The organism is Psychrobacillus sp. NPDC096623, assembly GCF_044762655.1.
Lineage (GTDB): Bacteria > Bacillota > Bacilli > Bacillales_A > Planococcaceae > Psychrobacillus.
In genome coordinates, this window is the sequence record NZ_JBIWER010000002.1 from 230687 (window position 1) to 288357 (window position 57671).

At 37.0% G+C, this 57671-nt stretch carries 57 protein-coding genes, 5 tRNA genes and 2 pseudogenes (1 of these 64 cut by a window edge); 27 read left to right on the forward strand and 37 right to left on the reverse strand.

Annotation, left to right across the window (positions count from 1 at the left end):
- The 3 genes in view from ACIQX2_RS05820 to ACIQX2_RS05830 are tightly spaced (at most 59 nt apart) and all read right to left on the reverse strand, a layout consistent with a single transcriptional unit that may run on beyond the window.
- On the reverse strand, positions 1-994 hold the 5' portion of the coding sequence (locus tag ACIQX2_RS05820) for a GMC family oxidoreductase (protein ID WP_402847707.1). The gene continues 722 nt to the left of window position 1, outside the view; 994 of the gene's 1716 nt are visible here — the first part of the coding sequence; it begins with the start codon at positions 992-994; its stop codon lies beyond the left edge, outside the window.
- A gap of 45 nt (positions 995-1039) precedes the next feature.
- Positions 1040-1801 carry a gluconate 2-dehydrogenase subunit 3 family protein gene (locus ACIQX2_RS05825; protein ID WP_402847708.1) on the reverse strand — a complete coding sequence of 254 codons (762 nt, stop codon included), beginning with the start codon at positions 1799-1801 and terminating at the stop codon, positions 1040-1042.
- Between the two features lie 59 nt (positions 1802-1860).
- On the reverse strand, positions 1861-2118 hold the full coding sequence (locus ACIQX2_RS05830) for a hypothetical protein (RefSeq protein ID WP_402847709.1): 258 nt from the start codon (positions 2116-2118) through the stop codon (positions 1861-1863).
- A 277-nt stretch (positions 2119-2395) separates the two neighbouring features.
- Here ACIQX2_RS05830 and tatA point away from each other — a divergent pair, with 277 nt between their 5' ends.
- The 5 genes from tatA (at position 2396) to ACIQX2_RS05855 (ending at position 5713) form a co-directional block, all read left to right on the forward strand.
- Entirely contained in the window at positions 2396-2602 is a 207-nt protein-coding gene (gene tatA / locus ACIQX2_RS05835; RefSeq protein WP_402849098.1) for a twin-arginine translocase TatA/TatE family subunit, read from the forward strand.
- A 131-nt stretch (positions 2603-2733) separates the two neighbouring features.
- Entirely contained in the window at positions 2734-3111 is a 378-nt protein-coding gene (locus tag ACIQX2_RS05840; protein WP_093061896.1) for a PH domain-containing protein, read from the forward strand.
- A 15-nt stretch (positions 3112-3126) separates the two neighbouring features.
- On the forward strand, positions 3127-3729 hold the full coding sequence (locus ACIQX2_RS05845; RefSeq protein ID WP_402847710.1) for a histidine phosphatase family protein: 603 nt from the start codon (positions 3127-3129) through the stop codon (positions 3727-3729).
- A 280-nt stretch (positions 3730-4009) separates the two neighbouring features.
- Positions 4010-4435 (forward strand): hypothetical protein, encoded by a 426-nt coding sequence (locus tag ACIQX2_RS05850; protein WP_402847711.1) that lies wholly within the window; start codon positions 4010-4012, stop codon positions 4433-4435.
- 153 nt (positions 4436-4588) lie between these two features.
- Entirely contained in the window at positions 4589-5713 is a 1125-nt protein-coding gene (locus tag ACIQX2_RS05855) for an NADH-dependent flavin oxidoreductase (RefSeq protein ID WP_402847712.1), read from the forward strand.
- A 62-nt stretch (positions 5714-5775) separates the two neighbouring features.
- On the opposite strand, the pseudogene ACIQX2_RS05860 reads toward ACIQX2_RS05855, so the two are convergent.
- A pseudogene (locus ACIQX2_RS05860) lies at positions 5776-6396 on the reverse strand (SDR family NAD(P)-dependent oxidoreductase).
- On the opposite strand from ACIQX2_RS05860, the gene ACIQX2_RS05865 reads away from it, so the two are divergent.
- From ACIQX2_RS05865 to nadD, 5 genes and pseudogenes are all read left to right on the forward strand, one after another.
- Positions 6366-7091, forward strand: coding sequence for a 3-ketoacyl-ACP reductase (locus ACIQX2_RS05865; protein WP_402847713.1), 726 nt, complete (start codon positions 6366-6368; stop codon positions 7089-7091). The pseudogene ACIQX2_RS05860 and the gene ACIQX2_RS05865 sit on opposite strands and share 31 nt — an antisense overlap.
- A 263-nt stretch (positions 7092-7354) precedes the next feature.
- On the forward strand, positions 7355-8155 hold the full coding sequence (locus ACIQX2_RS05870) for an NUDIX domain-containing protein (RefSeq protein ID WP_402847714.1): 801 nt from the start codon (positions 7355-7357) through the stop codon (positions 8153-8155).
- Positions 8156-8184: 29 nt separating this feature from the next.
- Entirely contained in the window at positions 8185-8733 is a 549-nt protein-coding gene (locus ACIQX2_RS05875; RefSeq protein ID WP_402847715.1) for a cysteine hydrolase family protein, read from the forward strand.
- Positions 8734-8778: 45 nt separating this feature from the next.
- Positions 8779-8934, forward strand: a pseudogene (locus tag ACIQX2_RS05880) (nicotinate phosphoribosyltransferase); the annotation flags it as partial.
- Positions 8935-8950: 16 nt separating this feature from the next.
- The gene (nadD, locus tag ACIQX2_RS05885; RefSeq protein ID WP_402847716.1) at positions 8951-9589 is read left to right on the forward strand and encodes a nicotinate (nicotinamide) nucleotide adenylyltransferase; all 639 of its coding nucleotides are present in this window, start codon (positions 8951-8953) and stop codon (positions 9587-9589) included.
- 53 nt (positions 9590-9642) lie between these two features.
- Here the strand turns inward: nadD and ACIQX2_RS05890 are convergent, their stop codons facing one another.
- Complete coding sequence (locus ACIQX2_RS05890; protein WP_402847717.1) at positions 9643-10518, reverse strand: LysR family transcriptional regulator; 876 nt, start codon at positions 10516-10518, stop codon at positions 9643-9645.
- A gap of 114 nt (positions 10519-10632) precedes the next feature.
- Between ACIQX2_RS05890 and ACIQX2_RS05895 the strand changes: the two genes are divergently transcribed.
- On the forward strand, positions 10633-11304 hold the full coding sequence (locus ACIQX2_RS05895; protein ID WP_402847718.1) for a YczE/YyaS/YitT family protein: 672 nt from the start codon (positions 10633-10635) through the stop codon (positions 11302-11304).
- A 78-nt stretch (positions 11305-11382) separates the two neighbouring features.
- Here the strand turns inward: ACIQX2_RS05895 and ACIQX2_RS05900 are convergent, their stop codons facing one another.
- The gene (locus ACIQX2_RS05900) at positions 11383-11556 is read right to left on the reverse strand and encodes a hypothetical protein (protein ID WP_175454059.1); all 174 of its coding nucleotides are present in this window, start codon (positions 11554-11556) and stop codon (positions 11383-11385) included.
- Between the two features lie 151 nt (positions 11557-11707).
- Between ACIQX2_RS05900 and ACIQX2_RS05905 the strand changes: the two genes are divergently transcribed.
- From ACIQX2_RS05905 to ACIQX2_RS05920, 4 genes are all read left to right on the forward strand, one after another.
- Positions 11708-14047, forward strand: coding sequence for a helix-turn-helix domain-containing protein (locus ACIQX2_RS05905; RefSeq protein ID WP_402847719.1), 2340 nt, complete (start codon positions 11708-11710; stop codon positions 14045-14047).
- Positions 14048-14777: 730 nt separating this feature from the next.
- Positions 14778-16166 carry an MFS transporter gene (locus ACIQX2_RS05910; protein WP_402849100.1) on the forward strand — a complete coding sequence of 463 codons (1389 nt, stop codon included), beginning with the start codon at positions 14778-14780 and terminating at the stop codon, positions 16164-16166.
- A 14-nt stretch (positions 16167-16180) separates the two neighbouring features.
- A complete protein-coding gene (locus tag ACIQX2_RS05915) occupies positions 16181-17362 on the forward strand; it encodes an amidohydrolase (RefSeq protein ID WP_402847720.1) in 1182 nt (393 codons plus the stop codon).
- A 79-nt stretch (positions 17363-17441) separates the two neighbouring features.
- Positions 17442-18062 (forward strand): trimeric intracellular cation channel family protein, encoded by a 621-nt coding sequence (locus ACIQX2_RS05920; RefSeq protein ID WP_402847721.1) that lies wholly within the window; start codon positions 17442-17444, stop codon positions 18060-18062.
- 161 nt (positions 18063-18223) lie between these two features.
- On the opposite strand, the gene ACIQX2_RS05925 is transcribed toward ACIQX2_RS05920, so the two are convergent.
- The 3 genes from ACIQX2_RS05925 to ACIQX2_RS05935 form a co-directional block, all read right to left on the reverse strand.
- Positions 18224-19030 (reverse strand): aldo/keto reductase, encoded by an 807-nt coding sequence (locus ACIQX2_RS05925; protein WP_402847722.1) that lies wholly within the window; start codon positions 19028-19030, stop codon positions 18224-18226.
- A 66-nt stretch (positions 19031-19096) separates the two neighbouring features.
- Positions 19097-19972, reverse strand: a complete 876-nt coding sequence (locus ACIQX2_RS05930) for a radical SAM/SPASM domain-containing protein (protein WP_402847723.1) — start codon at positions 19970-19972, stop codon at positions 19097-19099.
- A 126-nt stretch (positions 19973-20098) separates the two neighbouring features.
- A complete protein-coding gene (locus tag ACIQX2_RS05935) occupies positions 20099-20731 on the reverse strand; it encodes a hypothetical protein (protein ID WP_402849103.1) in 633 nt (210 codons plus the stop codon).
- A gap of 148 nt (positions 20732-20879) precedes the next feature.
- On the opposite strand from ACIQX2_RS05935, the gene tlp reads away from it, so the two are divergent.
- Positions 20880-21107 (forward strand): small acid-soluble spore protein Tlp, encoded by a 228-nt coding sequence (gene tlp, locus ACIQX2_RS05940; protein WP_402847724.1) that lies wholly within the window; start codon positions 20880-20882, stop codon positions 21105-21107.
- 52 nt (positions 21108-21159) lie between these two features.
- Here the strand turns inward: tlp and ACIQX2_RS05945 are convergent.
- From ACIQX2_RS05945 to ACIQX2_RS05965, 5 genes are all read right to left on the reverse strand, one after another.
- A tRNA-Gly gene (locus tag ACIQX2_RS05945) sits at positions 21160-21230 on the reverse strand.
- A 6-nt stretch (positions 21231-21236) separates the two neighbouring features.
- Positions 21237-21312 (reverse strand) — tRNA-Phe (locus tag ACIQX2_RS05950).
- A gap of 146 nt (positions 21313-21458) precedes the next feature.
- A tRNA-Asp gene (locus ACIQX2_RS05955) sits at positions 21459-21534 on the reverse strand.
- A gap of 3 nt (positions 21535-21537) precedes the next feature.
- Positions 21538-21612 (reverse strand) — tRNA-Met (locus ACIQX2_RS05960).
- 149 nt (positions 21613-21761) lie between these two features.
- A tRNA-Ser gene (locus ACIQX2_RS05965) sits at positions 21762-21854 on the reverse strand.
- A 181-nt stretch (positions 21855-22035) separates the two neighbouring features.
- Between ACIQX2_RS05965 and ACIQX2_RS05970 the strand changes: the two genes are divergently transcribed.
- The 4 genes from ACIQX2_RS05970 to ACIQX2_RS05985 all read left to right on the forward strand — a co-directional run bounded on the left by ACIQX2_RS05970 (position 22036) and on the right by ACIQX2_RS05985 (position 26214).
- Complete coding sequence (locus ACIQX2_RS05970) at positions 22036-23574, forward strand: DEAD/DEAH box helicase (RefSeq protein ID WP_402847725.1); 1539 nt, start codon at positions 22036-22038, stop codon at positions 23572-23574.
- Between the two features lie 25 nt (positions 23575-23599).
- A complete protein-coding gene (locus ACIQX2_RS05975) occupies positions 23600-24379 on the forward strand; it encodes a YqhG family protein (RefSeq protein ID WP_402847726.1) in 780 nt (259 codons plus the stop codon).
- Between the two features lie 106 nt (positions 24380-24485).
- Entirely contained in the window at positions 24486-25475 is a 990-nt protein-coding gene (locus ACIQX2_RS05980; protein ID WP_402847727.1) for a macro domain-containing protein, read from the forward strand.
- An 85-nt stretch (positions 25476-25560) separates the two neighbouring features.
- The gene (locus ACIQX2_RS05985; protein WP_402847728.1) at positions 25561-26214 is read left to right on the forward strand and encodes a vWA domain-containing protein; all 654 of its coding nucleotides are present in this window, start codon (positions 25561-25563) and stop codon (positions 26212-26214) included.
- A gap of 213 nt (positions 26215-26427) precedes the next feature.
- On the opposite strand, the gene ACIQX2_RS05990 is transcribed toward ACIQX2_RS05985, so the two are convergent.
- From ACIQX2_RS05990 to ACIQX2_RS06000, 3 genes are all read right to left on the reverse strand, one after another.
- A complete protein-coding gene (locus ACIQX2_RS05990; protein WP_402847729.1) occupies positions 26428-26652 on the reverse strand; it encodes a sulfurtransferase TusA family protein in 225 nt (74 codons plus the stop codon).
- 16 nt (positions 26653-26668) lie between these two features.
- Entirely contained in the window at positions 26669-27733 is a 1065-nt protein-coding gene (locus ACIQX2_RS05995) for a YeeE/YedE thiosulfate transporter family protein (protein ID WP_402849105.1), read from the reverse strand.
- Positions 27734-28125: 392 nt separating this feature from the next.
- Complete coding sequence (locus tag ACIQX2_RS06000) at positions 28126-28491, reverse strand: DUF2188 domain-containing protein (RefSeq protein WP_402847730.1); 366 nt, start codon at positions 28489-28491, stop codon at positions 28126-28128.
- Positions 28492-29061: 570 nt separating this feature from the next.
- On the opposite strand from ACIQX2_RS06000, the gene ACIQX2_RS06005 reads away from it, so the two are divergent.
- On the forward strand, positions 29062-29805 hold the full coding sequence (locus ACIQX2_RS06005; protein ID WP_402847731.1) for a 3D domain-containing protein: 744 nt from the start codon (positions 29062-29064) through the stop codon (positions 29803-29805).
- 187 nt (positions 29806-29992) lie between these two features.
- Here the strand turns inward: ACIQX2_RS06005 and ACIQX2_RS06010 are convergent, their stop codons facing one another.
- On the reverse strand, positions 29993-30916 hold the full coding sequence (locus ACIQX2_RS06010; protein ID WP_402847732.1) for a hypothetical protein: 924 nt from the start codon (positions 30914-30916) through the stop codon (positions 29993-29995).
- 111 nt (positions 30917-31027) lie between these two features.
- Here ACIQX2_RS06010 and ACIQX2_RS06015 point away from each other — a divergent pair, with 111 nt between their 5' ends.
- Positions 31028-31678: an SIMPL domain-containing protein gene (locus ACIQX2_RS06015; RefSeq protein ID WP_402847733.1), complete on the forward strand. Its 651-nt coding sequence runs from the start codon at positions 31028-31030 to the stop codon at positions 31676-31678.
- A 62-nt stretch (positions 31679-31740) separates the two neighbouring features.
- Here ACIQX2_RS06015 and ACIQX2_RS06020 read toward each other — a convergent pair whose 3' ends face one another.
- The 7 genes from ACIQX2_RS06020 to ACIQX2_RS06050 all read right to left on the reverse strand — a co-directional run bounded on the left by ACIQX2_RS06020 (position 31741) and on the right by ACIQX2_RS06050 (position 39679).
- Entirely contained in the window at positions 31741-33390 is a 1650-nt protein-coding gene (locus ACIQX2_RS06020) for a methyl-accepting chemotaxis protein (RefSeq protein ID WP_402847734.1), read from the reverse strand.
- A gap of 19 nt (positions 33391-33409) precedes the next feature.
- Complete coding sequence (locus ACIQX2_RS06025) at positions 33410-34387, reverse strand: BMP family lipoprotein (protein ID WP_402847735.1); 978 nt, start codon at positions 34385-34387, stop codon at positions 33410-33412.
- 184 nt (positions 34388-34571) lie between these two features.
- Positions 34572-35993, reverse strand: coding sequence for an aldehyde dehydrogenase family protein (locus tag ACIQX2_RS06030; RefSeq protein ID WP_402847736.1), 1422 nt, complete (start codon positions 35991-35993; stop codon positions 34572-34574).
- A 122-nt stretch (positions 35994-36115) separates the two neighbouring features.
- Positions 36116-36685 carry a PepSY domain-containing protein gene (locus ACIQX2_RS06035; RefSeq protein WP_402847737.1) on the reverse strand — a complete coding sequence of 190 codons (570 nt, stop codon included), beginning with the start codon at positions 36683-36685 and terminating at the stop codon, positions 36116-36118.
- Between the two features lie 297 nt (positions 36686-36982).
- Positions 36983-37561 (reverse strand): PepSY domain-containing protein, encoded by a 579-nt coding sequence (locus tag ACIQX2_RS06040; protein ID WP_402847738.1) that lies wholly within the window; start codon positions 37559-37561, stop codon positions 36983-36985.
- Between the two features lie 70 nt (positions 37562-37631).
- Entirely contained in the window at positions 37632-38981 is a 1350-nt protein-coding gene (locus tag ACIQX2_RS06045) for a sensor histidine kinase (protein WP_402847739.1), read from the reverse strand.
- On the reverse strand, positions 38978-39679 hold the full coding sequence (locus ACIQX2_RS06050) for a response regulator transcription factor (RefSeq protein ID WP_402847740.1): 702 nt from the start codon (positions 39677-39679) through the stop codon (positions 38978-38980). Before ACIQX2_RS06050 ends, ACIQX2_RS06045 begins: the two co-directional genes overlap by 4 nt.
- A 157-nt stretch (positions 39680-39836) precedes the next feature.
- Between ACIQX2_RS06050 and ACIQX2_RS06055 the strand changes: the two genes are divergently transcribed.
- A complete protein-coding gene (locus ACIQX2_RS06055) occupies positions 39837-40163 on the forward strand; it encodes a four-helix bundle copper-binding protein (RefSeq protein WP_402847741.1) in 327 nt (108 codons plus the stop codon).
- Between the two features lie 126 nt (positions 40164-40289).
- Positions 40290-41540, forward strand: coding sequence for a CYP152 family fatty-acid peroxygenase CypC (gene cypC, locus ACIQX2_RS06060; RefSeq protein ID WP_402847742.1), 1251 nt, complete (start codon positions 40290-40292; stop codon positions 41538-41540).
- Between the two features lie 270 nt (positions 41541-41810).
- Here the strand turns inward: cypC and ACIQX2_RS06065 are convergent, their stop codons facing one another.
- The 12 genes from ACIQX2_RS06065 to ACIQX2_RS06120 form a co-directional block, all read right to left on the reverse strand.
- Positions 41811-42389: a TerD family protein gene (locus ACIQX2_RS06065; RefSeq protein ID WP_211892769.1), complete on the reverse strand. Its 579-nt coding sequence runs from the start codon at positions 42387-42389 to the stop codon at positions 41811-41813.
- A 27-nt stretch (positions 42390-42416) separates the two neighbouring features.
- Positions 42417-43454, reverse strand: coding sequence for a toxic anion resistance protein (locus tag ACIQX2_RS06070; protein ID WP_402849107.1), 1038 nt, complete (start codon positions 43452-43454; stop codon positions 42417-42419).
- Between the two features lie 56 nt (positions 43455-43510).
- Complete coding sequence (locus ACIQX2_RS06075; RefSeq protein WP_402847743.1) at positions 43511-45124, reverse strand: YceG family protein; 1614 nt, start codon at positions 45122-45124, stop codon at positions 43511-43513.
- 25 nt (positions 45125-45149) lie between these two features.
- Positions 45150-45956, reverse strand: coding sequence for an HAD family hydrolase (locus ACIQX2_RS06080; protein ID WP_402847744.1), 807 nt, complete (start codon positions 45954-45956; stop codon positions 45150-45152).
- Positions 45953-47068 (reverse strand): cysteine protease StiP family protein, encoded by a 1116-nt coding sequence (locus tag ACIQX2_RS06085; RefSeq protein ID WP_402847745.1) that lies wholly within the window; start codon positions 47066-47068, stop codon positions 45953-45955. The genes ACIQX2_RS06080 and ACIQX2_RS06085 overlap by 4 nt, the downstream gene beginning before the upstream one ends.
- Positions 47061-48419 carry a phosphoribosyltransferase domain-containing protein gene (locus tag ACIQX2_RS06090; RefSeq protein ID WP_402847746.1) on the reverse strand — a complete coding sequence of 453 codons (1359 nt, stop codon included), beginning with the start codon at positions 48417-48419 and terminating at the stop codon, positions 47061-47063. The genes ACIQX2_RS06085 and ACIQX2_RS06090 overlap by 8 nt, the downstream gene beginning before the upstream one ends.
- A complete protein-coding gene (locus tag ACIQX2_RS06095) occupies positions 48376-49497 on the reverse strand; it encodes an HpcH/HpaI aldolase/citrate lyase family protein (protein WP_402847747.1) in 1122 nt (373 codons plus the stop codon). The genes ACIQX2_RS06090 and ACIQX2_RS06095 overlap by 44 nt, the downstream gene beginning before the upstream one ends.
- Positions 49498-49615: 118 nt before the next feature.
- On the reverse strand, positions 49616-50191 hold the full coding sequence (locus ACIQX2_RS06100; protein ID WP_402847748.1) for a TerD family protein: 576 nt from the start codon (positions 50189-50191) through the stop codon (positions 49616-49618).
- 13 nt (positions 50192-50204) lie between these two features.
- On the reverse strand, positions 50205-50819 hold the full coding sequence (locus tag ACIQX2_RS06105) for a TerD family protein (protein ID WP_402847749.1): 615 nt from the start codon (positions 50817-50819) through the stop codon (positions 50205-50207).
- A gap of 329 nt (positions 50820-51148) precedes the next feature.
- Positions 51149-51778 carry an alpha/beta hydrolase gene (locus tag ACIQX2_RS06110; protein WP_402847750.1) on the reverse strand — a complete coding sequence of 210 codons (630 nt, stop codon included), beginning with the start codon at positions 51776-51778 and terminating at the stop codon, positions 51149-51151.
- Positions 51779-51797: 19 nt separating this feature from the next.
- Positions 51798-52730, reverse strand: a complete 933-nt coding sequence (locus ACIQX2_RS06115; protein ID WP_402847751.1) for a DMT family transporter — start codon at positions 52728-52730, stop codon at positions 51798-51800.
- Positions 52731-53570: 840 nt separating this feature from the next.
- The gene (locus tag ACIQX2_RS06120; protein WP_402847752.1) at positions 53571-54206 is read right to left on the reverse strand and encodes a YesL family protein; all 636 of its coding nucleotides are present in this window, start codon (positions 54204-54206) and stop codon (positions 53571-53573) included.
- Between the two features lie 334 nt (positions 54207-54540).
- Here ACIQX2_RS06120 and ACIQX2_RS06125 point away from each other — a divergent pair, with 334 nt between their 5' ends.
- The 3 genes from ACIQX2_RS06125 (at position 54541) to ACIQX2_RS06135 (ending at position 57637) form a co-directional block, all read left to right on the forward strand.
- On the forward strand, positions 54541-55800 hold the full coding sequence (locus ACIQX2_RS06125) for a sugar ABC transporter substrate-binding protein (RefSeq protein ID WP_402847753.1): 1260 nt from the start codon (positions 54541-54543) through the stop codon (positions 55798-55800).
- A 70-nt stretch (positions 55801-55870) separates the two neighbouring features.
- Positions 55871-56806 carry a carbohydrate ABC transporter permease gene (locus ACIQX2_RS06130; RefSeq protein WP_402849110.1) on the forward strand — a complete coding sequence of 312 codons (936 nt, stop codon included), beginning with the start codon at positions 55871-55873 and terminating at the stop codon, positions 56804-56806.
- A gap of 27 nt (positions 56807-56833) precedes the next feature.
- The gene (locus ACIQX2_RS06135; RefSeq protein ID WP_402847754.1) at positions 56834-57637 is read left to right on the forward strand and encodes a carbohydrate ABC transporter permease; all 804 of its coding nucleotides are present in this window, start codon (positions 56834-56836) and stop codon (positions 57635-57637) included.
- Positions 57638-57671: the final 34 nt, after the last annotated feature.

A 57671-nucleotide genomic window follows, 5' to 3' on the forward strand; every position in this document is an offset into this window, starting at 1 on the left:
GGTAAGCATAGTTTTTCCCGATTACTCCAGTTCCAGTAGTTGGATCGTACGGTCTTCCAATTCCAGAAAGTAATAGAAGACGAACGTTTGTAAATACATAACCTGATAATACGACAACATCTGCTGGTTGCTCGAATTCTTCTCCAGTAGTTAAATCTGTGTAAAGAACTCCAGTAGCTTTTCCGTTAGTGTATAAAATACGACGTACTTCAGAATGTGGACGAACTTCAAAGTTACCTGTAGCTTGTGCAACTGGCAGTACAGTTACGCCAGGTTCTGCTTTTGCTCCGTATTCACAGCCGAAACGTTCACAGAAACCGCAGTATTGGCAAGCTGCACGAGAAATTCCATCTGGATTTGTATAATTTTCCGATAGATTGGCAGATGGTTGTACATATGGATGGTAACCCATTTGTTTTGTAGCTTCATCAAATAAGCGCATAGCTTCTGTTTTTTTCATCGCTGGAGTAGGGAACGGGTTAGAGCGTTTTCCACCTAGTGGATTTTCTTCACCAGAAATCCCTGCCATTTTTTCGTATTGATCATAATAAGGTTCGATCTCATCATACGTTATACCCCAGTCTTGAATAGTCATATCAGCGGGGATTTTATCTGCACCATATTTTTCAATTGTTTTTGAGCGCAATTCAAAATCATATGGAAGGAAACGGAAGTTTTGGCCATTCCAGTGGGCACCAGAACCACCAACACCAACACCAAGTAAGAATGAACCATAAGATCTCATTGGAAGAGAGCGCATTTTGTCATTATTACGGAAAGTAATTGTTTCTTTAGAAAGATCTTGCATCATTTCATGACGTACTGCATATCTAAGTTCGTCATGGGCCATATAATAATCTTCTGTTTTTCTCTCTTTACCACGTTCTAATCCAACAACTTTTTTACCTTTTTTTGTTAGCTCAGCTGCGATGATACCAGCGGACCAGCCTACACCTATTGTGACAACATCTACTTTAGGTAATTTTGTTACCATTATTGTTCCTCCTCTAACGTCAAATACTATATATCTGCGATACTATTAATGTTTGTGCTGAGAATTTAATGCCATTGGCTCAACTACAGTAAATTCTTTTTCAATGATATTTACGAAGCTCATCTGATGACCTGGGAAGTTTTTCATTTTCCAACCTTCCATATTTGCATTACCACCGTATAGTGGATCAGCATATGCACCCTCGATTGTTGCTGTTCTTAGCACTCCGAAGAAATGTGCAGAAGATGTTCCTTTAAGTTCCACGTTTCCATCAGCGAACTCGGATAATATTGCATCTTGTTCTTCCTCTGAAAGTTCTATGAAAGACTTTTCATATGTTTTTAAGCTTTGGTCTTGAATTCCTTTTAAACCAATTTGAAAAATTTGTTGTCTATTTTGACGTCCTTGGTAACCTTGGGTATCTGCTCCTTCGAAGAAAGGACCAGATGTATACTCTTTTGACCCCATGCCCCAAGCACCTGCTAATTGATGGTCAATATAGTAAGCAACAAGTAATTCTTTCGCACCAGGACCGTTTTCATCTGCAGGGAAAATTCTTTCTGCAGCAGCTTCTGTAATGCGATATTGATCGGGTGTGAAATACATTAAAGCAACGTTTGCGTTAGAAGTAGTTCCCCCAGAGTGCTCGTTTGTATTAGTAGGTGTATTTTGTTTATCGTTCACTAAAAGACTACCTAGTGCTCCTCCTAATACAACTCCACCAACTGTTAATCCTGAATTTTTGATAAAAGTACGTCTAGAAGATTTTTTATCTAAAATGGCATTACTTTTTTTCTGTTCTGACATAATATTACCTCCACAATAAAATAATTTGAGAATATTAACTAGGTAAATATTTGGTGAAATTAATGGACAATGGAATGCCAGTTATACACTACTGAATACATAGCAGTAAAAACTAACAATGATGCAATAAAGAACAGATATTTTTTTCCTGTCCAACAAAAAACAATAATTGCTAAACCAATACCTGCACCTGCTAAAGCAAACCACGGAAAAGTATTATTATAGAAGAAAAGAGCTAGTGCAAAATCCGCTACAATAAACAAAGCAAATAATAATTGATTTAACATTTTAAGTTCTTCCAAGTTATATTGTGTCACGTTTGTTCTCCTTTACTTATAGTAATAAACTACTTTATACTAATTATTAAAATATAATTATACAAAACAACCGTTCTAAGTTTACTCTATTTATATTTTGATTTCTAGACAATAAATAAAGTAAAATAATAAAAAATATTCAGAAATTTTATTGCATTTGGACTTATTTACAAATTACATAGAAGGGTGTATTGTGGAAAACGTGTAAAATAACTAATTTTATGTATATTAATTTTGCCAATGGACTATAAATAATCTACAACGAAATGGAGGAATTATTATGCCAAATATCGGCGTACCAGGCTTAATCATTATTTTAGTAATTGCCTTAATCGTATTCGGACCATCTAAATTACCGCAATTAGGTAGAGCAGTGGGACAAACATTAAAAGAATTTAAAAATTCAACAAAAGATATTGTCGACGAAGTAGCTGAAGAGTTTAAAATGGATGATCTAAATACGGAAGCTAAGAAGAAAAACTAATAGGACGAATATACGGTACCAATTTCATTTAGAAGTTGGTATCTTTTTATTTTAAAAATTTCCACCTCCTAGCAGGAGTTATCGGTACTGTTATTGAATGGATAATATAATATACTTTAGGAGGAATTGGGATGGGAATTTTAGATGGTTTAATGGGGAATGCATCAGAGATTGAAAATGACAAAGTAGAAAGTGAATTAAAGGAATTACTTGCTCCTGCTGAAAAGGTAGAGCATGCATATAAGCTTATACGGGATTTGATCGTCTTTACGGATAAACGTTTACTGCTTATCGATAAACAAGGAATGACGGGAAAAAAGGTAGAATATCACTCGATTCCTTATAAAAGTGTTGTGCATTTTTCAATCGAAACAGCTGGCACATTTGACATGGATGCTGAGTTGAAAATTTGGTTATCTGGAAGTGCTGTACCTATCCAGAAAAAGTTCAATAAATCATTGAATATATACAAGGTTCAAAGTGTATTAGCAGAATATGTGATGAAGTAAGGTGGAGGTGTTCAAGTGGAGTTACTGATCGTTAGACATGGACAGTCAGAAGCAGATTTGTTAGGGGTGCATGAAGGAAGGGCTGATTTCCCTTTAACTAAATTAGGGGAGCAGCAAGCAAGAGATATGTCCACATATGTAATGGAACACTTTCCACCTGACCTTATCCTCGCCAGTCCATTATTGAGAGCAAAAAGCACTGCCGAAACACTACAAAAATTTGTAGGCTGCGACTTGCTCTTAGAAAAAGACTTAATGGAATTTAACAATGGTGTGCTAGCAGGTCTTTCAAGAGAGGAAGCTCGGGTAAAATACCCGCTTCCTCCCTCAGGAAGACCTATACATATTCCAATAGAACAAGGTGAATCAGCATTAGAGTTTCGCTTCCGAGCAGAAAAGATTTTCCACAAAATACTACTAGATTACCAGAGCTATAACCGCTTGGCAATCGTATCTCACGGAGGGTTCATCTCTCAGTTCATAAAAGCTTTCCTACAGCAACCAAATACAAGTGAATATGAATTTGCAACAGGTGATACCGGAATACATCTTTTAGAAATAAAAGAAAAAAGAATTATTAAATTTCTAAATAGACAGGAACATCTAAAAAGGTGCTAGGTTGATAACCTAGCACCTTTATTTATTGCCTTCCCAACAAACTCTAGTCTACGTTTAATGAAACACAAAATTATAAAGAAGAAGAATTTAATACTACGGTAGATGGTGTAGCTGCAAAAGGATGGACACCCCTAGCATCTGCTATTCAGACGGTCAACGTAGCAAGCAAAAATGTGGAAGGCCCATTAACAGTTTATATTGTTAGTGACGGGGCGGAAACCTGTGATGGGGATCCGGTAAAAGGGCACAAGAATTTGCACAGGATAATGAAAATCTCAAAGTGAATATTATTGGATTTAATGTAGATCAAAAAGGAGAAGACCAGTTAAAAGCAGTAGCTGAAGCGGGTAATGGTAAATATATTTCAACTGATAATAGCATTGCTGAAAAGTGGTTTATCACAAGTATGACTGATGTAGTTTATATAAAGCATTCAGGACCTAATGGTTTTACAGTAGGTAACGCAAAGTATTCAATAGGACAACTGTCTATGAAGCTTAGTAATGCAGTCAATATAGAAAGTAGCCATTTTAGAGGAATAATACAATTATTAATTACCGAAGAGTGGATTACCTCTGAACAGGGAGAAGAACTTACCAAGAAAGTCAATCAGAAAACAGATCAAGTCGATGATGAATATAATCGTATACATCAAAATATTGACGCTTGGGTTAAGGAAGTAGAAAAAATTAGATCGGATCAATAAATAAATCCCTATGTAGCATACTATTAATGAATAGTGTGTAGCATAGGGTTTTTTTATATGGCAGATTGTTGGAAGATTATCGATAACTTCTGTAGTATTAATAGTGAAAATACATTAACCTTCTCAGGAATGGCTAGTAAAGGAGTTAAAACAATGAAGAAAAAATATGAAAAGATTTTTCAAGAATTTACTTTTCTCTCTGGAGTAGAGGTAAAAAATCGAATAATGGTCGCTCCAATGACTCACTATTCCTCTGAAGAAAGTGGGGAAGTTTCTGAAAGAGAGCTAGCTTATTATAAAGAACGAACTGGGGGAGTCGGAACACTCATCACAGCCTGTACGTATGTGAGCAAGGATGGGAAAGGGTTTCCAGGACAATTCAGTATTGACGATGATCGATTCATTCCAGGATTGAAAAAGTTAGCGCAAACTATTCAAGCGAATGGAACAAAGGCGGTCATACAGATTTTTCATGGTGGAAGACAGTCGCCACCACAATTACTGCCAGATCAACAACCAGTTTCAGCAAGTGCTGTTGCTGCGGAGAGTGAAGGAGCAGCAGTTCCAAGAGAGATGACAGAGATTGAAATAAACCGAACAATACAAGCTTTTGGTGATGCTACTAGAAGAGCTATTGAAGCAGGCTTTGATGGAGTAGAAATCCACGGAGCGAATACTTATTTGTTACAGCAATTCTTCTCGCCGCATTCAAATAGGAGAAAAGATCAATGGGGCGGTTCCCTTGAGAATCGGATGAAGTTTCCTTTAGCTATCGTGGATTCTGTTCAAAAAGCAGTGAAGGAACATGCAAAAAATCCGTTTATCGTAGGTTATCGGATATCTCCTGAGGAAGGAAGTAATCCCGGAATTCAATTGGAAGATACACTTCAATTTGTTGATAAGCTTGCAGATCAGGGATTAGATTATCTACATGTGTCAGTTAATCATTTCTGGAATGGCTCCTTCCGTGAAGAAGACAAAACAGAGTCAAGAATTATTAAGATACATGAAAAAATAGGAGATCGTACTCCGGTAGTTGGGGTAGGTTCATTGCATACAGCAGATGAAGTAGTAGAAGCGCTTGAAACTGGTATTCCATTTATAGCACTAGGTCGTGAATTACTAATGGAACCAAAGTGGATTGAGAAAGTCCTTGCAGGTGAGGAAGATCAAATACGTAAAACTCTTTCTCGAAAAGCACAAGAAGAATTAGTGATTCCAGATCCATTATGGGACAGATTGATGAATGTAAAAGGCTGGTTACCAGTCGAAGATTAAAAAGAGCCGGGAAAAGTTATCATCACTTTTCTCGGCTCTTTCAAAACAAAATAGTAGTTAAATTAACGTGAAGTATATCCTGCATCCGTTTGTATAGTTGTACCAGTCACGTAAGACGATGCGTCAGATGCTAACCCTCGAGAAGCTTGAGCGATTTCGCGTGGTTAACCAAAGCGATTTAACAAACTTAATTGAGGAGCATATTCTTCTTCATTTAATCCAAATTGCTCAAACGCTCCACGAAGCATCGGTGTATCAATTGTACCTGGTGCAATCGAATTTACACGAATGTTCAGAGGACCATTTTCTAAAGCAGCCACTTTTGTCATTCCTACAACACCGTGTTTAGCCGCAACATAGGCATTGTTATTTGGTTGTGGACGGAAACCACTTACAGAAGAGATATTAATAATAGATCCGCCTTGACCCTGTTCGTGCATTTGTTTTAATTCATATTTTAAGCATAATGCCGTTCCTGTTAAGTCAACACCGATTAAACGATTCCAATAGTCTTCATCGAAGTCATGTGCAGGCTTATCGTCCGGTGTAAGTGCTGCAAGTTGCTCAACAATTATAAAAGTAAAGTTGATCAATTGAAGTTTTCGTTTTGCAGGACTATGATAAAGGTAGATTATCAAAGGAGTTGCTAAAAATGGGACAATTATTAGAAGGTAAAGTGGCATTTGTAACGGGAGCAGGAAGAGGTATTGGTGAAGCTATTGCTATTGCTTTAGCAAAAGAAGGAGTAAACGTTGGATTACTTGCAAGAACAGAGGGAGCATTAAAAGATGTAGCTAAGGAAATAAGTGGATTAGGTGTTAGAGTGGCTTATGCACCAGCAGATGTTTCTTCATTAGAAGAAGTACAACAAGCAATAGAGAAATTAACTGATGAGTTAGGAACTGCTGATATATTAATAAATAATGCAGGGATTGGTGGCTTTGAGAAGCTAGTAAATACGGATCCGGTAGAGTGGAAGAAGATTATCGATGTTAACTTAATGGGTACTTATTATGTAACACATACAGTACTTCCACAATTAATCGAAAAAAATGGAGGAGATATTATTAATATTTCTTCTACGAACGGATTAAATGGAGCGCCAGGTTCCAGTGCTTATAGTGCATCTAAATTTGGTGTTATTGGACTAACCGAATCATTGGCTCAGGAAGTTCGTCGGAATAATATACGCGTGACAGCATTGACCCCAAGTACAGTAGTCACTGAACTAGCTACTAATTCAGACTTAGTCGATAAAGATAAAGTGGAACAATTTATGCAACCAGAAGATATTGCTGATTTCATCGTTTCACAATTAAAATTGAATCCTAGAATTTATGTAAAAACAGCTAGTCTATTAGCGACAAATCCTTTCTAATTAAAGTAAAGAAGTTTTGAAGTAAGACCAGACCCATTACCGTTTTTTGGTAAAGGGTCTTTTTTAATGACTGGAATACCCTTCAATACTTCCATTAAGTAGATGAAGTCGAATGATCTGAAAACAGTACATGCGACCTTGCTCACTATTTTTCAGTATTAAAAGAATAATATGTACAAATGCCTTGCAATTAATAAAATTCAAGCGTACAATACAATTAACAAATAACGAACTGTTAATTAAATAGAAGGGTGGGTGAAATAATGGGGAAATACAAGTCGGAAGAAGAAATGCTAGAAAACTACAATGCAAACAAATATAAAACGCCAGACGGATACACTAGCGATATTGCCGTATTTACCATCATTTCTACCGAAGTAGAAAAGCACAAACCGCCAGTAAAAGACTTGAAGTTGATGTTGATACAACGAGCAGAGAAGGATGCAGAAGGTGAGCCTAATGTAGATGGTAGTAAATGGGCGCTACCAGGTGGTTTTGTTCAACCGGATGAAACAGCATTTGAAGCAGCTTCGAGAGAACTAGAAGAGGAGACAGGAGTAACCAACCTCAAGATTAAACACTTCGGTACCTACGACAGACCTGGACGTGATAAACGGGCTTGGATAATATCGAATGCCCATTATGCTATCGTACCTGAAAACCAATTAGTCAAACGTAAACCGGCTGATGATGCATCGGATGTTCAATTATTTACTTTAGAAGAACTCGGTCGGTTAGAACTTGCTTTCGATCACAAACAAATAATTGAGGATGCTATTTGGATTATTAAAAAAGATATGGCACTCACTACATTAGCAAAGAACTTTTTACCAAAAGAATTCGTGTTGTCAGAATTACAAGGTGTTCTACTAACCGTATTAGATGATTCTTGGATTAAATTAGATTCTCAGTTTTTTAGAAAAGCACCATCCCTACCATTCATTGAAAAAGTAATGGTAAATGGGGAGTTGAAAAAAACTAATAGATGGTCAAAAAATAAAGCACAGTTATACAAATTTACCGATTTCGAGCCTTTTGTTTCCATCTATAATGCAAACTATTAATTAAATTAATATAAAGGAGTGGATAAATGATGAAAAAGGCATTATTAAACATTGATTACACAGTGGATTTTGTAGCAGATAACGGTGCATTAACTTGTGGTAAACCAGGACAAAACATTGAGGGATCTATCGTACAAATAACGGAAGATTTTATAGCTAGTGGGGACTATGTAGTGTTCGCTATTGACACACACAAGAGGGACGACAACTACCATCCTGAATCTAAGTTATTTCCCCCTCACAATATTGAGGGAACCGAAGGCAGAGATTTGTTCGGAAGACTCAAAGATGTATATGAAAACAACAAAGACAATGAACAAGTATATTGGATGAACAAAACAAGGTATTCCGCGTTCGCCGGTACAGATCTAGAGTTAAAACTACGAGAAAGACAGATTACAGAAGTTCATCTTGTTGGCGTATGTACCGATATTTGCGTACTTCATACAGCTGTAGATGCTTTTAACAAAGGTTTTAAAGTAGTCGTGCATAAGGAGGCTGTCGCAAGCTTCAACCAACTAGGTCACGAATGGGCTTTAGGTCATTTCCAAAATAGCATAGGTGCAGAGATCAGATAGATTCAAATTTTGTTACATCTAGTCATAAGAAATGGAGGGTTTAAATTGACGAACTCTTACAAAGATGATGGCTTTGCATTACACACCGACCTTTATCAGATTAATATGGCAGAAACATACTGGGAAGATAATATACACAATCGAAAAGCGGTTTTTGAAGTGTACTTTAGAAAGTTGCCATTCGGAAATGGGTACGCGGTTATCTGGAGGAATTGTCATGGCTAAGATCGGAATTTACGGGTCATCTTTTGATCCCATTACCAATGTTCATCTTTTTACAGCGAGCACTATAGCGAATCGCTGCAAGTTAGATAAAGTCATCTTTTTACCTTGCTCCAACAAAAGAAAAGACAAAATGATGAAAACCGAGGACGAACATCGCTGGAACATGCTAGAAATGGGGATTAAAACTGACGAAAAATTTACCTTAGATGATTTTGAAATGAAGCAAGATGCTTGGAAATTATCCACCTATGAGACAATGAAACACCTGAAGACAGTATATCCTGAGGATGATTTATATTTCATTATGGGAGCAGACCTGTTAGTGGATATAGGCAATGGTAAGTGGGGCACTGCGGACAAATTAGTGAGTGAAAATAAATTTATTGTCATGGCTAGAGATGGCATAGATATGTTGAAAGCGATCAGTAGTTCTCCTTTACTTCGCAATAACGACGATGGTAGTACTTTTCACTTAATCGATAAGGGTATTGCTATGGAAATCAGTTCTACCTATATCCGTGATGAATTTGCTATTGGTGGAGAAGCAAAATATCTATTGCCTACCAGTTGCTATAACTATATTAAAGAGAATGAACTATACGGGTGGAAAAACTATCCGGGGAAAATTTAGGTTAGGGAGCTTGGAAAAACATTTCCAGGCTCGCTTTTTCCTTCAAAAACCCACTAATGTACTATATCCCAAAATTGAGCAGTCACTTTTGAGGTAGGTGCATCCTTTAGTTTTAAGATGACAGGCTCCACACTATAGCTAAACTGTTTCAATTCGAATATTGTTAAATTTTCTAAATAGGTAGATGCGTAATCCTTGCTTGGTATAATGGATACTCCCAAACCTTTACTGACAAGTGATACTACCATGGATATATCCTTACATTCAATGATAATATTTGGTTCTATGTGATATTCCTCAAACGCTCTACGTATATCTCCGTGAAAAGAATGTCCTTCCATAGCACCCAACATGATAAATGGTAATTTGGCAACCTCCTTAAATGTTACGTGTGGGTGTGAAAATGTGGTGGACCAACTAGTCGGAACAATAACGACATATGGTTGTTTCTTTAATATTTTCATCTCATAATGTTCACTATTGCTTAGGCGTAAAAGCAATGCCAAATCTATCTCTCTTTGTTCGAGTCGTTTTAATAATTCCTCTGAGTTACCGTTAATAATACTGATTTTTACGTTGGGAAATTGTGTTCTATATATGCTAATATAGTCGATAAGCATATTCGAGCATGCGGAAGAAACACCAATACGTACAGTTCCGAATACACCTTGTTCTACTTCTTGGATTCTTTGCTTCACGTCCTGCATTTGCATAATCATTTGATCCGCATATTGATATAATATTTCACCTGTTTCAGTCAGTTCCCATTTTTTTCGATACCGATGGATTAAAGTTGTGCCAAGCTCTATTTCTAGTTTTTTTAAGAGCTGACTGAGTGGTGGTTGTGCGATATGAAGTGCTTCTGCAGCTTTAGAAATACTGGACTGTTTAACGATTTCTCTGAAGTAATGTAATTGTCGAATATCCATTAACGCACCTCTATTATATGTATTTGCATATGAATAGTTTATCATATATATATTTTTAATATCTCGAATACGATGTTATGATTTATAGCAGATCAAATAGAAAGCAGGTTATTTATGAATCATATAGATGTTACAACGAAGCGCCTTGTCTTATACGTGGGTGGCTTATTTTTTTTGACGCTTGGTGTTAGTTTGTCGATTCAAGCAGGACTTGGTGTATCTCCTGTTTCTTCTTTGGCATATGCACTCGTGTTAACGTCGGGATTATCAATCGGTATTACCACAGTTCTTGCAAATATATTGTTTATCATTATTCAGATCATTTTAAACAAACGTATTGATATAAAAGATTTTATGCTTCAAATAATTATTTCATTTTTGTTTGGATTCTTTATGGACGCTACATTATTCCTCGTGCAATTACTACCACCTCCTGAATCTATCGTATTACGTTTTGTTTATCTAATTATTAGTTTATTTGTCGTATCGGCAGGGTTGATTGGTTATTTCACTGCAAAACTCCCGCTAATGCCCTATGATGCGTTAACGTATGTTATTAGCGAACGATTCAAAATGAAGTTTAGTAAAGCAAAAATTACGGGTGATTTAGTAAATGTTTTTGTAGCAGCAGTGCTTTGTTTAGTTTTCATCCATTCCTTTGGATCGATTGGAATTGGAACACTGGTTGCAGCGTATTTTATCGGGAAAATTTTAGGGTGGATGATATTCCATTATCGAGAACCACTACAACAATGGGTGTATCAAAATGAAAAATTAAACGTGTAGGTGGAAAGTAAAAGTAAAAAGTAACAATACAAAAAACGGACACAACACTTTGTGGTGTCCGTTTTTGACATCTTAGATTTAGTAAGATCTATCCCTCTCACTCATATCACGTCGATTTGGAGACATTGAGCCTTGCTTCGGCATTAAAAACCCTAACTCGGCTAACTCTAGAGAAATCTCTTCTTTCTTACTAGTTGGTCGTTTCGCCATAGAACCTCTTTTATTAGCTCCTAGATGAGTACCATTTTTCATAAGAAAACCCCTCTCGACGATTTTTTGATGCCTCCTTAATATGGTTTAAAACAACAGGAACTATAACCTATATTGCAAAATATTCAATTGTAAGCGATATAATAGATAAGATCACTTATAGAAACAAAAATTAACTGAGGTGGTGACTTGTTTGGATCAAAGACAAAAGGACTTCTATCTTCGGATACAAAAAATCGGTTATGTAGCTCCCTCATTGAATCGCGGAATCGAATTTGTTTTAGTAATTGATGGGGAGCTAAAGATTGAAACAAGAAACCGGATTTATCAACTGAAGGATAAGGATTTACTTCTCATTAACCGAAATGAACTTTTTGAAATGCAAGGAAATAAACAAAATAGTGTTCTACGTTTTACCATCTCGGACACATATATGGATCAGTTTTACGGAGAGTATCGCAATCGCCGTTTTGAATGTTTTTCAGGAGATATTGATATGGGAAGAGAAGTTTTACTCGATCAGCTTCGAACATTCTTTGGTGAAATGGTGATAGCCTATTTTAGAAATGACGAAATTTATGCCATAGAAATGCAAAGACTCGTTAGTGAAGTTCTACTCATCCTAATACGCCGTTTTAAGGAAAAAGGCAGTGTTTTTGAAAAGATAGATACGGAAGATCAACGAATAATACAAATCGTGGATTATTTGGAGAAGCATTTTCAAGAGCCATTAACTTTAGAGGAGATGGCTGATAAAACGTTTGTGTCTCCTGGTTATTTATCTCGATACTTTAAGAAAGCAATGGGTATGGGCTTTAGCCGATTTCTTATGAATATTCGATTGAAACACAGTGTGAAGGATTTACTTTATACATCGGATTCAATTTCTCAAATTGCCATGAAAAATGGTTTTCCAAATGCAAAATCATTTGCAAAGTTTTTCAAAGAAATTTACGGAGAAACCCCTAAAGTATACCGCGATCAACATGTGGAAGAAAAAGTGAATACTATTGAGCTTATTCAAAAGGAAGATATAGAAACACTGACGAATTCTAACGAAATATTTTTGAAAATAGGTTCGTTACTAACAGAGAAAGATAATACGTATAGCAATACGGAAGCTCGTTATGAAGAATTATTTATAGACACATCTATTTCAACACAGGAAAAAATTTATAGACCAGATCATGTTTTAATAATACGAGAGCTAAAAGAAATTTTAAGAGAAGATGTAAGAGAGCAGGTACTAGCGGTAAAAGATGAACTTCGTCTAAATTACATAGGTATTCGAAACTTAGTAGGTAATTCTACATTTCTTCCGACGGTAGAAACGGATGAGCTTATTTCGACTTCGTCTCCTTATTTTACAGCAGATCTTGCTATTAACTTTTTAAAGAAGCATGACCTATCTATATTTAGCCGCATTGATTATCAAGATATATCCATGGATGAAGAGGCGTATTTCACCAAACTAAAAGCATTTTTACGTCATTGCTTATTAGCTTATGGCGAGTCTTATTTGAGTAAATGGCATATTCTTTACTATGAATCCTATTATTCTGCGGTTGATGGGAAAGAGCTGCAACGTATTTATGAAAAGCTTCATCATACAATTAAAAAAATTGTTCCGAAGATACACGTTGGTGTGTATATACCGTTCTCAATAGAAAAAGAAAGGACGAGCGATCAACACGTCTGGCTACTACAGAAAGCAGATAATATTGATTTTATCGGCTATCATGCAAATCAAAACAATGCGATCAATTTTGAAGAAAGTAGAAATGATCGATTTTTATTTGCTAAAGATTATATTAAAGAAAAAACAACTAAATTGAAAAATTATTTAAAACAGCTTCACATGGAAAAGCCACTCCATTTAATTTCGTGGAATACGTTATCAGGAAATACACGATACACGAATGGAACGTTTTTTCGAGGCGCATTAGTATTGAAAAATGCATTAGAGATTTCAAAAGATGTCCAGTCACTCGGATTTTGGATTAATACCGAATTACATGAGGTTGGTGATCAACACCATCGTATTCAATTAGAAGGAATGGAATTATTCCATTTTTTTAAAGGGAAACGGCCAGCCTATCACGCTATGGCTTTTGCCGAGAAATTATCTGGTAATGCTATTGCGTATGGAGAAGATTATATCTTGACGGAATATGAGGGTGGTTATCAGTTAGTGCTGATGAACTGTACTAATATAAACCCTTATTTTTCAATTGAAGATGCTTTCCTCAGACAATTAAATAAAGACATACGGGTAACCATTTCGAATTTAAAGCCCGGGGAGTATCAGATACGAAAGTATATATTCGATAAAGACAACGGAGCTCTATATAAAAACTGGGGAAACTTAGGTAGTATACACGGTGTGGATCTAGAAGTGACAAAATATATTAATCGTTTAAGTCATCCTTCTATGCAAATCTTTGATGAGACCATTTTGGGAGATTGGTCATTCTATTCATTTTTATCAATTAATGCCATTCATTTTTTTGATATCCGTAAAACGTATAGCTAATAGTTCATTAAATTATCAGAAGTCATTGGTATCTTAAGATACTGATGGCTTTTTTTATAGAATATAAAATGTTTCGCGAATAATGGATTTAAGATACATAATACTGATGATTTCCGTTACAAGTGAATGCTTTTCGCAGGGTAGCGATGAGCTATCACCTTCGCCTATGTGTCGCTTTAATATCTCATCTGTCTCACTTAACCCGTCGAAGTCGCCACCTCCCACTACAATCAACAAAGTGAGTAGTACTCCCTCGAGCGCTTTTTTTCTGAATAGGATAAGTTCTTTTCTCTAGTTAACCAAAAATGCACTAAACTTTTTCTGAAAGGTTGAAGGTGTAGACGAACAGTTAACCGCCATAAGAATGACCGAGATATATTATTAGTGACAGACGTCAACAACAGCATATTAAAAATAAAAATCAAACGGTAAAATTCTAGCTACAATCTGTCCAAAGTTTACTGAACTCGATTGAAACAGTTTTGCATTTTGTTATTCTATCTTTTGGTAAAAAATTAACCGTCTTTTTTGTACCAGTTATTTTATTATGTCAGAATGTTATCCAACGAAACCAATGAACAAAGCATAAATGGCAAGGCTTGATAGATGATTTCTAGATAAAATATACACAAGGAAAGCTTTTCAATTGCAATTAGATTTACTCGAGAGTACTTAAGTATAGTGTTAGCAGTTCTACACAAGATAAAACATAAGAAAACAAGGAGTGAAAATTATGGAGACAACCTATAAAGGTACAAATAAAATGATTTTAGGGATTGTATTCGGGGTATTAACATTTTGGTTATTTGCTCAAGCAATGGTAAACGTAGTTCCCGCAGTTCAAGAGGATTTAGGAGTTTCATCTGGTATATTAAACATTGCAATTAGTTTATCTGCACTGTTTTCGGGTATTTTTATAGTTGCAGCTGGTGGACTTGCTGATAAAATCGGACGGAAGAAAATGACGAATATCGGACTTATTTTAAGTATCGTTGGATCACTTTGTTTAGTTTTAGCAACTGGTTCAACATTACTAATTATTGGTCGGGTAATTCAAGGTTTTTCGGCTGCTTGTATTATGCCTGCAACGATTGGCTTGATGAAAGCTTATTTTGAAGGGGCTGAACGCCAACGGGCACTTAGCTACTGGTCAATTGGTTCTTGGGGCGGTTCTGGTGTTTGTTCGTTATTCGGAGGTGCAATTGCAACATATATGGGGTGGAGATGGATTTTCATCTTCTCAATTATCATCGCAATTCTTGCATTGTGGTTATTAAAAGACACGCCTGAAAGCAAGGCGAAACAAACTGGCAATTCTAAATTTGATGTTAGTGGTCTAATTATCTTCATTATAACAATGTTAGCATTGAATGTTTTCATCACACAAGGTGCTGAAATTGGTTGGTCAAATTGGATTACGATTGCACTGCTAGTTGTCACAGTAATTGGTGCGATAATCTTTATAAAAGTTGAAAATGGTAAATCCAATGCGCTAATCGATTTTGGTTTATTTAAAAACGCGCCATACACTGGTGCAACAGTTTCAAACTTCTTGCTCAATGCTATTGCCGGAACGCTTGTTGTTGCGAATACGTATGTACAAGAAGGAAGAGGTTTTACATCTTTTCAATCTGGTATGCTTTCCATCGGTTATCTAATTGCTGTGCTTGCAATGATTCGCGTAGGAGAAAAGATTCTTCAAAAAATTGGTGCAAAAAAACCGATGCTTTGGGGTACTGTCTTGACGCTAATCGGTGTTGGGGTGATGGGCTTAACATTCTTACCAGATGTTGCTTATACAGTTGTTGTATTTATAGGATTCGCTTTGTTTGGATTAGGATTAGGGATTTATGCAACGCCATCTACAGACACCGCGGTTTCGAATGCACCTGACGATAAAATTGGTGCAGCGTCAGGTATTTATAAAATGGCAAGTTCCCTTGGTTCTGCTTTTGGAGTTGCTATATCTGCTACTGTATATTCGATGATTGCGGCCCGAGGTGGGGTAGATGCAGCGGCAACTGGAGGCATTATTGCCAATGTAATTTTTGGAGTCATCGCATTATTATCGATTATTTTCATGGTTCCAAACAATGCTGGTAAAAGTGAAGTAAAATAAGGAGCGTGTTAGTTGTGAAAGATAAACTAATGAAAATGTTGGATGAACGTAAAGATGAAATAATTCAAATTCGCCGTTTTTTACATGAACATCCTGAATTATCATTTAAGGAAGAAAAAACGGCTCAATATATTGCGGACTTTTACAAAGGAAAAGACGTCTATGTACAAACAAACGTTGGAAATGGTTACGGAATTATTGTAACCATAAAAGGTGGAAAACCTGGAAAGACAATTGGATTGCGTGCAGACTTTGATGCACTTCCAATAGTGGAAGAAACACCTGTACCGTTTAAGTCAAAAAACGAGGGTGTCATGCATGCCTGCGGACATGATGGGCATACAGCGTACTTATTAGTGTTAGCAGATTGCTTAATTCAATTGAAATCAGAGTTGTCTGGAACGATTAAGCTAATTCATCAACATGCAGAAGAGGTTCCACCAGGTGGAGCAAAAAGTATAGTAGAATCTGGACAATTGGATGATTTAGATGAAGTGTATGGAATTCACTTATTACCAATCGCTCCAGCAGGGATGGTTGGTTACAACAAAGGCTATGCTTTTAATGGACGAGCATATATGAAGTTGAAAATACAAGGAAGAGGTGGCCATGGTTCGTCACCTCACCTAGCAAACGATGCAATTGTTGCGGGTGCTCATTTTGTGACTGCTGTTCAAACCATCATAAGTCGCCGTTTAAGTCCTTTTGAAATAGGAGTAATTACTATTGGATCGTTTGATGGTGCTGGCACCTTTAATGTGATAAAAGATAGTGTAGAGCTTGAAGGTGATATCCGCTACATGACAACACAAACAAAAGAAACAATTGAAAGAGAAGTAAAACGATTAGTAAAAGGACTAGAGGAAGAGTTTGATGTAACTTGTGAACTGACTTATACACCGGACTATCCACCTTTATACAATAATCCCGAACTTACAGAAAAAGTGGCAGAAGCATTAAAAAATGCAAATGTGAAAGAAATTACAGAAGTAAAAGAAGTTCCACCAATGGCACCATCGGAAGATTTTGCGTACTATGCAGAAAAATTCCCAGCTTGTTTCTTCTATATCGGTTGTACACCTAAAGGCGTTGAAAAACCATTTTTCAATCATCATCCAAAATTCGATATTGACGAGGATGCACTTTTGGTTGCAGCAAAAGCCGTAGGACAAGTTGTTTGTAGTATGCAAGAATAAAACAGTAGAGTCGTTCAAAATTTACTTTTTGAACGATTTTTTTTCAATTAATGGTCCAATGAGGAAAGGAGGAATCGCTTTGACATGGGACATTCTTAACATCATTGGCACCATCGCTTTTGCGATAAGTGGTGTGCTTATCGCAGTAGAAGAGGATTATGATATATTTGGTATTTATTTTTTAGGGTTTACAACAGCCTTTGGAGGGGGACTAGTTCGAAATATTTTAATTGGGATACCAATCGAAAATATTTGGTTACAAGATTATTTATTTGAAGTAGCTTTTTTGGCTATTACATTAGTTTGTTTATTGCCGAAAAAATGGATTAGCAATTGGAAAAATTGTGCTGTCTTTTTTGATGCCATTGGTTTAGCGGCATTCGCAATTCAAGGTGCAAAATATGCTGTATCTATAGATGCTCCATTAATTGCTGTTATCATTGCAGCTTCCATGACAGGAGCAGGTGGTGGGATGATAAGAGATATATTCGCAGGTAGAAAACCGATGATTTTCCATTCAGGAATATATGCATTATGGGCAGTATTAGCCGGTCTTGCTATAGGACTAGATCTCATACGCGGTCCCTATGCCACATTTTCTCTCTTAATCGTAATAGTTATATTAAGGATATTATCTGTTTATTTTGATTGGAATCTGCCACGAAATATTAATATTAAAAGGAGTATAGATAAAAAATAATAGGATTCTTTTCATCAACCTCATTTTCATACATCAAATTTTGAAGCGGGGAATGAGTATAAATGAAAGACATTTTTTCATTTTGAGTACTGTGAAAGAATAAAAGATGAAAAACGCCGAGAGAAGTGTAAAGACACTTCTTCCGACATTTTCTATTAGAATTAAATTTTATCTGGGTCAGTACCGATACGCACATTTGTAGCTATTGCTGTAATTGCGCTCATATCCTCAGAAGATAACTCAAAGTCAAAAACATCTAGATTTTCTTGAATACGGCTAGGCGTAACTGATTTTGGTAAAGCAATCCGTCCTAACTGTAAATGCCAGCGAAGAACAATTTGTGATGGAGATTTTCCATATTTCTCAGCCAATTTATGGAATAAGTCAATTTCCATGAATTTCCCTTGCATCAATGGGCTCCAAGCCTCTATTTGAATACCTTTTTTACTTAAATAATCAACAAATTCTTGCTGTGGCAGTTGTGGGTGTAATTCAATTTGATTGACCATAGGAGTCATCAATCCAGCATCCTGCAATTTATCCAGATGATGTTCTTTGAAGTTAGATACACCGATTGCTTTTATTTTTCCTTCTTCATAAAGCTCTATCAGTGCGCGCCAAGCTTCTACGATACCTTCAACAGGCCAGTGGAGCAAGCATAAATCTAAATAATCTGTTTGTAAACGATTAAGCGATTCTTGGAAGGCTTCTTTTGTACGGCCGGCACGAATATCATCGTTCCAAATTTTTGAAGTAAGGAAGATATCCTCACGTGGAACTCCTGAAGCAGTGATTCCTTTTGCTACGCCTTCTTCATTTTTATACACGGCAGCTGTATCAATATGACGATACCCCACGCGAAGAGCCTCTTCTACTGCAGCAGGAGCCTCAGTTTCGTTGTCAACTTTCCACACCCCAAAGCCAATTTGAGGGATTTTCAAGCCATTGCTAAGTGTTATAAATTCCATATATATCTCTCCTCTCCGAAATCTAATATTACCATTTGCATTGCTTAGTTTCTATACGTAAGGGTTTTAAACGCCAAACCTCTGTCTATATCCGCATTTTCTACACATTTCTTCAACTGCTTCTCTTCTTGTAAATCCATCATACAAATTATTCGCTCGATCACTCTCAATAATGTCTGAGAAAGAATCGTTATGAATATTACCTAAGTCAATTACACCTTCTCCATCTAAACAGCATGGTACGACGGTTCCATCCACAAGAATAGCCGCTTGGTTTCGGAGAGCATGGCAAAATCCTTTTCCATCATCCTCTGGTGCAAATAAACTCGGCCATTGAAACTCATGATCCTGGTTCAAGTATATATTATGAGCAATTTTAATACCTTTACCTGGTTGTACTTTTTCTTCGATTTTAAAGTCTAGATTATATTCTTTTTCAATTATTTCCAGCGTCTCACGGTTTCTACGTTGTGCAACTTCAGAAACCTGGTCTTTCTGTAAATTCCATAAACGATAGGAAATGATAATATTATGTTCTTTAGCTTCTCGTACAAAATCCAGAATATCTCCTAAATATTTTTCGCGATTTTCGGATCCTTCGTGACCATCGAAACTATGTAAAGAGAAGTTAATCTGTCGTAGAGCGGGTTTACCTAACAATTTATGTCTATTTTTATTGATAAGCGTACCGTTTGTCGTGATATTTACTTTAAAACCCTTCTCATGACTAGCATCCAATAATTGGTCGACCCTCGGATGTAGAAGTGGTTCACCCTTAACATGAAGATAAATATATTTTGTATGTGGTCGAATCTGATCTAATGTTTTATTGAATGCATCCAGTTTGAGAATATTCTTAGCTCTACTTGTCGGTGGGCAAAAGCTGCAAGCAAGATTACAAACACTAGTAATTTCTATGTACATTTTTTTAAAGGTTTTCAAGGTATGTTCTCCATTCCAATTCTTATTACTCTCATTTTATCAGATTATCTCCCTTAGTTGATTAGTTTTGAACATAATAAAACACCTCCAACTGGCAAATTGCCTAACTGGAGATGTATATTGGTTTTAAATGTCTAACGTTTCATCGTATCCAACCAATCTATCCATATGGCTAGCAATCATTGCGATAATAGTACTGGCTTCATCTTTTTTGAACGTAAAGGTAGTTTCATCCTCGATTTCCTCATCATCTGTCCAAATACGATTCACTCTACGGAGAACGCCATCGCCATTTGAAATGTCCACACCAAACTGATAGGTAACTTCGATCTCATCGTCTATTAAGAATGCAGTAACTTCAGGAGTTTCCCATTCCACGTCAATCTCTTCTACAGTCATTCCATCATCGTCGTCCTCACCCATGAAAACCAATTCGCGATCGCTGTCATCCATCAGAAACTCGTGAAAGCTTTCATGAACGGCTTCTACAATATCAGTAATATCGTCTAAAATTATTCTAGTAGGTTGGTGTAGTTCGACATCGAAGCTTTCTACATAGAACTCCTCATTATAAGGGTCAAATAGTATTGTACAAAAATAGTCTCGTTCTTCCACTTCTGTACTCACAAAAAACTCAATCCGCGGATGTTTAGAAGCGCGATTAATATTCATGTGACCGACTTGGTCATACTCTTCACAAATCGAGTTCAAATGATCTTGTAGTTCCTCTGTTACTCTGTCAAACCATTCCGTAGTAATAGTCATTACCGCCCTTCATCGTATTCTCCTAATATTTTGTCCTATTTGGAAAATATTATTCCGAAAAATGAAAGAAATATAAAATCGAATAATTTGGACAAGATAGGGGACGATAAAAATTGTGTTAAAAAAAAAAGGAGGAATTCAAATGTCTAAAAACAATAGACCAAATCCAGATGACCGATCAGATAATGTGAAAAAGTTAAAGAAAATGGTAAGTAATACGAAAGAGAATATGGAAGCTGCCGAAGAAACAATGGAGCACACGAGCGGAAATAATCGAGAAGCTATCCGAGAAAAGAATGAGCATCGAAAAGAAAGTATTGAAGGATTCCGAAGAGAAATTTTAGACGAAGCAGAAGCTCGCAGGAAATAACAAAAAAGAAGACCTATTGATCTTTGCATCAATAGGTCTTCCTTTATTCGGAAGCGGGTGAAGAGAATCGAACTCTCATCATCAGCTTGGAAGGCTGAGGTTTTACCACTAAACTACACCCGCATAATATGGTGGCTCAGGACGGAATCGAACCGCCGACACAAGGATTTTCAGTCCTTTGCTCTACCGACTGAGCTACTGAGCCTCTTCGATTTACGCTAAGCTGCGCATCTCTTCGTCAGCTGCACTTGCTCTTTCAGTCACGTACTTGAGTACGCTCCTTCTTTCGCTCGATTGCTTCCTCGACCTGCTTGCTTATCCTAAATCTCAAAAAAATGATTAAATAAAAAATGGCGGTCCCGACCGGGATCGAACCGGCGATCTCCTGCGTGACAGGCAGGCATGTTAACCGCTACACCACGGGACCATTTGGTTGCGGGGACAGGATTTGAACCTGCGACCTTCGGGTTATGAGCCCGACGAGCTACCACTGCTCCACCCCGCGACAATATAATATAAATTGCTACTAAACTTCACGTGAAAGATTTGTGCCTTCCTCGCTTCGCTTGCCGTCGGCACAATTCGCAGTCTACGTACTGCTTATCGCTCCACCCCGCGACAAAAAAATTACAACTATCATTATTATAATAAAAATGGAGGAGGAAGAGGGATTCGAACCCCCGCGCGGTATGACCCGCCTGTCGGTTTTCAAGACCGATCCCTTCAGCCGAACTTGGGTATTCCTCCGAAGTAAAATATTATTTGGATGAATTAATTCCAAATCATTTGCGACTTTTATATTATATAGCATTATCTACAAGAAAGGCAATGTTTTTTTGTAGAAAGTTAAAATTCTTTTTCTTTATTTCCTTCTATCAATCATACACTTCTATTTTTGGGACAACCTAAGGAAAAGTAATATGAGGTGATGGAAATGATTATAGAAAGATCTTCGGAATGGGCTGAAGGTTTCGTTAAACGATTAGAAAACATTGAACCATGGGATAATTGGACACTTTATAATATGAGCTATGATATTGCCAAAAATAGTTTAATCACGGAGTTTACAGGTCTGCAATCTCCTAAGTATTTGACCAGTTTAAAACCGCTTGAACATCAACTAAAAGTTGCAGAAACCGTTATTGAACGGATGAATGGGAAAGCAATTTTGGCGGATGAGGTGGGACTTGGAAAAACAATTGAGGCTGGTTTGATATTGAAGGAATATCTTGTTCGAGGGTTAGTAAAGAAAGCTCTAATATTAGCTCCCGCTTCACTGATCAATCAATGGGTGGAGGAGCTCCATTATAAGTTTTATATACCAGCTGTACCGTATAAGAAAAATACTCCATTAGAACTTTGTGATGTTGTCGTTCTAAGTATGGATACTGCTAAAAAAAGTCCTCATCGAGAGCTTATCTTTGAACAGGATTATGACATGATTATTATTGATGAGGCTCATAAGTTAAAAAACCACAAAACCAAAATCTATGAGTTTGTGCAAAGTTTAAAGAAGAAATTTTGCTTGCTATTAACAGCCACACCTGTTCAAAATGATGTGTTTGAATTATTTAACCTAATTTCTTTGCTAAAGCCTGGCCATCTCGGGAATTTTGAGGCGTTCCAATCGGCATTTTCTGCTAGTAAACATGATTTAGAGCATGATGACTATTTGAAGGAGTTAGTAAACCAAGTAATGGTTCGTAATCGTAGACAGGATACAGGCATTGAATGGACGAATCGCCAAGTGAATATTATTCCGATTCAGTTCACAAATGAGGAAAAAGAAGTGTATGAGATGATTATGGACCTAAAGAATATCTCTCCTGTATTTTCAGGTGCCTTTTCGATGATTACACTCCAAAAAGAGATGTGTAGTAGTAAGGAAGCTACATTTCTTACATTAAATAAAATGAGGCAAAATTGCACTAATCCTGAGGAAAATAATTTTGTTGAAAATGTAATGCAGAAATTAATGGCGTTAGAAATAAACGCAAAAGCAGAAAAAACATACGAAATAATTTCACAGGCAAAGGATAAAGTGATTATTTTTACAGAATATAAAGCAAGTCAAGCATATTTGCAGTGGTATTTGCACACAAAAGGTATTACAAGCGTGCTTTTTAATGGGAAATTCAATAAAAATAAGCGAGATTATATGAAGCATTTATTTAAAGAACATGCGCAAGTATTGATAGCTACTGAATCGGGTGGGGAAGGGATTAACCTTCAATTCTGTCATCATGTCATCAATTATGATTTGCCTTGGAACCCGATGAAGCTAGAGCAACGAATAGGACGTGTACACCGATTAGGCCAAGAACATGATGTTCATATTTATAATTTGGCAATTGAAAACACGATTGAAATAGATATTTTGCAGTTATTATACAAAAAAATTGATGTTTTTGAAAAGGTTGTAGGTGATTTAGATGATATATTGTCCGCATTTAAACAAACGATTTAATTGGTATATGCAAAGGAGGATATAAATGTATCCGCAGCAGGTTCAACAATACTTACGAACGTTCTTCTCCGAAAATAACTGTCAGATTGTAGCCGATACGGATCATTATCTTACTGTTCAGCTCACGATTGACATGGATAAACGTATTATGAATAGACCTTATTATTGGAAGTATGTGGAAACGACAGGAGGAGTACCCAGTCCAACGCAGCTTACATTAATAACTGACCAAACAAAGCTGAACGATAACGTAAGGGGAGAATTGGTCTATTTCGGATCACCACGACTCGGTCAGCTATTTCAAGCTACCCATGAAATGGGCGCTTTTATCGAAATGTTTGAGCAGGTGGAGGAAACAATTAATCGTCCTATACTAACTCCATGGCTAGGCGTGAATTATAAAGTTTCCTATTATAGCAATCAGACGAAGGAAATGCTCCATTCTTTAGGTATTAATCTGATGAATGGTCATATCACTACGGATTTTCATGCTACCTTAGGAGACATGAATATTGCTCCCACAAAAGCCAAAAATGCATTTTTGTTACCTTATATCATCAAACCGGTTAGAGGTTTAGAGCGATTAGATGGAGTGGTTGAAAATCTCATCCAACAGGATGATCATTCCTGGGCCGATCTAGCGAAAAAAAGGTGGCAGCGAGATATACGCGTATTAGAATTCTTCTATGAGGGAGTAGAGGACAAACCAGAGTGCTACGAGATGGAGAAAAAAGCACTTCAGCAACAATACGAAGCGAGAATAAAAATAGAGATAATAAATGGTGGTCTCTTTTATTTAAAATAGAACTTCTGAGTTAAACCCATCTTAAGCCTTTGTTTAAGATGGGTTTCGTTTGTGGGATAATAGAATATACAAAATACATAAAAGTAACAGGAAAGGAATCGAGGATATGCCATTAGAAATCGTTCGAAATGACATTACGAAGATGGACGTTGATGTAATTGTGAATGCGGCGAATAAGGCACTCAAAATAGGTGGAGGGGTGTGTGGTGCCATATTCCAAACAGCTGGTGTGAAAGAACTTCAGAAAGCTTGTGAAGAAATAGGTTTTTGCGACGTAGGGCAAGCGGTGATGACGGATGGTTTTCAGTTGCAGGCGAAGAAAGTCATTCATACTGTAGGTCCTATTTGGAAAGATGGCCAACAAAATGAGGCAGAGTTCTTAAAAGCGTCTTATGCAAATTCCTTGGCTTTAGCAGCCTCTCAAAACTATGATTCTATAGCTTTTCCGCTTATCTCCACCGGTATCTATGGCTATCCGAAGGCAGAGGCGCTACAAATTGCGGTTTCAACAATTAGCTCGTTTCTTTTGGCAAACGACATGCAAGTGTATTTAGTTGTTTTTGACAAGAAATCATTTAAAATAAGCGCAAAATTATTTACATCTATACATGAATATATTGATGAATATTATGTAGAGGAAATAGAAGAGCGTTTTCAACGTGGTCGTCAGCTACAATCCTTTGAGTCTCCCCTTAGTTTAGAAGCGGAGAGCTTTAGTTCTTCTAAAAGAAATTTAGAGGATGTTATGAAGCAATTAGGAGAGTCATTTTCTGAGAGATTATTTCGTTTAATCGATGAAAAGGGAATGACAGACGTAGAAACGTATAAAAAAGCAAATATGGATCGTCGACTTTTTTCTAAAATACGGAATACACCTAACTATACGCCACTTAAAAAAACAGTTATTGCTTTTGCAATTGCATTAGAGCTGAACTTAGATGAAACATTGGATCTATTATCTAAGGCAGGTTATACATTAACTCCTAGTAGTAAATTTGACTTGATTGTTGAGTTCTTTATCGAAGAAGAAAACTACAATATTTATGAAATCAATGAAGCGTTGTTTGCCTTTGACCAAGTTTTATTGGGAGGTTAAAATGTCGCTATTGAAGCGACCAATAGAGTCATCAAATTAGTTATTCTTGATTTGTAGAGAAACATACAAATGGAGGATGATAAAGATGAAAAAGGATTTAACGGAATTGGTTTTTGTTATGGATAAGAGTGGCTCGATGGCAGGTTTAGAGACGGATACAATAGGTGGATTTAATGCGATGCTTGCTAAGCAGAAAAAGGAACAGGGAGAAGCGAATGTGACAACTGTTCTGTTCAATCACCATTCAGAGGTGCTCCATGATCGTATTCCTGTTCAGGGTATTGCACCAATGTCCGAAAGAGAATACGAGGTTAGCGGGACAACAGCGTTACTCGATGCAATAGGGATGGCGATTCAAAAAATCGGAAACTCTCAAAAAAGAACTAGTGCCGATCATCGAGCTAGTAAAATATTGTTCGTCATCACAACGGATGGACATGAGAATGCAAGCAGTGAATACAACTACGACAAGATCAAGTCAATGATTGCCCGTCAAAAAGAAAAATTCGGCTGGGAATTTATCTTCCTCGGTGCAAATATTGATGCTATATCTGCTGCTGCACAGTTTGGCATCGGAGAGGATTTTGCGGTGGAATATCATGCGGATGTCGAAGGTACACGTTTAAACTATGAAGCTGTCAGTGAAGTGGTGACTTCATATCGTAAAGGCGAAAAAATAAATCGTACATGGAAACAGGGAATCGAAGCAGATTTTGAGAGTCGCAATGCAAGATCCTAATGATTGGAAATTCACTCGATTTAATCCATAAAGAGAGCCTTCCTGCATAGTTGAATGCAGGAAGGCTCGAAAGTTTATAAAAGACAAAAAGCATATGCTTTTTAATCAGTATTGTCCGGACTTTGCAGCTAGCCGATTGAGTGTCTTAGGGTTTCGGTAAAGGATGCCTGAGGCGAAATCCATCCGTGACTTGAATAAGCGCTTACGCTTTTCTTATTTCTTTTGAACAGTGATCGTCCAAGCGGCATCACCAACCTGTTCATAGTTAGTAACGTTATGCCCTTCTTCCGCAGCCCAGCGCGGAATTGTTTCCGTAGCTTGTGTACAATCAAATTCAATCACTAATTCATCCCCTGAGCTTAGCTCTGAGATTGCTTCTTTTGCTTCTACTAATGGGAAGGGACAAACCATTCCCATGACTCCTAATACTTTTTTCATATTTGACACTCCTTCTTTATGCTGTTGTGACACTTGTTTGTACAGTGGCTTTACTATTTTTTTCCTTTCTTCCACGAATGAAGACGAAGTAAACAGCTGTCCATGTACCAAGAATCATGAAAATCAATGCGATCCAACCCTGCCAAGTCATTAGAGCTGTCATAACCAACCCATTTCCGATGGAGCAACCACCTGCCAAGCTAGCTCCAAATCCCATTAAGTTACCTCCAGTAAAACTGGTTAATCCAGTTTTTACATCAGGCATTCTAAAACGGAACTCACTGCTTGCTTTAGCAGCAACAAATGATCCTACCAAAATACCAAGAACTAAAAATACGCCCCAGTTAATAAACGCCATATCCCCAGTAGTTAAAAATTGTAGTATATTTGCAGAAGGAGTAGTAATACCTAGCCCTGCAATTCGACCAGTTGCGGAGCTCAATGGCCAAGCAAGAATTGCGATAAGTCCAACAAGTACCGCCGTTACAAACGGATGCCATCTTTTTTCAAATAAAATATGTGCCATCCCTTGTTTTTTAGGCTTAAGTGTTGGAATAACTACTTTTGGTTTTGTAACTTCTTTATAAATAATCCAACTTACCACTGCAAGTAATAAGGCAATTAAAAACCATACGTTTATGCCGAGAGTATCTGCCATAGAATTCGACGGTAATTGAGACTTTTCGATGTTTTGATTTAACGGACTAAGTGGGCCTGTTTTCATAATTGCGCTCATTAGCATATAACCAGCTAATGCGATCCAACTTCCAATTAACCCTTCTCCAGCCCGGTACCAAGTTCCAGTAGCGCAACCACCAGCTAGCACAATTCCGATACCAAATATAAATGACCCTAAAATAATTGCAAATAATGGTAAAGTACCTGAGCTAATTTGAATGACTTCAAGTGCAACGAGTGTATAAACACCTACGCTTTGAACTGCAATGGCAATAAGTAATGCATAAAACATACGATTGTCTTTCGTTAGATACATATCACGAAAGCCACCAGTCAAACAAAATCTTCCTCGTTGCATAACAAATCCTAGCAAAGCACCGCACAACAATCCAGTAATAATCATTTGTACCAAATAAATACCCTCCCTTTAATTCCTATTAAACCAATAGGGATATGATATATTATTATTTTAATTATTTCAATAGTAATTTTGAAGGAAAAAAGTAACTTTCGTAGTTAAATTAGGATTTTGATGAAATGAATAATCTTGATGTGTTTAACAAATGAGGTGATTTAGTTTAATGGGCTAAAAGTGCGGCTATTGACTTATGTTATTATTTTGTTTTTAACGTGATTATTTACGACGAATACGAGAACAATTTCCTTAGAATTAACGTAAAAAAGCTCCCGAAATGGAGACTTCGGGAGTTGCAGTATTACTCTATTCAATTCGAAAATACATTATTCACTTAGAACCTATTATTCTCGAATATTTTTCGTTCTTATATTCTTTATTTATTCATATAAAGTATCCTCTACTGAACCATCTTCCTCATAAATAATAAGGATGCCATTTTGTTCATTTACATATGGTTTTGCTTTTTGAAGCAAATCCTCTTTGGTATCCTCTACAAAAATAGCACGTCTACCGTCAGCTTTCATAAGCACCCAGTCAGATTCACGGGATATAACCTCGTAGGTAATACGATTTTCATCATCTCCATGTATTGCTTTTCGGGCCTGAGAAGTAGCAATGGATATGGCTCTACCCTCCTCGTAATTATCCTTTAATAATGCATTGGCAATTTCAATGGCTTTGTCTCGTACATCTGCGTCCAAGTTTTTCATAGAATCGGGATAATCATTTTTATTCCATGGCATTTTCAACGCCTCCTTAGCATTCGTTTCCCGTTTCTTAAGGTCTGAAACGTTTTACGAATCCTCAGAAGCATTTTTGGAAAAATTAAAAGGAAGGAGTCCGATGGGATTTTAATAAAATTCTAAAAAACATATGAGTCTATTTGCTATCATTTTAATATGGTCGACTATATATCCATTAGATTATGTACACTGGATAGCAGAAGTAGTCCAGGACTCATAGGTATAATCATACTAGTCCTGTCTAATAAGAAATTCCGATTCACTACTTTGTCATACGCTAAATAGCTACGAAGATTGCGTAGGTGGCAAGTTTTCTAAAGGCTTTGTTGGTATGTAGGGGGAACAGTGGAATGATCAATGGGATATGGTATTAACATACGAAAGTTGTGTGCTTGCCTTACTAGTCTAATCAAATGGCAAAATAGATTGCAGAGCAAGTAATATTACAAATGTTGCATCGTGTCGAATTCTGTCATTTAAATGATATTTTCTCCTAATAGAAATGCAATGGTTCTGTCATCTATAAGTGGTATGATGAATCTCGTTAGTGAAAAGGAGGAAATTCATTTTATGAAAAAACACATTATTGCACTAACCGCAATCGCAACACTATCAGTAGGAGCAGCAGGACAAGCATCTGCAGCAAGTGTTCATACGGTAGAAAAAGGTGATACACTATGGTCTATTTCTCAAGCAGAAAATGTTAGTGTTCAAGATTTACAACAATGGAACGACCTCGATTCAACGATCATTTATCCATCTCAACAATTAAAAGTCGAGGAAGCACTGGAAACGTATGTAGTTGTTTCTGGAGATACATTATTTAATATTGCAGAAAAACATAATATTACAGTAGATCAATTAATGAAGAACAATCAGCTAACTAGTGATTTAATCATACCTGGAAATAAATTAGTAATAGAAGGTTCAAAGGTTATACAGCCTAAGGTAAGTGCAGCAACTACCACTTCAGCTACTTCTGCAGCTCCAGTTTCAAAAGCAGAATCTAAACAGGCTAATGTTGCGAAAGAGTTGACGATGACTGCTACTGCGTATACAGCTTCATGTGCAGGCTGTTCTGGAATTACAGCTACCGGTATTAACTTAAAAGCTAATCCAAACCAGAAAGTTATTTCTGTTGATCCAAACGTAATTCCTTTAGGATCAAAAGTATGGGTTGAGGGCTATGGAGAAGCGATTGCTGGTGATACTGGTGGCGCTATAAAAGGAAATAAAATAGATATTTTTATACCAACCAAACAGGAAGCACTCAATTGGGGACGTAAAACAGTTACGGTAAAAGTTCTAAATTAAAATGCGGCCCAAAATAGAGAGACCTGGTGAATTATATTCACTAGGTCTCTTTTTTAAAATATACTGAGCTTATTTTGAAATTTTTTTTAACTTTATGATTCTTTATTGATAGCTTCATAGTTGGTAAAGGAGTTAGGGCATAAATTTTTTTATACTAAAATTACTTATTCCCGGTGGATAGCGGATGCTATAATAATTTTTCTATGGATTCTTTTACTTCTAATAAGGCATCAACCTGTTGGGCATCAACTTCTCTTATATTTTCTAGACTAATCTTAACTTTTTCAAGTTGCCTATTTTGATTATCTGATAATTGAAGCAAAAAACCTTGCTGTCTATTGAGGCTATCTTGTAAGTAATTGTATATATCATCCTGCTGTGTTATTTGAAGTTTAATTTCCTCCAATATTAATTCATCCAATTCATCAGAAAGCTCCAGTTTCTCACTCAATCGACTATTTAATGCTTTTTGCTCTTTGAACTGATTTATGATTAAATCATGCAAAAGGTTCTGTTCTTCCAAGTTTTTCGATATCATAGTAAAAAACCGCTTTTGTTCCTCTAGTACATCTTGTATTGTTTTTGTGCGGGTATCAGATTGATGTTCACGTTGGTCAAATTGACCTTTGATATTTTCGAAAAAATTGTTTTGTTCAATGGCGAAGTTATTAAGGAAATTTCGTTGTCTATTCACACTTCCTTGTAAATTTTTTAATGCTTTCTCTAAATTTTCCGTTCGGGCATCTGTTATCTCATTAAATTCAGACTGGTTATCCCAATGCACATTGATTGCTTGAAGTGTTTGGCTAAGTTTTTGTAATTGGAACTTGGTTTCTTTTGATGTCTGTGCAAAATTGAGGAGTATTTTTTTGATGTTGCCATAATCATATCTGTGGTTGGTATTTAACTTATCGAGAATTATGCGTTGATCATGTAATTCGCGTAAAATGGTTTTACTCGATTGGTCCAACTGGGAAACAGAGTTCAATAGCAGTTGATTTACAGATGTTTGTTCTTCTAGAAATTCTATATGGTGATTGGTATAAAAATGCTTTTGGCTGTTATTCTTTTCCAGGGCTGCAGAAACTAAATGGACCTTCGATTCTTTCACTTCTTCATACTCCTTTACGCAAAAAAGTCATTATGCCTTATTTTATGAACATTATTGTTATATGTGATGAATATGGATAGGTAGAAATAACATATAAAAGGTGGTAATTAGATGTTGTATTCAAGTATTCCGTCATTTTCATTTCCTATGGTGAGAGTAATCACTGTAACTGGTAATGGGGTGGTAGAAGTCTCGCCAAATTATGTTCAGCTCCAAATTGAAGTAAGAACAGAAGGGAAAGATGTACAACAAACTCAGGCAGAAAATGCACAAATTATGAATCGTGTTATTCAATCCTTGTTAGAGTTAAATATTCCGAGGGAAAATATACAAACAGCAGCCTTTAATATCCTTCCTCAATATGATTTTATAGAGGGAAAACAAGTATTTAGAGGGTACGAGGTTACGAATGCTATTACTGTTAAGCTAACCGACATTGCAAAGGCTGGGATTGTAATCGACACTGCGGTGGCGAACGGTGCTAATAGTGTATCGTCTATTAAATTTGGGCTAGATAATCCAGAGCTTGTTTATCAACAAGCGCTACAGCGGGCTCTTCAAAATGCCCAAACAAAAGCCCAAACGATTGCCCAGACCATGAAGCTTGCATTATATCCACAACCAGTTTCCATTGTGGAGGAGCAGCATAATGTGCCAATACCTTATAAAATGTTATCGATGGCTAGTTCACAGGCAGGCACACCCATTGAGCAAGGAGAAATTTCTATCACTGCAACTGTTACTGTAAAATATCAGTATTAAGTTGGTTAATTGCCATAACTAAAAATCCCTGTGTATGCAATATATACACAGGGATTATTGCGTTAAATATGAAACTTAGATACTCGTACTTGTAAATCCTCTGCAAGGTTTGCCAAAGAAATGGCAGCTGCAGTTACTTCCTCCATGGATGCTAGCTGTTCCTCGGAAGCTGCAGCAACAGATGATGAACTATCAAATGTGTCGCTTGCTACTGTGGACATATTATTAGCATGGCTTGCAACGTCTTTTACAATTTTATGAATGTTATTTGTTATAGAAGAAATATCTCCAACTTGTTCCTTCACTTGTTCTACAGATGTTAGGATTTCCTGGAAAGTAACTTCCGTATTATGTGCAATCGTAAGTCCAGAGTCAACTTTTTCCTTTACTCCAGTAATAGATGTAACGGTTTTCTTCGTTTCTATTTCAATTTCTGTAGCTATCTCGGAAATGTCAGAGACCGATTTTCTCGTTTGTTCTGAGAGTTTTCTGACCTCATCTGCGACCACTGCAAAGCCTTTACCAGCTTCGCCAGCACGTGCCGCTTCAATGGCTGCATTTAAGGCAAGCAGGTTCGTTTGGTCGGCAATATCGGTGATTAGCTTAAGAATATTAACAATCTCCTTGGAGCGTTCATTGAGCGTAACAAGTGCCATGTCCGTTTCTAATACAGCTTCATTTATCAATCCCATCTGGGCTACTGTATCTTGAACAAAAGCAGATCCTTGCATAGTTTTCTCGTTCGTTGCAACCGTTATTTCCATGGTTTCTTTCGCTTTTTCTGCAATCAGAGTAACTGCAGCCGAGCTTTCTTCAGCAGAACGAGCCGATTCATGCGCCATGTTTGTTTGATGTTCCGCTCCTTCTGAAACCTGTTGAATTGAATTGGATATCAGTTCAGTTCCTTTCATCGTTTCATCTGCACTTGCCATCAATTCCTCAGCAGAAGCCGCTACTTGATTGGAGCTATCAGATACATGCGTAATGACTTCTCTCAAATTCAATGTCATTTGTTCGAAGGATTTTTGTAGTGCAGCGACTTCATCGCGGGTTTTAACCTGTACGATATCGACTGCCAAGTTACCATTTGCGATTTCCTCTGCATTTTTAGTAATCGCACGTATTGGTCGAACGATTCTATTTGTAAATAAAATAACTAATGCAATACTACCGACTAATAGAAGAATTACTAAAATAATTGAAATAGAAATAATGGCTTCAATCTTATTTTGCAGATTGTTTTGCATAACCGTATATTCAGTAGTGATATTTCGTTTTAATTGGATGACATCATTAATAAGCCCTTTTGTACGTGTAGACTGGCGTTTGATCTCCGCAAGGTTTTCTTCTGCAATTGCTTGATTGGAAAAGCTTAATATTTCGTCGTATTTCCTAGCTATACTGGAATCTAGCTCTTTCTGTTCCTTAGTCGTTAAGGAAGAGGCTAACTCATCATTTATGAGCTTTGTTGAAGCTAAGTCCAACTCTATATCGTTTTTATTGCTTTCAGAAATGTTGAGAGAATACGCACTCAATGATTTCTGTAAGCTTTTTGCTGAACTATTTAATTCTTCTACTTTCACTAAAGCATCTACGATTTCTTCAGTAGAGGATTTTATAGAAGATAGTTGAATGATGTTATAGCCGATAATACAGGTAGATAATAGTAGAGGAATGATCGATATCATTAATATCTTCTGTTTCAGTTTCATATTCTAGTCACCTTATTTCTTATTGGATTATTGTGATGGAACCACCTGCGATATCTTGTTGTAGCTTCTCTAAGCGGTTTTGCTCGGCAGGAGTGAGCTCAAGTACACGAATAGGCGCTAAACTTACCCCATTTTCTTTAATACCCAATACTTGATCTTTTTCTGATATTTCTCCAGTTTCCACTAGTTCTTCTATGGTATTAAAAATAGCGACATCCACTTGTTTTAGCATAGAAGAGACTACGGACTTTTCTGCCAAATAAAACTGATCGCTATCCACCCCAAAAGAATATGTACCTGAGCGTTGTGATTCATTAATAGCTCCTACTCCTGTGAACCCCGCGGCTGGATATATGAAGTCGGCCTTGGCTGAAATCATTTCTTTAGCAATGCTTTCTCCCAATTTGTCATTGCCAAAGTCACCTGCGTATTTGGTCAACACCACGGCCTCTGGATTTTCAGATTTTACTCCAGCCACAAAGCCTTTTTCAAATTTCTGAATGAGTGGAACGTTTTCGCCTCCAACAAATCCAACGACATTAGTTGCTGTTTTCATGCCGGCAATGGCTCCTAATAAGAACGAAGCTTCCTCTTCTTTGAACGTAACATTGTATACGTTAGGCAGGTCGGATTGAGCATCCACTAGTAAAAATGATTTTTCGGGATACTTTTTAGCGATTGTCTCCATATCCTTTTGGATAGAAAAACCAAGACCAATTATTAGGTCATTGCCAGTTTTAATTAGCTCCTCTAGACCTTTTTCATACGTTTGGGTATCTTCTATTTCTCGATAATCGAACGAGATGTTTAGCTCGTCACGTGCTTTTTCAAGACCTTCAAACCCTAAATCAGAAAATGATTGGTCTCCTAGTCCAGTGTCGGAAAGCATGATTCCAATTTTCACTTCATTATTTTCAGGAGTGGCTATTTTATCAGAGCACCCTGTAATGACAATTAGAAAAAGAGATAACATCCCTAATAAAACGATTTTTTTCATAAGATCAATCCTATCTTTATATTTGTCCACTTTCTTATTATCGTTCAGAAAAAGTATTGTTGAACGATAATCATTAAGGCGGATAATTCAAAATTATGTATAAACTAAGAGTTGGCAAAGAAAAAGGAGCCATTAATAGGCTCCAGTGATTCATTCTTAAGTTAATCTATTAAGTGGGGAGGAGTTATTGTTGGTTCCACACAACAAGCTTTGTTTCCGTCATTTCATGAATCGCATATTTTAAACCTTCTTTTCCGATCCCGCTTTCTTTCACACCACCGTATGGCATTTGGTCGACTCGGTAGGTAGGGATATCATTAATCATAACGCCGCCAACTTCTAATTCCTTAGAAGCTTTAAAAGCTGTCTGTATATCATTCGTGAAAATACCTGCTTGTAAACCAAAATCAGAGTTGTTAATAGCTGCGATACCTTCTTCGATAGAAGAGATTCGGTTCACAATGACGATAGGCGCAAAGACCTCCTGACAAGAAACTTTTGAAGTTGCAGACACATTTGTTAAAATAGTGGGTAAGAATATTCCATTTTCTATTGTACCTCCAGAAACAATATTAGAGCCTTGCTCGACGGCTTCTTTTACCCAGCTTAGTGCACGTTCTTGTTCGTCAGGATGAATCATAGCTGAAATCTCCGTAGATTCATCATCCGGGTGCCCGATTACAAGCTTGTTTGTTAAAGCAGAGAACTGCTCTAGAAATTCCTCGTATACTTCATCCATTACATATGTTCGCTGTAAAGAGATACATACCTGCCCTTGGTTAGAAAATGCACCCATTACACATTTGGGGACAATTTGAGCCAGATCTACATTTTTATCGATTATCAAGCCAGAGTTGGACCCAAGCTCAAGTGCTAATTTCTTCAAGCCGGCACTATCTCGAATACCCTTTCCAACGGCAGGACTACCAGTAAATGTAATCATTTTTACTTTATTGCTTTTTACTAATGCGTCCCCAACAGTTTTTCCACTACCTGTCACCACATTGAATACACCTTTCGGCAATGCCGTTTGGTCGATTAATTCCGCTAAAAATAGTGCAGAAAGGGGAGTCTGTGATGCAGGTTTTAATACAATTGTATTGCCGGCAGCTATTGCTGGACCAACTTTATGTGCTACTAAATTTTGAGGGAAGTTAAACGGTGTAATGGCTCCAATAACACCTATTGGTTGTTCAATAGTATAACCAAAACGGTTTGCTCCATTTTTTGCGGCGTCCATCGGAATCATTTCACCAGTTATTCGTTTAGCTTCCTCTGCAGAGAATTTATATGTTTCAATCGTGCGATCAATTTCTGCTAATGCATATTTAATCGGCTTTGCAGCTTCTAATGAAATAATTTCTGCAGCTTTCTGACGATTTTCGATAAACAATTGGGTGATATGCTCTAAAATGTTAGCCCGTTCATATGCAGTTAGTGCTGCCATTTGTTTTCTGTTTTCATGTGCAATGTCGATCGCAGCTTCTACTTCTTTATGAGTTGCTTGTGGAATCTGTGCGATGACTTCCTTTGTATGTGGAGAAAATAAATCTACATACTCAGTAGAAGATTTCCATTCACCATTCACGTAATATTGTTTTTTCATCGAATCATCCTTTCAAATTTAGTGCCAAAAATCAAGAATATCTTTCTTAACTCTACTATACCCATTCATAATACATATAAAAAGTCGCTTGATGTTGTACATCAAGCGACTAGCATTATATATTAATCTTCATCAAGATCATCATCGTTATTATCAAGTTCATTCTCAAGAATTTTTCCTGTACTTGCGTCGATATTGAACTCTGCTTTCCCTTTATCTGTGCTAAGCTCAATTTCATATTCATATCGACCATCATCGGAATCCAATTCGATTTCTAATACGGTGCCTTTGACTTGTTTTTGAGCAATTTCAATTGCTTTAGCTTCTGTGATGAGTTTAGTATTCGAAGCTACTTTATCATAATCCTCGTCATCATTTTGATCATCGTTTTCTTCTCTTACGTTCAATACTTTTGCATTAAAAGCATCTACACGCACTTCGTATTCTTTTGATTTTTCTCCATCTATATCTACTTCATAAAATGTTTTGCCATTATTTTTTTCCAGCTCCACACTTTCAAGTGTCCCTTTAACTTCTTTCAATGCTATTTCTTTTGCTTTTTCAATACCAATTAATTTTGCGCTTTGTGTTTTACTTAAGTTTACGTTGTCGTCATTTGCCAATGCATTAATGCCGATTCCTCCACTAATCACAAGTACCGTTGCTAATGAACCAATTAGTAGTTTTTTCATTTTTTCTCCTCCTAAGATTTGTTTTGCTTACATGTACTACTATATACAGCTAAAAAGAAAGGACGGGGAGGGGAAGGTTAAAATTTGGATAGAAATTATTAATAAATATTGGTAATAATGCCCTGTTCGCAAATAAAAGTCACCTAAAAGCGAATAAATAAAGCTTTAGCGCAAGTAAAATAAAATGAACGCTAGTAACCGGTATTGTCCGAGAATAAATACAACTTGAGCGAGAGTAATGACCAAAAAAGGTTGATCGTGACAATAGCCACGACCAACCTTATTTCGTAATGCTTCCTAGTCCTCCCAATTTACCGATTTCACCGCACCGGTATAGGCGTCCACTTCGACCACCGCTTCACGGTCATTTTCACCGTTTTCAATCTCCACTTCTACTAAATAATACGGAGTTTGGCCAGTAGGATGATGAAGCTCAGGATCGTCATCGGACACACCTTTTAAATAGTTCGCTGCAATGATGAGTACCTCCTGCTGCGTAAGCAGTTTGTTTTCCTGCGTTATAGGTGCTTCATTTGTACTTTCAGTTGAATCGATTTCCGTAGATGGGTCTTCCTTAACTTTGTCAGTAGCAGGAGGGACTTCCTTCGCTGACGTTTGTTTTAACGAAAGGATATTCCCAGTCTTCGTATCCATCCTAACAGCGTAAATTCCATTTTCCATTTGCATTTCTATTTCGTACTCGTCACCAGATTTCGCGGCATGGATGATCTCCCCAGGATATTTTGTAAGTGCAGCTGCTTTCAATTCCTCGTCTGTGAGCACTTTTGTAGTGGGGAAGATCCATAGCATACCGAATACGAGCAAAACCACTAGTATAATTCCTCCGAAGATCCAACCGGACTTTTTTATCTTCATCATATGTCACCCCATGGTTCAGTTTGTTGCTATAGTATACATCGCGAAAGTAAGAATTCGGGGAGAAGAACTATTTTTCTTTTTGTAAGTAAAGCGTCACAATTGTACCCTCGTTTTCCTTACTACTTATTTGGATGCGTGCACCGAGGGCACCTGCAATATCTTTAGCCATCGTTAAGCCGAGACCTGATCCACCTTGCTTCCGACTTCTTGCCTGATCCACTTGGTAAAAACGATCAAACACTTTCGGCAGATCATCTTGTGGAATGCCGATTCCTCTATCCTCGATTTGAATAATAATTTCATTTGCTGTCTGCCCGACATGTATTGTAATCAGCTCTTCGCTATACTTACGTGCATTGTCTAGAAAGATAAATAATAATTGCTTTAGCTTTTGAATGTCTGTATAGCCGACAATCTGTTTATCCCCTAGAACACTCATCTCTCGTTGATAAGTAGTTTGGAAGGTATTTACGGTGTCCTCTATAAGCTCCGTAATATTAATGTTCTCCATTTGGATATTCCATTGCTCATGCCTTGCAATAGACAATAGCTGCTCTGTCAATTCTCGCATGCGAATAGCCTCAGAATGAATGGCATCTATAGATTCCTCAAACAAATCCGGTCTTTCCAAACCTCGCCGCTTCAACAAATCTGCATAGTTTTCAATTATAGTCAATGGAGTACGGAGCTCATGAGATGCGTTGGAGACAAATTGTTCCTGCTTTTCATAATTTGTTTTAAGCAATGACATCATATGATTGAAGGTTTCGCCCATCTCTACTAGTTCTCCCTCAGTAGTGTCCTCAAGCTTCAATTGTTTAAATTGACCGCTTTTTTGAATATCCTTCATCGTATTAATCATCGTACGAATTGGCTCGATGATTAGATTGCTCAGAATCCGACTTGAAACAAGAGTAGGTATAATGATAATAACTGTAATAACGATTAAAACGATTGCTAAAATACGAATCATCTCTTCAGTGGACTCAATACTATTAGTCACCTGTAAATTTACAACGGACCCGTCACTCCACACAATCGGAATAGATACGAAAACATACAGTGAATCCTCATATGTCATTAATTCACGAACCTCACCTTGGTAAAAACTACTGGTTCGTGCACCAAGGTTTTCTTCAGAAGGGGAGGTGACTTTACCATCACTCGTTAAATCCTCTTTCAATAGTTGAATCATGCCATCCACTGGTACGTTCGCTCGTAATAAATCGCTTGGCGCAATTCGGTCAGCAGCACTTCCAATAGCAAGGGCAACTTTGTCGACCTCCGCCTGTGCTCGTTCTAATTCATTTTCCTTCATGAGATGACTGAACACAAAATAGATAGAAGTATTCATGAGTATGAGCAATACGATAAATAAAACGGAGGTATATAAATTTATTTTATTGCGTAGCTTCATGTTGCATCCTTCAAGACGTAGCCTACGCCTCTGACGGTATGAATGAGTGCGTCCTCGTAATCTGCATCGATTTTTTTACGAAGATATCGAATATATACATCGACGATTTTTGTATCGCCAAAATAATCATAGCCCCAAACTGCTTCCAAAATTTGACCACGATCCAAAACCTGTCTTTTGTTTTTTAATAAATATAAAAGTAAATCATATTCCTTTGGTGTCAATATAATATCGAGATCATCTCTAACCACTTCTCTTGTTTTTTCATTCACTCGTAAATTATTGAACTGAAGCCATTCGTCATCTATTTCGGCTACTGGAAGATTAGCATGGCTCATCCTTAAAATAGCACGAATTCTTGCAAGCAATTCTTCTATTCTAAAAGGCTTCGTTATGTAGTCATTGGCACCGAGGTCCAGACCAGAAACTTTGTCTTCAATAGAATCCTTTGCAGTCAATAAAATAATGGGAACCGCTGAATTTTTTCCGCGAATACGCCGTAATAATTCAATGCCACTCATACCTGGTAGCATCACATCCAGTAAGATTAAATCCCACTTTTGAGAAAGAAACATTTCAAAGGCATCAATTCCATCTAATGCCTTACCCGTTTCATAACCTTCATATTCCAATTCAATTTCAAGTAGCCTTACTATTTTTTCTTCATCTTCTACGATTAAAATAGATTCTTTAGACAAATTTAATCACACCTTTCGAACCTTCATCTGGCTCCATTATAGCAATAATTAATAATTAAGGAATTAGTGAAGCGAGGGACTAATAACACAGTTTTAATTGTTCCTTTTGGGGGAATAAGTAGTTAGAGGAATTTAAGGTAAGAAAGGAGAATAAATTTTGAAAATGTCTTATGAAGAGTGTATTCAAGCATGCCAAGACTGTTTGGAGGCATGCAATAATTGTTTTCAAGCCTGTCTGAATGAAGAGAATGTGAAAATGATGGCTGGTTGTATTAGGCTAGACCGAGAATGTGCGGATATTTGTAGCTATGCTATACAGGCAATGACCCGTAATAGTCCATTCGTTAAAGAAATTTGTGAGTTATGTGCTAAAATTTGCGAGGATTGTGCAGAGGAATGTGGAAAACACGACCATGAACATTGTATAAGCTGCGCAGAGGCTTGTCGTAAATGTGCGGAAGTTTGCCGTCAAATGATTGCTTAAAAAGAAAGTTAGTAACCCCCAAACCCTTCAGTTAGGATTTGGGGTATTTTGTATTTACAAGTTTTAATAAGTTGTTGAAGGGAAAAGATGGGGAAGAAAGCTCTAAAAGGAAGGGTGTGTATAGACATGATTAATCAATTTCCACGTGAGGAAGGACTGGACCACAGTCTGAGTTTATTAAGAGAAGGTTACATGTACATTCCAAATAGAAAGAAAAGCTTCGCCTCCAATGTATTTGAAACTCGGTTATTGGGACAAGATGCAATTTGTATGAGTGGCGAAAAAGCGGCGGAGTTATTTTACGATGAAGAGAAATTCATGCGTAATGGGGTTGCACCTAAACGGTTGCAAAAGACGTTATTTGGAGAAGAAGGAGTCCAAACATTAGACGATGAAGCACATCGTCATCGTAAGTCGATGTTCATGTCTTTAATGACGAAGGAACGTCTAGAAGTATTGCAAGCTATTACGGAAAAACAATGGCAACTTGCTGCAAAGAAATGGGAGCGGCTGGACCAAATTATTTTGTATGATGAGGCAAAGGAAATCATGTGCAGAATAGCTAGTGAGTGGGGAGGTGTTCCTGTTGAAGAAGAGGAAATTAAAGAACTAGCGGAGCAGTTAGCGGTTATGTTTGAGTCTCCCACTGCACTTGGCCCTCAACACTGGAAGGGAAGGCGTGCCCGTAAACAGGTAGAAAAATGGGTAGAAGGTTTAGTTGCTCAAGTTCGAGAGGGACATCTTAATCCTGCTGAAGGTACAGCCTTGCATGAAATTTCCTTGCACCAAGATTTGGAAGGGAAGTATTTAGAAGGAAGAGTAGCTGCCGTCGAAGTGATCAATATTTTAAGACCTATTGTGGCGATCGCTATTTATATTAACTTTACTGCACTTGCAATTCATCATTACCCTGAGCAGAAAGAAAAGCTCGAAACTGCAGATGCTAAATACTTTCAAATGTTCGTACAAGAAGTTCGTCGATTTTATCCCTTTTTTCCCATGGCTGCGGCTAAAGTAAGAAAGGATTTTGCGTGGGAGGGTTATTCATTTAAGGAAGGAACCCTAACATTACTTGATCTGTATGGAACAAATCATGATACGGAACTGTGGGATAACCCTGAAATATTTAATCCATATAGGTTTTCTGGATGGGATAAAAGTCCATTCGATTTCATACCACAGGGTGGGGGAGATTATATGATGGGCCACCGCTGTGCTGGAGAATTTGTCACTATAGAAATAATGGAAGTATCGCTTAATTTTTTAGTAAATCATCTATCTTATCAGCTACCAGAACAGGATTTGAGTTATAGCCTAGTGACGATGCCAAGTATTCCGAAGAGTGGGATTATCATAAGAGATATACAGGTAAAATAATAAATCAAAAATAGAGGATGGGACAAAACATCCCAAAGGCTCACTACAGTTGTTTTCCGTTACAGTGGACGCTTTCCGGGGGCACGGCTCGAGCCTTAGTTGGACCCCCAGGAGTTGCCGTCTGAACTTCAAACAACCAGGATATGTAGGTTTTAGAGATAATCTACTGGCTATATTTTCCCAAAATAAAAAAACGTGAAATCAAGAGAACGATTTCACGTTTATAAAATTAAAGAGTAGTTATATCCCAGCTTTTAGGGGGCTAGGTGGTTAGCTCAATCCAAATTCAGTAATAAGAGAAGCTAAACCGCCTTGGAATCCACTTCCTATTGCATTAAATTTCCATTCGTTATTGTGACGATAAATTTCTCCAACTACAAGTGCCGTTTCGATTGAGAAGTCTTCGCCAAGGTCATAGCGAACAATTTCTTCATTTGTATCTTCATTGACGATACGTATGAAAGCATTAGATACCTGACCGAAGTTTTGTTTACGTTGGTCAGCATCGTGAATAGTAACAGTAAAAACAACTTTTTGAACTACGCTTGGAACGAGTGGTAACTTAACGAGCAATTGCTCATCATCTCCGTCACCATCTCCCGTACGGTTATCCCCAGTGTGGATAACTGAACCTTCTTCACTTTGGAGATTGTTATAAAAGATAAAGCTTTTTTCGTTGAAGGCTTTACCGTTTCCGTCTACGATAAAAGCGGAAGCGTCTAAATCAAAATCTTCTCCTCCGCTATATCTATTCGTATCCCATCCAAGTCCAACTAAGACATTCTTTAATCCTGGATTCGTTTTCGTTAAATCAATTTTTTGCCCTTTTGACAGGTTAATGACTGACATAATGTTTCCCCCTCATCCATTTTAAAATTACTTTCTTTGACCATCTTCATATTTCTTTTGTAATTCTTCTAAACGAAGGCGACCTTGTTCTCTCATTTTACGATTTTCTTCTTCAATCGCTTTAGTCTCCGTCATTCCGCGCATAATCGTATCCCACGTTTGCTCGATTGTTTCGATTTTAATACTTGGCTGCCCTGACATTCTTGCAATATCCACGCTTTGTTTGGATATGTCATTGGCATTGCGAAGTAGCATCTCGTTTGTTCTACGATCTAGCTCGCTCATCGACTGTGCAACAAGATTTTGTCTTTTTGCAGAAATTGCATTGATCAGTCCAGTTTTAAAAATAGGAATAGTCGTTACGAATGCTGAATTTATCTTACCGATTAACTTTGTATTGCCTCGTTGGAGCATTCTAATTTGTGGAGCAGACTGGTAGGAAACCTGTTTTGCCATTTCAAGATCATAAATACGCTGATCTAGTAGCTCGATCGCATTTTGCAGAGAGTTAAGTTCCATAAGAACTAATTGGTCGCCATTTTCAGCTTTTTGCTGTAGATTAGGCACAAGCTGTCTTAACTGATTGACCTTTAACTCTCCAGCTACTATATATTTTTCTAATTCCATAAAGTAGTTAAAATTTTGGTCGTATAAATTTTCTAATGTAGTGGTAGATTTTTTCATCTCTGTTTCGTACTTCGTAATTTCCACAAATACTTTATCAATTTCACTACCCATAGTTTGATACTTATTGAACAGCTTTTCGATTAATTTCTCGCCTTGTTTGAAGATTTTACCGAACAGGGAGGGCTTTTGAACAAAATCCTTTTTATCGAATTTATCCATAATCTTGCCTAGCTGCTTTAATAATTCACTGGATTCTTCCATACTGCTAGACTTAATCGTGTTTAGAATTTGTCCTGTAAACTTGGAAATCTCATCTGCTGGCTCACGTCCAAATTCTAATAGTCCAACCTGATTTTTTGGATCAATTCGAGCGACTAGCTGTAGAACTTGTGGGTCACGTTTTAACTTTGCTTTTATATCATTGCTTTCTTCCATCATTTGTTCTTGTTGTTCTATTTCTAGTTTTTGTAATTCCACTTTTTCTCCCCCTGCTTCTAAAGAAATTTTTTGAAGATCTTGTGTACAACACTTGGTTCTTTAAATGGATCATTGAAGCTGCGATCGTCCATAAAGTGAATATCAAAGGTGCCTTCTTGTACCCATTTCTCCAAGTCAAGATGTCCTTTCGGATTCACAATAATAATATCTAACCCTAAATGATGCATCATACATAAAGCGTTTGCATCAGCTCTTGATAGTTCAGGACCATTCTCCTCGTTATAGATAAAAATCGTAGGAACAAATTGAGGATAATCGAATGTTTGTAAAAGGCGAATAACAAAATCAGGTAAAACCATCGACTGTGCGAATGCGTATAATTGCAAGTCTTCTATTGTTTCATTGGACTGTCGAATTAGTATCGGCTCGTTAACATGCTTTGAAATTGTCTCACCGATGACTGTTTGAGTGCCAAGTGGGAGCTTATCATACGTCCACCAATTGGAAGCTCTCATCTTTTCAGGATCTAGTTTACCATCTGATTTTAATGCATCACGGTAATGGAATAATGGATTCGATTTTTGCTCCTTCGTGAAAGGAAACTGGCGAATTACATGAGTATCATCTCGTTCTGTTAACGAATGAACATTATTCCAAAAACGTTTTCTATTCCGGTCAATACCTAACAGTTTTGCGAAAACTACAGGAATTGTTACTTGTTGGTTACTTACTTGGAAGTGAGGGCGAATCATCGCTCTTTCTTTAGAGATTAAGAAAGCCTCATCCTCTGTTGTTTTCAAGCGTATAGAGTTGATAGAGTATGATTTAAATTGGAATGGCTTGTAAAGACCTGAATCATCATGATGTAAGATCTCATTTATTTCTTGGGTTGCCTTAAATGCAACAGTCCCCGCAATTTTAGGTATCTCGTCTGGCAATAGTTTAACATCTGGGGAAACCTTTGGAAAACGATAACTTAAATCATCCTCAATAGTAAGGGAGATTTTTGGCCAAGACTCATTGGTTGGATTGAAAATTACCACATGGAATCCAAAGTCAGCTAAATATGTAAGAAACCATTTTTCACTAGGGGTTGCAGTGCCGTACCAAAGGAAAGCTGGAAGACCCTGTACGAAATCTATTTCTTTCAGAGCAGGTTCTACATGGTTGAATATCCATTTTACGAGATCGGTCGTTACTCGGCGATAATCGTGATGGAGAGTTCCTTCCGTATAGCTTTGTTGAAGCTTTTTCAATAAATCAATCAAAACTGTTCTGATTCTTCTATTTAAACCAGGATCTTTAGAAGTTGGTAATAAGGAATAGCCATCCAAAAAGGCGACCATCCGACTAGGAGAGAGTCCCTTTTCTTTTCTATGCAAATCAAATAATTGATGAATGGATCTTAGCTTTTCAGCAGAAATTTCTTTATTAAGTGCACCAGTCAGGATGCTTAGCTTTCCGGAGGAATCATTGACTTGTGTATGCAGAATCGAGAAATATTCATCATCATCTAAGGTCATGCCAATGTACTGGCAAACTAATTGAGGATACGTTAAGTTATCTCCGTCCACCGTTACGTTCGAAGAGTCTCCTAAAGAATCTTTCAACCATGTACCTGTATTTGATGAATCCCACGACTTTATCCTGATGGGATTTAAATTCACCATGGGCTTTCCCTCCTGTTCATACATATTATAACAAATAATTGCTTACTTTTATTAATATTTCTTCGCCTGCTAAGACCCCACTTTGTTTAGTTATAGAAACGTGAGGGGGGAGATGTTCACTTTTATGGGTTGCTTCTCCGTGGGAAGGGATAAATCCCTCGTCCGCATTTAAAACCATATCAAAGTCGAGCATGGAATCTCCCGCAGCAATGACCTTATTTGCAGCAATTCGCTCTGCTACAAATTGAAGTGCAGATGCTTTGTTAATGCAAGTAGGCATTATATATACTTTTCTCCCTTGGTGAGAAAGAGTGAAGCCTTGCTGATAAAAGATTTGAGAGAGATTCTCAAAATCCTCGACAGAAAATGCCTGTTCGTCAATGATTAGGTAGACAAACCATGATTCTGCTTGCATCACTTTAAGCACAAATTTGTTTTGCGTATATGCATCCAGTTGAGGAAGTACATGCGCTATAGATGTGCGGTTTTGTTGCATTTGTGCGATTACATTATCGGACCATTCTGCAAGAGGCTTGCCGTCCTCTAAAATGACAGCGCCGTTCGATACAATCGCATATTTAGGTTTTTCTATATTATGATATAGACCTGTAATTCGATTGTATTGTTCCGCAGTTCTAGTTGTAACAGGTAAAAAGGTGGTAGATGATGCTATTTGTTGAAAAAGCTGAAGACCTTTAATAGTCATGAATGCAGTTGGTTTTTCATCAATCCATTCTACAGCTGCAAAATCCTCTTCGTTCACTTCTTGCCCACGTGAGTTTTTACTATATATAAGTGTTCGATCTAAATCACTTGCAAATAGGATTGTCATAATCGATCCTCCGATTCTATCAGTCCAATGGCAAGGTAAAAGAGCCCTGGTACGATTTCTGTAGGAATATTTTTTTCTTTACATAATAGTAGAATATGACGTAGGGATGGGTGCTTATCATCGCTAAGTAATATTTTATAAGGCTTTCTTCTCAATAGTACTCTAGTCGTTTCCCCAACACTTGGCTTTACTTTGCTAATATCAGCAGTTTTATAGTACTTGCGTGCAATGGATTCCACTTCCTGCATACCTCTCCAAGTTCGTTCGTTTGTGAGGGGGAACTCTATGATGAGTTCTTTTATGACTGGCTCCTGCTCGTGGAATCGACTGGCTATATTTTCGATAAACTCGTTCGATACATCCACTTCCTCAAGATCAGCGTAATACTTAGCTCCGTGATAATCATCTGCGCCTTGAAAGGCATTATTAAGTACAGTTCTACTAACTAATCCTGAGACTGTTGAGTTCAAACAAGCGTTTGGGATAAGGAAGTCCTCTCTCGTAGCGAACAATGTGGCACATTCGCCCGGGTCGGTTAATACAGCTAAATCGTCCTTTAAGTTAAGATCATAAGCAGTATTTAACTTTTGGATAGACTTACTTAGCTCATTTTGTATAGCGCCTTTTCCCGTCCAACCATCAACGAACTGAATGTGGCTTTTCGGATATAGCTCTCTAATGGTACGGACAGCCTTTTCGTCGATACCTTTTCCTCTTAGTATAGATATACTAAAGTGGGGCCAATTAAGTTTCAAATATTTTTCGACGTACCGTTTCATTAAAATCCCAATTGGACTTCCTGCACGTGCGAGGGAAACAATCACGACGTCATCCGTATTGGCATATCGTCTAACTCTTCTACATAATATCCCAACTAATCGTGCTATATGATCAGCCGAATCAAGTAAAGCTTGGTTATATAACTCCGTATATTCAGAGGTCGGTCGTTTTTCAATTGGTAAGGATTCGGAGTAATGACTACCTGTTTGAAATAGCTGTTCTCTAGATTCTACAGAAGACTCAATCTTAACGTCCGATAAATCCTTCAGCAAAAAAGTGATATCTTCTGCAGGATAGCTAGTTTTAACCAATCCTTCTGTATTATTAGTCATTTTTATCACCTCTCTCTGGAAGAGTAAGTGACACCCAAGAGACAGGTGCTAACTTCTCTAAGTAAGAAAGAAGGGGGGACCAACTAGCACGATCTTGTACGGATTCTGAAATCACGATAATTTGTTCGGCCTCTATTTCAGCTAGATTGTATAAATATTGGTCAATCCCATTGGAATCCGGCAGCTTAAATTTACATTTATGCTGTATAGGGTAAGATTCTTCTGTTTTTGCTAAGATAGGACTTCTAGTAGTAGTTTGCACTTTTGTGTCCTTACCAAAGGATAGTCCGAATCTGAGTGGGAAATAAATGTTTTCTCCAATTCCTATTATTAGAGTAGGTTTATCTCTTTGTAGCTGAGGTAGTTTGTTGATAAATCTTTCTATCCAATCAGCCATTTCTTCGTGAAGATCACTTGTTAAACCGAATCTACCAGTGAAGGTGCTATAGGTTGCATGTTCACTTCGGTGCTTTGAAGTTATTTCTTGAGATAATTGTTCATCCGCATATACAGAGAATGTTTGCGAACTGTTAAGAAAGGGAGTTTCTTTTTCTTCGATTATTGCTTGATTTTGTAGTGTAAATTGACCACTAATAATAGTGATTATTTCAGAAGAGATATTATGTGTTTTCATCAAATCGATATAGTCTTGTTGATGTGCTTCTGTTCTCCAATCCAATATGGATAGAATTTTATATTGTTTGCCCGGAAAAGCATCATTTAAGGCAACAATTAAATTGGAAAGTGTAAGGCCAGTCGTTATTTCATCATCTATTAATACAATCGTTTCAGCATCTGTTAATGTTTGTTCAGGTGCATAGACTCTATGAGAGGTTGCGTGGGAATGCTCCTCTTCAAAATAAAAGGAAGGATCCATATGTAGGATTTCTTCTCTTGTTGTATGAATATAATGAGCGTTTTCAAAGTGTTGAAATACTGCATGGCCGAGGCCAGTTGCCGTTTCAGCAAATCCAATAAATACAGTTTTATTTGGTAAAGTCGCCTTGAATTTTAAGGAGTCCATACTCAGTTTCCGGTTTGGTTTTTCCGAATTGATCATCTCAACAAGTTCTTTTACTAGTGGGTGACCTTCCAAACCTTCATCCTCCATAAGCATGGAAGCTAAAATAGTACCCGTTCCAAGTGAGATGGCTGGATCTACCGCTAAATGCTTACCAAGGAGTCGACTTACGAATAAAAATTGTCGTTTTTTATTTATTCTTACGGCCATTTGGAAAAGAGCATCTGGCGAAAAATTATACGAATTCTTTTTTATGTCAATAACTAACTTTAAATCTCCATGTAAACTATAGGTTTTTGATGTATTGAAGGAAGTCGAGTGATGTAACATTTTCTTTTAACACCCCATATATTTCTGCTTGAGCAATAATCTTCATCGCCCAGCTGTAGTGAGGTTTTACCTCATTCATTTTGTTTCTAGCAGCACTTCGCAAAACGCCATTTGTTTCTGCACCATTTTCTACGATTAAGCAGGCATCTTCAAATAACTCCTTAGGCACGATATATCCACTATTTACAATGTCGATTTGAGAAGGGTGGATGCATGTTTTCCCGTAGAAACCATTTAAAACGTCAAGCTGAACTTCATTCCATAGAACGGATTCTATACTATATACATTTGTGAATAACTGAAAAGCATCGTGGGATTCAAAATACTCATAAACAGGACCTGAAACGACAAAGTTATCTTCTTTACGATTAAATTTGTTTAATATATCGGTCAAACAATTAGTGATTAGTTGTAGTTCGTAGATTGTTCTTTTTCCAGGACGTCTTTGACTGAAAAGGCTAGTGAAATCAGTTGCACCAACTCTTATAGTTAGTACAAGGTCCTCAAACTGCTTGAAGATTGCATATAGTTTAGAAAGTTCTTGCCCTCTAAGTTCTGTATAAATAATTTCTTTCGTTTCCAAGATGGGCAAGGCATATAAGTGAATTGAGTGTTGAAGGTTTAAATTTTTTAAACATAAAAAAAAGCTTTCGGCATTATGAGAGGTGCATTTTGGGAAAACGAAGCCAGTAATAAATCGAATGGTGCTTCCTAACAAGTTAGCTATTCTTTCTAAATGTTGAACGTTTCTAATTCGAACAAATAGAAGAGGGATTTCGTTCGGATTTAATAAGCTATTTTGTTCCAGCTTTTTCAACTCTTGTACAACGTTTTGTTCTGCTTCTAAAAGTTCTGAATCGGATACTGCATCCTCCAAACAAATAATGGAACTTGTTAAATTCTTCAAATTCCGATTGGATAGTTTGTTGATGAAATTGGGCATTGAACCTGGTAAGTATAAAGCTGCTCCCATAGCCATCCCTAATTTATTTCTTTCCATACTTCTGGAAAAGTCGCTAGGTGGTATATGAAAGAATTGACGTATCTCTTTCTCACTAACCCCTCTGAATTGTCTCATGTTATCCACTCCTAAGAATGAAGAAGGGGAGTTATTAGGTATACCCAAATACCTCTACTTTCTTCAGATACTAAAACAAAAAGCAAGGAAGCATGCCCTTGCTTTTTGAGAGAAGTTATTAATTCAAGCCGAAGTCTGAAACTAATGCTCCAAGACCGCCTTGGTATCCACTTCCGATTGCATTGAATTTCCATTCGTTATTATGGCGATATAGTTCACCAACAACGACTGCAGTTTCAATGGAGAAGTCTTCACCTAAATCATAGCGAATCAATTCTTCTTGTGTATCTGCATTTAAAATACGTACATATGAATTGCTTACTTGACCAAAGTTTTGACCTCTATCTTCTGCATCATGAATAGTGATACAAAAAGCAATTTTTTCAATTGATGAAGGAACTGTAGATAGATTCACGTTTACTGACTCATCATCCCCGTCTCCATCACCCGTACGATTATCTCCTGTATGAACAACAGATCCGTTACCACCAGTTGTGTTGTTGTAGAAAACAAAGTCACTTTCTGAAGCACATTTACTGTTACCGCCTAATAGAAATACAGAGGAGTCTAAGTCAAAGTCTTTTCCACCATCGTATTTATTTGTATCCCAACCTAGTCCAACTGTAACGTTTACTAAACCGGGATTTGTTTTTGTTAAATCTACCTTTTGTCCTTTTGATAAGTTAATGCCCATTAATAACCACTCCTTATAAGTATTTGTTTGCGATTGAACCGATATCAAGATCTAATGTACCTTCTCCAACTGCAGAAAACTTCCAATCAGAGCCATTTCGATATAGCTCTCCTGGAATTAGAGAGGTTTTACCAGCATAGCTTTCACTTAAATTATAATGTACTAACTCTTCTTTTGTGCCATTATCCACTAGACGAATAAATGCATTTTGAATTAGTCCGAAGTCTTGTTTTCTTTGTTTTGCTTGATAAATGTTTACTACAAACACCAATCTATGTACAGATGGCGAAATAGCACTTAGATTTACGTTAATCACTTCGTCGTCTCCATCGCCGTCTCCAGTTAAATTATCTCCAGAGTGGACGACACTACCATCTTGACTTGTTTTATTTCCAAAATATATAACATGTTGCTTAGATACTAATTTGCCTTTTTCATCTAAAAGAAGTACAGATGCGTCGCAATCTATGGCTGCTCCGCCGCTTCCTCCACCTAAAAGTCCACCTAAAAATCCGCCACTTTTTTTCTTTTCAACAGGGTCCCATCCTAGACCTACCATAACGCTTGATAGGGAAGACCTGCCCTTTGTTAAATCAATTTTTTGACCCTTAACTAAATTAATGCCCATTCTTTTACCTCCAAATTTTAGTCATACCATATATACGAGGAAACGATCTAATAAGTTTCAAAAAAACCAACGCATTCTTATGCAAAGGATAGTGTAATTTTATCAGAATTTTTCAGTATTTGCTATTAAGTTGAATAGGGTAAATTACGAGCTAGAAGAATAATTTTCAATAGTGAAATCCGAACAACGCTCATTTTCGCTCCAATCAGATACAGGAACCAGAAGATTTAAAACTAAATAGGCATTATGAAATTGATTCAGATGAAAAATAAAAAACAAGGCTGAAAAATATATATGCGCGTAACATACTTTTTAGCCTTGTTCAGTAATTATTTACTTTTTAAAAAAGCAACTATGTCTCGATGGTTCTCTGGAGTAACCCCGTGCCCTTCGTTATACGTTTTAAAAGTCACTTTCGCTCCCGTAGCTTCAAAAAACTCTTTACTGTCGAGTCCCCATTGTGATGGGATTACATAGTCATAATCACCATGAGAGATGAAGATGGATAAGTGATCAATATTCCTCTTGCTATATTCCGTTTTAACAAACGCAGGAATATATCCGCTTAATGCAACCACTCTACTAATTTCATCTCCCATTGTTAGTGCCACTGTTTGCGAAAGGATTGCTCCTTGACTAAATCCTAGTAATGTAATGTCATTCCGGTCTAAGTTGTACTCGACAATAGCCTCACGAATGAATGCTTGAATATGCGTTACAACCTGATCGAAAACGTCCCTCACAGGCTTGCCTATTTCTTCAATTAGGAAAAATGCGTAACCGGGTTTATGGACGATTGGACCACGTAAGCTAAAAATATGATGCGTGCCTTCGAATTCCTTCACTAGCTGTGGTAGGTCTGCTTCATTACTCCCCATTCCATGTAATAAAAATAACGCTGGTTGTTTTTGGTCAGTGTTTTTAGGTGCTGTATGGTTAAAAGTAAAAGGAGATTTCATCTATCTTCATTCCCTTCAGTTAAAGTATGTCTATCTTATCATAGGTAGAGATCGGAGCTTGTTGAGGAAGCTTTAGCTGATTTTTCTTACCGAATATATTGACAATGATGACACTCGTAATAGCTATGAATCCTCCGACGATCGAAAGGGTCGAAGGAAGCTCCTGCAACCATATCCACGTCACAATAATAGCAACGACTGGCTCTAGGTACAAAGAATTCGAAACAGAGCTAGCTTCGCTATATGACAAAGCAATAGCCCAAGTTAAATATGCAATGGCAGTAGGGAATATTCCTATATAAATGGCAGATAAATTAGCCTCTAATGTCGCTTGTTGAATTCCTTCTATAAGTCCAGGTGCGAAGAATAAAAAGGGAATAGTTCCTACCCAAGTAAAATAAGCGGTCAATTCAATAGCGCTATATTTTTTCAATAGAGGCTTCTGATAAACAAAAAAGATTGCAGTTGAAAAGGCAGCAATAAGCACTAAAAACACACCGGGAGAAATACTTAAAGAGCTTCCACCTGTTCCTAATGCAATTAGAATGATACCGATAAAACCAAATGATAAGCCCAACCAACCAATTCTGCCTAAACGCTCTTTTAATACAATAATCGCGATGATTGTTGTAAAGATAGGAGCAGAACCAATCAGCATACCAGCTGTCCCGGCAGATATCGATAGTTGTCCAAATGTAACACAAAGATGGTATATATTAATCCCAATAAAACCAAGAAGACTTATTTTAATTATATCTTCCTTTCGTGGAAGTTGAAACTTAACTCCTGGCCAAAGAGCGATAACAAGAAAAATAATAGAAGCAATTAGAAATCGTACTAATATTAAATGACCTGCAGAATAGCCACCCTGTAAACTGGCGCTAATTGCCGCAAAAGAAGAACCCCAAATAGCTACGGTGAAAAGTGCAAGTGATAATGCTTTTGTATTCATTTTACTCCACCAAACTTTCTATTTCTATATACAAAGCAAACAATTAATAGTACAACGGATTTTCGAAACAAACAAGAGGAGGGGAAGAATAATTGGTACAAAAGTCGTGATCGAGAGTATTTGATATCAGTGTGAGAGTAATCATCATATGAGAGCGAGTAAAAACAGCAGGAAAGCGAGTAAAGTAATGCAGACCGAGAGTAAAATACAAACGAATGCAAGTAAAGGAAATAAAAAAACTGGGCAAAAAACGCCCAGTCCTTTAAGAACAAAACCCAGATATGCCAGTGATTGTAGCTCCGGCCGGACGCGTTCCGTGGGCACGGCTCGAGCCTGTAGTCTCTCCCTCGTGCTGTCCCACAGGAGTCGCCGACCTGCGCTACAATCCATCGTAACCTCTGTTTTAAGCAAGGTTTCAAACCATTTCAGTTAAAATGAAAGTCTGTCCTTTACATTTATCATTGGACTACAATCCTAATTCAAAAAGATTGCCGTTAATTGGATGATTGTTTAATAAAAATTTGTCCAATTTTTATATGGTAAGGATAAGCAATGACAAATCTATTTGTGTAGTAACACACATTCATTGATTGTAGTGAAAGGTGGCGACTCCTGTGGGATGAGTGAGACGGATGAGATATCACAGCGACGCGTTAGCGACGGTGATAGCTCATCGCTCACCCCACGGAAAGCGTCCACCGGAAACGGAAATCATAGCATTATTTATTATTAATAGTCTCCTTACCCCAGTGTTAACGAGACATTTTTACAGAATTTCTTATCTTTTAAAAAAAGAACACTGCGAGATTAATCGCGATGCTCTACTCGTTTGGTTCTGTATTATCGAAGCTCGTTAGTGGACTTCAGAAATTGTGTTTTTTTCTTCTTTTCTATTCGTTCAAATGCCCTAAAACTTAGAAAAGTAGAAATATACGCAAAAATACTACCAGAGAATAAGGGGATAGCTCCTGGGAAGAGAGTTAATAGAAAATAGATTACGATCGCTGAAGCACTGATTAAAACTAATTCAATCGGCGATGTGATGGCAATGAAGAAAGATTGTCTTATGTATTGATAGAAACGTAAATTAAAATGTGTATACACTGGAAATAAAAATATTAAAGTGGCTAAAAAAGCTATTAAAATAAATAAGAAAATTGGTAACAGAAATTGAAAATCATTCTTTTGAACTACAAACATAAAGTCAAAATATAAAATGTAAACGGTGATGGCTGTTATCAAACCAAAACCATTTGCTTTCAGGAAGTCTTTTTTGAAATTTCCCCAAAACACAGAAAATATATTGAAATTAGTTTCCCCTATAATTAATTTTCGCGTGATAGCGTACATTGCGGTAGTTGCCGGAAACAGACCTAAAATTCCTAAGCCCACAATGCTAAAAAGAATCCATAGTAAATTTATGTATGCCAAAGTCATTATTTTATAAGCCAGCGTACTAAAATTTTCCCAATTCATTAGACCAGTCCCTTCTTGAAAATACTATATGTAAGAATGAAGTAAAAGGCAATAACAAATAATAAGAACAATATTTTGTCATCCTCAATTAAGGACACTTAATAGACTTGTCTCTTTATAAAAAATAATATATGCTTTTAAAAAGTTAACCAATTATTTAGTAATTTCTGTTAATTTTAAATAGATGAATTGAGATAAGAGTTATGGATGGTTATAAGTCTCTTATTTCATTTGAATAAATGTTTTTCTAATTGAAGGGAGGCCTAAATAATATAGTGATAGGTTAGCAGACACTGGGGATGTCGTATTAACTAATTTGAGAGGGGTCAAAGAGATGAAAAAATTTAGTTTAGTTCTATTACTATTGTTATTTGGTGCTTTAATAGCTGCTTGTAGCGATGAAGGAGCAGAGGGCGACAAACCAAAAGAGGGTACTAGCGAAGAGGGTCTTTCAGGAGAAATTACAGTTTGGGCACATCCATTTACAGGTGATCAGGAAACAGAAGGCGTTATGTGGGATGAAATAATAGCTGCATATGAAGAAGAAACAGGAGTAAAGGTAAACTTTGAACAAATTCCTTGGGCAAATAGAGATCAAAAGGTTCTTACCGCTCTTGCAGCTAATAATGGACCAGATGTATTCTATGTTATTCCAGACCAAATGCCACAATATGCAGATGCTGGGATGCTATTAGAATTAGACCCGTATCTTAAAGATAACGATATGGATGATTTTGTGGATTCAGCTTTAGTTTCAACAACTTGGAAAGATAAAGTATATGGGCTTCCGATTCTTCAAGAAGCATATACTTACTTATACAATGTGGACATTGTGAAAGCAATTGGTGAGGATCCAGCGAAACTACCAACAACTTGGGATGAGTTTGAAGCATGGGCGGTTAAAGCAAAAGAAAAAGGTTACTATGCAACTAGCTTCCAAGGTGGTGGATCTATGAATGGAACACTATATCCGTTCTTATGGCAAGCCGGCGGGGATGTTTTGACAGCAGACAATGAAGTATTGATTAACAACGAAGCTGGAGTAGAAGCGTTTGAATTTATCAACAAAATGTACCAGGAAGAATGGACTCCAAAAGATTCAATTACAGCGATGGAACATAATGCATTATGGGATGGCGGTAAAATGCTTTCCGTACAAGGTTCTGGTATTTCTGTTAGCCGTATGTTAGGTCAAGATACGTTTGAATTTGTCATTGCTCCACCTTTGAAAAACAAAAAGCAAGTTACTTATGGAACTACTGGGATGTTTGTAGCTCCTATTAATACAGATAATCCAGATGCTGCTGCGGAATTTATTAAAGTGATGACGAATGCAGAAAACCAAAGAAAATTTAATACAGTTACGCAATATATTCCAACAAGAGAATCTGCAAAAGATATCTTTGGAGATCAAAAGTATATGGCGCAGCTTGCAACGTATACAGAATATGCATTACCAGGAGTTATTCATCCAGAGGGTCGTACAATTATGCCTTTAATCCAAGCGGAGTTGCAAACAATGATGGAAGGCAAAAAAACTCCTAAAGAAGCTGCAGATGCTGCAGCAGAGGCTATTAAAGCCAAAGTAAATTAATAACAGTTAATAGAGAGTTTGGTCTAAGAGAGATCAAACTCTCTCTTATTAACTTACATAGGAAAGGGTGATTACACTGAGTAATACACTAACTTCTAAAGAAAGAAAGAAGCCACTTCTCATAAGATTGAAAAAAGAGTGGAAGAAGAATGCGATTGTTTATATTGTATTGATCCCTATTTTAATTCACTTTGCAATTTTTCAGGTCTATCCATTTTTGCTAAGTTTTTATCTTACCTTTATGGATTGGAGAGTAATTGGTGATCCTGAATTTGTAGGGTTAAAGCATTGGAAGTATTTGTTAAGTGATTCACTTGCATGGAAGGCTATTTGGAATACAGTCAAATTTTCTATCTACTATATTCTTCCTACAATGGCACTAGGTTTAATATTAGCCCTTATTATTAACTCAGGAGTAAGGGGAGCAAAATTATTTAAAGGGGTATTTTTCCTTCCGGTTGTCACTTCTTTTGTAATCATTGCTGGTATATGGGGTTGGTTATTTCGTGGGACAGAAGAAGGGATGATTAACTATATTATTGGATTCGTTGGAATTGAACCACAACTTTTTCTGTCGGATTCAAGTCAAGTTCTCGCTGTTTTGGCGGGCTTAAGTGTTTTTAAAGTAGCTGGTAGTACGATGATTTACTATTTTGCTGGCTTACAATCTATTGATAGACAACTATATGAAGCCGCAAGAATTGATGGAGCATCTCCATTTAAAATATTTTGGAATGTAACATTTCCATTATTAAAACCAATTCATTTTTATGTAGCAATCACTACAACGATTGGTTCATTTCAAATATTCGACTCTGCTTATTTGTTAACTGGCGGAGGACCGAATTATGCAACAACAACAATTGTATATTATTTATACTCTCAAGGATTTACAAGTCTTAATTTAAGCTATGCAGCTGTACTATCATATGTTTTATTCTTTATCATTTTAATAATTTCTCTGATACAAAGAAGGTATCTAGGCAAGGAATCCAACCATTATTGATTTTCTGGGAAAGGAGGATAAAAAACAATGAAAAAAGTAATTTCATATATAGCTTTATTTGTATTAGGTTTTTGTTTTTTAATGCCTTTTATCATTATGGTTTTAGGTTCTTTAAAAGATGTGGAATATGCGCAATTAGATCCGCTATTTTGGATTCCTGATAACCCTACATTAAAAAACTATAAATACATCTTGAGTGATGGGATGTTTTTACGATGGATATGGAACTCTGTTGTCATCACGATAATTCCTGTATTTAGTCAAATGTTATTCTGCGCAATACTGGGTTATATCTTTGCCAAAAAGCAGTTTATTGGTAGAGAGTTTATATTTTGGGTATTCATGGGAGTTATTATGATTCCACAACAACTATTAATCATCCCTAAGTACATTATGTTTTCAGATTTTGGATGGATTAATACATATTGGGCACTGATTGTACCAGAAATATGGGGTATTATGGGGGTATTTCTAGTAAGGCAATTTTTACAAGGAATACCAAACGATTTAGAGGAAGCGGCCTATATAGATGGTGCAAATGATCTGCAAGTATTCTTTAAGATTATTTTGCCCTTATCCGTACCTGTTATTGCAACAGTAGGTACCTTTTCGTTTATATCCAACTGGAATGATCTTTTCCAACCATTGATATATTTGACTCAAGAAAAGATGTTTCCAGTAACGCTAGGTTTGGCATCCATTTTAGGAAAAGAAGGGAACTTTGGAATAGAGATGGCAGGTTCAGCTGTCTCCTTTATACCGACATTTCTCATATTCCTTTTCTTCCAAAGATTTTTCACAGAGGGAATTCAAATGTCTGGATTGAAGTAAATTCAAGCTAGTTAAGGAGAGGGGTAACGATCAA

Bases quoted from the DNA above. Each gene is read 5' to 3' on its own strand.
- ACIQX2_RS05825 (WP_402847708.1), bottom strand. From the start codon at position 1,801: ATGTCAGAACAGAAAAAAAGTAATGCCATTTTAGATAAAAAATCTTCT.
- ACIQX2_RS05840 (WP_093061896.1), top strand. From the start codon at position 2,734: ATGGGAATTTTAGATGGTTTAATGGGGAATGCATCAGAGATTGAAAAT.
- ACIQX2_RS05855 (WP_402847712.1), top strand. From the start codon at position 4,589: ATGAAGAAAAAATATGAAAAGATTTTTCAAGAATTTACTTTTCTCTCT.
- ACIQX2_RS05865 (WP_402847713.1), top strand. From the start codon at position 6,366: ATGGGACAATTATTAGAAGGTAAAGTGGCATTTGTAACGGGAGCAGGA.
- ACIQX2_RS05870 (WP_402847714.1), top strand. From the start codon at position 7,355: ATGGGGAAATACAAGTCGGAAGAAGAAATGCTAGAAAACTACAATGCA.
- ACIQX2_RS05875 (WP_402847715.1), top strand. From the start codon at position 8,185: ATGAAAAAGGCATTATTAAACATTGATTACACAGTGGATTTTGTAGCA.
- nadD (WP_402847716.1), top strand. From the start codon at position 8,951: ATGGCTAAGATCGGAATTTACGGGTCATCTTTTGATCCCATTACCAAT.
- ACIQX2_RS05890 (WP_402847717.1), bottom strand. From the start codon at position 10,518: ATGGATATTCGACAATTACATTACTTCAGAGAAATCGTTAAACAGTCC.
- ACIQX2_RS05895 (WP_402847718.1), top strand. From the start codon at position 10,633: ATGAATCATATAGATGTTACAACGAAGCGCCTTGTCTTATACGTGGGT.
- ACIQX2_RS05900 (WP_175454059.1), bottom strand. From the start codon at position 11,556: ATGAAAAATGGTACTCATCTAGGAGCTAATAAAAGAGGTTCTATGGCG.
- ACIQX2_RS05925 (WP_402847722.1), bottom strand. From the start codon at position 19,030: ATGGAATTTATAACACTTAGCAATGGCTTGAAAATCCCTCAAATTGGC.
- tlp (WP_402847724.1), top strand. From the start codon at position 20,880: ATGTCTAAAAACAATAGACCAAATCCAGATGACCGATCAGATAATGTG.
- ACIQX2_RS05970 (WP_402847725.1), top strand. From the start codon at position 22,036: ATGGAAATGATTATAGAAAGATCTTCGGAATGGGCTGAAGGTTTCGTT.
- ACIQX2_RS05975 (WP_402847726.1), top strand. From the start codon at position 23,600: ATGTATCCGCAGCAGGTTCAACAATACTTACGAACGTTCTTCTCCGAA.
- ACIQX2_RS05980 (WP_402847727.1), top strand. From the start codon at position 24,486: ATGCCATTAGAAATCGTTCGAAATGACATTACGAAGATGGACGTTGAT.
- ACIQX2_RS05985 (WP_402847728.1), top strand. From the start codon at position 25,561: ATGAAAAAGGATTTAACGGAATTGGTTTTTGTTATGGATAAGAGTGGC.
- ACIQX2_RS05990 (WP_402847729.1), bottom strand. From the start codon at position 26,652: ATGAAAAAAGTATTAGGAGTCATGGGAATGGTTTGTCCCTTCCCATTA.
- ACIQX2_RS05995 (WP_402849105.1), bottom strand. From the start codon at position 27,733: ATGATTATTACTGGATTGTTGTGCGGTGCTTTGCTAGGATTTGTTATG.
- ACIQX2_RS06000 (WP_402847730.1), bottom strand. From the start codon at position 28,491: ATGCCATGGAATAAAAATGATTATCCCGATTCTATGAAAAACTTGGAC.
- ACIQX2_RS06005 (WP_402847731.1), top strand. From the start codon at position 29,062: ATGAAAAAACACATTATTGCACTAACCGCAATCGCAACACTATCAGTA.
- ACIQX2_RS06015 (WP_402847733.1), top strand. From the start codon at position 31,028: ATGTTGTATTCAAGTATTCCGTCATTTTCATTTCCTATGGTGAGAGTA.
- ACIQX2_RS06020 (WP_402847734.1), bottom strand. From the start codon at position 33,390: ATGAAACTGAAACAGAAGATATTAATGATATCGATCATTCCTCTACTA.
- ACIQX2_RS06025 (WP_402847735.1), bottom strand. From the start codon at position 34,387: ATGAAAAAAATCGTTTTATTAGGGATGTTATCTCTTTTTCTAATTGTC.
- ACIQX2_RS06030 (WP_402847736.1), bottom strand. From the start codon at position 35,993: ATGAAAAAACAATATTACGTGAATGGTGAATGGAAATCTTCTACTGAG.
- ACIQX2_RS06035 (WP_402847737.1), bottom strand. From the start codon at position 36,685: ATGAAAAAACTACTAATTGGTTCATTAGCAACGGTACTTGTGATTAGT.
- ACIQX2_RS06040 (WP_402847738.1), bottom strand. From the start codon at position 37,561: ATGAAGATAAAAAAGTCCGGTTGGATCTTCGGAGGAATTATACTAGTG.
- ACIQX2_RS06045 (WP_402847739.1), bottom strand. From the start codon at position 38,981: ATGAAGCTACGCAATAAAATAAATTTATATACCTCCGTTTTATTTATC.
- cypC (WP_402847742.1), top strand. From the start codon at position 40,290: ATGATTAATCAATTTCCACGTGAGGAAGGACTGGACCACAGTCTGAGT.
- ACIQX2_RS06065 (WP_211892769.1), bottom strand. From the start codon at position 42,389: ATGTCAGTCATTAACCTGTCAAAAGGGCAAAAAATTGATTTAACGAAA.
- ACIQX2_RS06070 (WP_402849107.1), bottom strand. From the start codon at position 43,454: ATGATGGAAGAAAGCAATGATATAAAAGCAAAGTTAAAACGTGACCCA.
- ACIQX2_RS06075 (WP_402847743.1), bottom strand. From the start codon at position 45,124: ATGGTGAATTTAAATCCCATCAGGATAAAGTCGTGGGATTCATCAAAT.
- ACIQX2_RS06080 (WP_402847744.1), bottom strand. From the start codon at position 45,956: ATGACAATCCTATTTGCAAGTGATTTAGATCGAACACTTATATATAGT.
- ACIQX2_RS06085 (WP_402847745.1), bottom strand. From the start codon at position 47,068: ATGACTAATAATACAGAAGGATTGGTTAAAACTAGCTATCCTGCAGAA.
- ACIQX2_RS06090 (WP_402847746.1), bottom strand. From the start codon at position 48,419: ATGTTACATCACTCGACTTCCTTCAATACATCAAAAACCTATAGTTTA.
- ACIQX2_RS06095 (WP_402847747.1), bottom strand. From the start codon at position 49,497: ATGAGACAATTCAGAGGGGTTAGTGAGAAAGAGATACGTCAATTCTTT.
- ACIQX2_RS06100 (WP_402847748.1), bottom strand. From the start codon at position 50,191: ATGGGCATTAACTTATCAAAAGGACAAAAGGTAGATTTAACAAAAACA.
- ACIQX2_RS06105 (WP_402847749.1), bottom strand. From the start codon at position 50,819: ATGGGCATTAATTTAGTTAAGGGTCAAAAAATTGATTTAACAAAGGGC.
- ACIQX2_RS06110 (WP_402847750.1), bottom strand. From the start codon at position 51,778: ATGAAATCTCCTTTTACTTTTAACCATACAGCACCTAAAAACACTGAC.
- ACIQX2_RS06115 (WP_402847751.1), bottom strand. From the start codon at position 52,730: ATGAATACAAAAGCATTATCACTTGCACTTTTCACCGTAGCTATTTGG.
- ACIQX2_RS06120 (WP_402847752.1), bottom strand. From the start codon at position 54,206: ATGAATTGGGAAAATTTTAGTACGCTGGCTTATAAAATAATGACTTTG.
- ACIQX2_RS06125 (WP_402847753.1), top strand. From the start codon at position 54,541: ATGAAAAAATTTAGTTTAGTTCTATTACTATTGTTATTTGGTGCTTTA.
- ACIQX2_RS06135 (WP_402847754.1), top strand. From the start codon at position 56,834: ATGAAAAAAGTAATTTCATATATAGCTTTATTTGTATTAGGTTTTTGT.